Origin of the sequence: Peribacillus sp. NPDC046944, from assembly GCF_050272735.1 — a bacterium.
In the GTDB taxonomy this organism is placed as follows: Bacteria; Bacillota; Bacilli; order Bacillales; family DSM-1321; genus Peribacillus.
This window is the reverse complement of the sequence record NZ_JBNNML010000007.1, coordinates 1-57,671: the sequence shown is the minus strand read 5'-3', so window position 1 is coordinate 57,671 and position 57,671 is coordinate 1. Positions and strand designations below refer to the sequence as shown.

Genomic DNA, 57,671 nt, shown 5'->3' with positions numbered 1-57,671 from the left:
AATGTTTATGTAGAAAACTTTGAGCTAGAATGGTTACATTTGACCACATTTATGTTAGAATTTTTAGAGTATTATAAAAAGTTAATATATTCAATGTTAATTTGCTAAAATGAGGGGGCTACATAAATGTCTACAGCAAAAATGAGAAGCGACATGATTACAAAAGGGGTTGACCGTGCTCCACATAGAAGTCTATTGCGTGCAGCGGGTGTTAAAGAAGAAGATTTCGGCAAACCGTTCATTGCGGTTTGTAATTCATATATTGATATCGTTCCTGGGCACGTCCATCTTCAGGAATTCGGTAAGATCGTGAAGGCAGCAATCAGGGAAGCTGGCGGGGTTCCATTTGAATTCAATACGATCGGAGTAGACGATGGAATCGCCATGGGACATATTGGTATGCGTTATTCTTTACCAAGTCGTGAAATCATTGCTGACTCCGTAGAAACGGTTGTTTCTGCACATTGGTTTGATGGGATGGTTTGCATTCCAAACTGTGACAAGATTACACCAGGGATGATGATGGGGGCACTTCGTGTCAATATCCCGACGATGTTCGTCAGCGGAGGACCTATGAAGGCTGGAAAAGATAAGAATGGTAAGTCTCTATCCTTAACATCGGTCTTTGAGGGTGTTGGAGCCTATCAAGCAGGTAATATTGAAGCAGAAGACTTAGAAGAAATCGAACAAGTGGCATGTCCTACGTGCGGTTCTTGTTCAGGGATGTTTACTGCCAATTCGATGAACTGTTTAGCTGAAGGATTAGGTCTTGCCCTTCCAGGTAATGGTACTATTTTAGCCGTAGCAGAAGAACGAAAGGAATTCGTAAAGAAATCAGCTAAACAACTGATGGAACTAATTAAAATGGATCGTAAACCGCGCGATATCGTTACGATGGAAGCGATTGATAATGCATTTGCTTTGGATATGGCCATGGGTGGATCGACCAATACCGTCCTTCATACCCTTGCTTTGGCCCATGAAGCAGGTTTTGAGTATCCAATGGAGAGAATCAATGAAATAGCCGGAAGGGTACCACATCTTGCAAAGATTGCACCGGCATCGGATTATCATATTGAAGATGTCCATAATGCGGGTGGGGTCAGTGCTATTATTCATGAGTTACTGAAAAAGCCAGGAGCTTTCAATGGTGATTGTTTGTCTGTATCCGGTAAAACGCTACGTGAAAATGTGGAAGGTTGCGAAATCTTGAATACGGATGTCATCCATCCCCTAGATAACCCGCATTCCGAACGTGGAGGACTTGCGGTATTATTCGGGAATCTGGCTCCTCTAGGATCGATCATTAAAGTGGGTGCCGTAGACGAGTCTGTCGGCGGGTATCACCGAGGTCCCGCAATCTGCTTTGATTCCCAAGAAGATGCGTTGTCAGGAATTATTACTGGTAAAGTAAAAGAAGGGGATGTCGTGGTCATTCGATATGAAGGACCTAAAGGCGGACCGGGTATGCCGGAAATGCTGGCACCAACTTCGCAAATCGTCGGCAGGGGTCTTGGGGCCAAGGTAGGTTTAATTACCGATGGGCGTTTCTCAGGTGCTTCTAGAGGGATCAGTATCGGTCATATATCTCCTGAAGCAGCCGAAGGAGGACCAATAGCCTTTGTAGAAAATGGAGATATCATTGAGCTGGATTTGAATAACCGTATCATCCAATTGGAAATTTCTGACGAAGAATTTGAAAAACGCAAAGCGAATTGGAAAGGCTTCGAACCAAAGGTAACAAGAGGGTATCTGGGTCGTTATTCCAAGCTTGTCACCAATGCAAGCACTGGCGGCGTCATGAAGATTTAATCCACAAATGAAAAGGTGGCAGCAGATAATTCTGCTGCCTATTTTCTATGCAGGGCTTGGATGTTGGTAAACCTAAATTGTGTGGATTCAAGGTTAAGGTTCGCCTTTCGTAGAAGGTTTAAGCGTCAACTTTGCATTATGAACATAAATTATAGTATCCTTATAGTCATCTAGTTATTTCAAGGGGGAATTATTATGTCTATGGCTTATGATGAATACATGAAACAAATGGTGAAGCCAATGCGTGCTGAATTGGTGCAAGCGGGTTTTAAGGAATTGGAAACAGCTGAAAAGGTTGAGGAATTCATGGAGGCAGCCGAAGGGACTACACTTGTTGTCGTCAATTCAGTTTGTGGCTGTGCTGCAGGTTTAGCTCGTCCAGCAGCGACTCAAGCTGTACTCCAAGCAGAGAAGAAGCCAAATAATCTAGTCACTGTATTTGCAGGGCAAGATAAAGAAGCGACAGCTAAAATGCGTGAGTATTTTAATGGGATTGAACCTTCTTCTCCATCCATGGCTCTATTAAAAGGGAAAGAGGTCGTTCATTTCATTCCTCGCCATGATATTGAAGGCCAGCCTATGGAAGCTATCATGGAAAATCTCTTGGTAGCATTCGATAATGTAAAGTAAAATAAAATAAGTAAAAAAAAAGAATGTCCTGTAAAAGGGCATTCTTTTTCAAATTCAGAGTATTAAAGGAGCAGGTACATGTTTGTGACTACAGCTGGACGAGCTGACCAAGATGTTATAGAGTTGGCAAAAGAGTTCGCGATGGATCAAAAGATTCCTTTTGTATCGAGGAGAAAACGTTCGATTCAGGATATCCAAAGGGAAAACGACAAGGATGATTGTCTCGTTTTCGGGAGAAATAGAATGGAAATATACCGGTACGGAGAGAGGGAGCCTTTCTTTTTCCATCCTAACTTAGCGATGATTCGATTGAAGCGATTACTGAATGGGGAGGCTGATCCATTTCTTATTGCAGGGGATATTAAAGAAGGGGACTCCGTGCTTGATTGTACATTGGGATTAGGTGCTGACTCCATTGTCGCTAGTTTTGCAGTCGGTAGTAAAGGGCGTGTGTTAGCGCTGGAGGAAAATAAATACTTGGCATTACTTGTGGACCATGGTTTAAAGACTTGGAGTGATGCAGAAGAGTGGATGTTATCGGTAATGAGGAGGATAGAAGTTATGGAGGCTAATCATAATGAGTTATTGAAAACTTTACCGGATAATCATTTCGATGTCGTCTATTTTGATCCGATGTTTGAGGAGACCATTGAAGAATCTAATGGCATTAAAGGCCTGACCCATTTTGCTGCAAATCATGATTTCACCATGGAAATAATAAATGAAGCCAAGCGGGTCGCACGAAAAAGAGTTGTGTTGAAAGATCATTTTCGCAGTACCCGCTTCCAGAGATTTGGATTTGACGTGTTGGAACGAAAAACCTCAAAATTCCATTATGGCTTCATTTCCATTTTATGAATTCATTCGGTCTGATAATCCCCTTCATCAAGACCCATTGCACAGCCTTCACGGCTGGAATCAGCAGCGCCATAATTCGAACCGTCCAATGGGTTGATTTGTATGGCCTGGACATTACCGATTGAGTGGGGGACTTCATTGAAGGCAAATCCCATTCCTTCGAGGTGTCCCTTGCTGTTCATATCAATCCCGGCCTCCCATTCAATATGTGGGCCCATTGGCGTGAAAATTCTTGGTTCTTCGATTGCCGCCTTTAAGTCCATTTTGAAATCGAGCACATTAATGATGGTTTGGACAACTGAGCTAATGATCGTCGGTCCCCCGGGGGAACCAAGTGTTAATATGGGTTGATTGTCTTTAAAAATGATGGTCGGACTCTTACAGCTTACTGGTCGTTTATTAGGCTGTACTTCATTCATGCCGCCTGGAACGGAATCAAAGTCGGTCAATTCATTATTCAACATGAAACCATAGTCGGAAACCATGATGCCAGAACCGAAAGGGTGCTCAACAGTCGAGGTGCAAGCCGCGATGTTGCCCCATCTGTCGCGCACCGTGAAGTGGGTGGTTTCACTGCGTTCTTCATCATTTGGCTGTTGAATCACTTCCCTTTGCTTCACGGAATCATACTTCCATGGATTTCCGAAATCAATGGCATTGTTCCGTGACTTGAAATTAATGAGCTTCCGTCGTTCAGCTATATATTCGTCATGCATAAGACCCGTAAGCGGTAATTCGGCAAATTCGGGATCAGCCAGAAATGCCTTTTTATCTGTAAAGGCCAGACGCATCGCTTCCGCTATCAGATAATATTTCTCCCAGGAACGTACATCAAATTGCTCTAGATGGAATGATTCTAATATCTTTAATATTTGAATGACGGTAAACCCTCCCGCGCTAGGAGCCATCGAAGAGACAATTTTATAATCTTTATAGGTGCCGACCATGGGTTCATCAACGGTTGCTTTGTAATCTCTTAAATCGGCCATTTCCATGAATCCGCCTTGTTCCTTGATACAGGAAATGATTCCTTCGCCAATCTCGCCCTCATAAAAAGCAGATACCCCTTCACGTTGTAAAATCCTATAAGTATTTGCCAGCTTTTCCTTAACTAATATATCTCCCACCTGATATGGTTTTCCTTCGGGCATGAAGAAGTTTCGCGCTTCATCACCCAATCGATATTCAAAGTTTTTAAGGGCATCACAAAGTACCCAGTTGACCGGGACCCCATTTTCAGCAAATTCTATAGAGGGTTCAATGAGTTCGGCTAATGGCTTGCTACCATATTCATTGAGCGCTTCATCCATCGCCTTTAGAATTCCTGGAATGCCAACTGCCGTCCCTTTTGTCGAACGCTCTTTAAAGGGAATAACCTCCCCATTTTCATCCAGGAACAATTCAGGATATGCCGCTTTAGGTGCCCTGACATGTCCATCGAATATCTTCGTTTTTTTACTTTTTTCATTATAAACCATAAGGAATCCACTGCCGCCTATTCCTGTCATCATAGGTTCCACGATATTTAATGCAAATTGGATGGCTACTGCTGCATCAACGGCATTTCCGCCATCGCGTAAGACCTTTTCCCCGATTTTAGTCGCAACTGGATGAGCCGTGACGACCATGCCAGCTTTTCCTGTTGCCGTTTCTCTTTTATAGTTTTCTTCTTTGGTTTTTTCATCGATGTTTTCCATCAAAATTCCTCCAGTATATCGTCTTAAGTTCTTTCTTGAGCTAGAGACGAACTTCATTGAAAAGAAAACCTTGCCATTAATAGAATGACAAGGACTCTTTCATAAGTATTTTAGTCTTAATCAGCAAATGATAAATATACGAAAAATGCTAATGTAACAAGACATAAAGCCACCATGGCGGTTGTAGTCAAAGCCATTTATAAGCCCTCCTTAAAAAGATACCTGAATCTATTTAAGTTCTACAAATTACCTAATAATCCTTTAATTTATATATTTATAGTGAAAAATGGTATAAAAGATGCAACACGTATGTTGCATATAGGTATTTATCCTTTTTGGCGATTTTTGAAACATAGGGTATTATATATTCGTATTACCTGGAAAATCGCAGTATACTAGGAAAAAGGAACAACAGGAGGGGGGATAATGGTTTGAAAACGGCAACATGGTTTAGGAAAAGTCTTGTCATTTTAGTTTCCGTTTTAACGTTTGGACTTGTCACACCAACAGATTTGGCATGGTTAGCTGATGCTGACTCTCTAAAAGATTCGAAAAAAGGGGTAGTGCAAGAAGACCATACACCATTTCCTTCTGCACAGGAGTCTAGTGGCTTCAATCATTTCGACCGTGATAACTTTTTATCGGATATACTTGATAAAGCAGAAGAAAGCGCTTATGTGAAATTTGGTGAAAAAATCAACCCTAAAATAGGCGATGAGTTCAAAATGATCATTTTGCCGAAAATAGAAGAGACGGTAAACGATATGGCGAACCAATTTCCTGATGAAAAACTGCAACAGCTAACTATCACGGAGCGGCCAAGTGCAGGTAGATCCGAAAAAATATTCCATATTTATGACTCGACAAGTGGAAATGATGTCATCCGATTCCATGTTAGGCAGGAAAATCCACCGTTAGAAGGATATTGGTTTAATTTTCATTATCACACGTACCACGATTCTTTTGCCACGCATTATGACATCGGGAAAATATATTGGGATAAAAACACTCCTCCCAAATGGACGAATCAAGATAGAATCTCCTAAATCTCTTCGTTCATTGATTTTATCTAAAGGGAAGAGTATGATGATAATGAACATACATAAAGGTAAGTTCATAATGTTCTTTTTGGATACGTTGTTCTGCAACGTATTTATTTTGTGTGAAATAATACATAGCAAGAAAAACTGCGCTGTGCCTCTAGAGAGCATTTGCAGTGAATTTTATAGTTTTGCAGAGGTGCTTTAATCATGTCAGTAGAATTGCTAAATAAAATCTTCCATACCTATTCCCAGTTTTTTGATTGGGATATGTGGGGGGAAGTACTAACAGACCCTGTTAGCTGGGGATTAATTGGGACACTTGTCTTAATGGAAGGCCTTTTATCGGCTGATAACGCTTTGGTATTGGCCGTTATGGTTCGGCATCTTCCGGAAAAACAAAGGAAAAAGGCGCTTTTCTATGGGTTATTGGGTGCATATGCATTCCGTTTCTTAGCCATTGGAATAGGTGTCTATCTCATCAAGATTTCTTGGGTGAAAATCCTCGGAGCTGTTTATCTTGCCTGGCTTTCATTCAAATATTTCCGAGATAAGAGAAATAAACAGGCTAACCAGGATGAAGAGTTACAGGGAATGAGTAAAAATAGTTTATTAATCCGTATGTTCGGTAATTTATGGGGAACGGTTGTCGCTGTTGAGATGATGGATATTGCTTTTTCCGTGGACAGTGTCTTGGCTGCCTTTGGGGTGAGTGAAAAGATTTGGGTCCTCCTGTTGGGCGGAATGATCGGTGTCCTGATGATGCGGGGCGTTGCCGGAGTCTTTTTGAAACTGATTGATAAGATTCCTGAATTGGAAACGGCTGCCTATGTCTTGATAGGATTCATATCGATTAAAATGCTTCTTTCGGTGGCGAAAATTGAAGTTCCACATGTCATCTTCTTTGTGACCATCCTTGTTATTTTTGGCACGACCATCTTGCTTCATTTTCAGAGAGAAAAAAAGCTTAAAGAACAAAGTAAATAATCTTACGGAAAAGAGCTGACACCAAAATGGTGTCAGCTCTTTCTTTGGGAATAAAACTCAAATAGATGAAAAAGGAGAGTGAAAAATGTAAAAAAGAGCAAAGGGTATAACAGGTTTAGCCATAATGATGTTAGGAATGGATGCAGCAAGATGCCAAAGAAAATCGAAAATAGCAATAGATCTAGAATGATGAATACTTTTAAACTGTAAATTTCCAGTACTTCCTCGGCTAGTTCATGTCGTTCTGGCAGGATGAGACTTCTGTTAACTGGTTTCATGGTATCACCTTGAACCTTTTTTGATTATATTATTTTATATGAAAATACTGGGTGATCCGTGCCTCGTGAGAAAAGAATATTCCACTTATTTTTACCAAAAATACATCAATCAATTATAGAGTAGTTTCATGTTATACTAGAATAATAAAATGGGATTGAAGTATACATATTTCTTTGAATTACCCTATTAAACCATGGAAAGGATGGAGAAGGGTGACAAATAAAAAGTGGGTTGGGTTATTCATTTTGGCAGGCTGTTTCCTTTCCATGCTTTCCATCTCTTTTGCTAAGGAAGATGGTTTAAAGTGGAGGGATTTGAAAAAAGATAGCCTACTAAGGCAGGCGGCCATTTTTCAGGATCAAGAGACATTACAGAACTTGTTTATATATCCTGTAGATGAATTTAATGAAGAGGAAGCCTTAAACATAGTTGAAACAATCAATAAACTCCCGCATTCCCTTCAAGTGAAAATTATTGATCGGGGTGTGAAAATAAAGCTTTTCAGTGGGAGCCTGACAGACAATCGTTCTGCAGCTCATTTAAAGGGGCAGGCACCAAGAGGGTATGTTAATCCCAGCACTACATGGGATGATGTTCCGGGTATGGGGGGCTCGCATATGGTCTTGGTTAAAATCGGCGCAAGCGATAAAGGTAACGGCCATAGTTCTATAAATCTCGAACTCCATGAAATTGCCCATTCCATCGATAAAATCGTTTATGGCGGCATTCGTGAGGATATAAAGTATTTAAGCGTATGGGGAAAAGAAGTAGATGCACTGTTTCCTGGTCAACCTTATTTTTCTACATATCCCGAAGAATACTTTGCGGAAGCGTTTGCGATGTTTTATGTAAATCCGGAACAAAATCAATTGCTAAGACGGAAAGCGCCAGAGACCTACCATTTTATTAAACAACTAGATTGATTGATTTAATTCATTCCTAATTCACATTGACACATTGAACTGGTAACGGTTAAAAGTTAAAATAAGAAGAATGAATGTTGAAAAGGTGGTTTACCATGAAGCAATATTTGGATTTATGTAAACATGTACTTGAAAATGGAACTCAAAAAGGCGATCGTACCGGAACAGGAACAATCAGCACCTTCGGATATCAAATGAGGTTCAATCTGCGTGAGGGATTCCCTGTTTTGACTACGAAAAAAGTCAGTTTAAAAGCAATCATCCATGAACTCTTATGGTTTCTAAAAGGCGATACAAACGTACAATACCTTCAGGAAAATAATGTGCGCATTTGGAATGAGTGGGCTGATGAAGCAGGAAATCTAGGTCCCGTCTATGGGCATCAATGGCGCTCATGGGGTGCAGCGGATGGAAGGCAAATCGATCAAATCAGTGAAGTGATCGAGCAAATCAAAACGAACCCAAATTCAAGGAGATTGATCGTAAGTGCCTGGAATGTCGGTGAACTTGAAGAGATGGCCTTACCTCCCTGTCATGCATTCTTTCAATTTTATGTGGCGGACGGTAAGCTTTCCTGCCAACTTTACCAGCGTTCTGCGGACGTATTTTTAGGTGTGCCGTTCAATATCGCTTCTTATGCACTCTTAACGATGATGATAGCCCAAGTATGTGACCTGGAGCTTGGTGAATTCGTTCACTCTTTTGGGGATGTCCATATCTATTCGAACCATATGGATCAAGTGAAATTACAGTTGACACGAGACCCTAAACCACTGCCTACGATGAAAATCAATCCTGCAGTGAAAGATATCTTTGAGTTTCGGTTTGAAGATTTCGAACTTGAAAATTACGAAGCTCATCCCCACATTAAAGGGAAGGTGAGTATATGATTTCCTTAATTGTAGCCATGGATGAAAAACGTGTGATTGGAAAAGATAACAAGCTGCCTTGGCATTTGCCAGCGGACCTTCAGTACTTTAAAAAGGTAACGATGGGTCACCCAATCGTCATGGGGCGCAAAACATTTGAATCCATCGGGCGGATTCTGCCTGGAAGGGAAAACGTCATCGTGACCAGGAATCATGAATTTAAAGCGGAAGGCTGCACCATTTTGCATGATGTTGATCAGATTAAGACGTATGCCGACAATAGCAAACAAGAGGTATTCGTTATAGGCGGAGCGGAAATCTTCAAAGAAATTCTGCCAGTAACCGATCGGTTATATATTACTGAAATACATGAAGTCTTTGAAGGGGACACGTTCTTTCCAATCATTAATGAGACGGAGTGGGAAACCGTGGAGACGACCCCTGGGGTAACAGATGATAAAAATCTTTATGCCCATGATTTTATTGTTTTACGAAAAAAATGATATTAGTAACCGATTTATGGTGAATAAGCCATAGTCGGTTTTTTTGTACAAGATCAAAGAGATAGAATTTTTAGAAAAATCAGTTACATACTTATGATAAAGTGCTATAATTATAGAATTGATTAGGAAGGAAATGAGGGATAACTATGAACCAGACAGCATCAGTGAATAGGGGGATTCAGTTGGAGGATATTCTAATTGCCTATAGAGAATTGAAGGATATTGTCTTACATACACCTTTACAAAAGAATCAGCGTTTATCCAGTAAGTATGAATGCAATGTCTATTTGAAACGTGAGGATCTTCAACATGTTCGTTCCTTTAAGTTAAGGGGAGCTTACTATAAAATGAAAAGTTTGACTCAGGAAGAAACAAAGAATGGTGTCGTGTGTGCAAGTGCCGGGAACCATGCACAGGGAGTGGCTTTTTCCTGCAGTGAGTTAGGAATCGATGGGAAAATTTACATGCCTGCTACGACGCCAAGGCAGAAGGTCGATCAAGTCCGGTTATTCGGTAGGGATAATATTGAAATTGTCTTAATTGGTGATACATTTGATGACGCATTCGCAAGTGCAATGGAATGTTGCGAGAAGGAAGGGCGTTCTTTCATCCATCCTTTCGATGATGAAAAGGTGATTGCCGGTCAAGGCACTACGGCGGTTGAAATCCTGAATGATTGTGAAGATAAGATTGATTATGTGTTCGCAGCAATCGGTGGCGGCGGATTAATGGCTGGGGTTTCAAGTTACTTCAAATCAGTGTCCCCTGATACGAAGTGTATTGGAGTAGAACCGCTCGGAGCCGCGTCCATGAAAACTTCCTTCCAAGAAGGAAAAGTCGTTGAACTTGAGAATATCGATACGTTTGTAGATGGTGCAGCCGTGAAGTGTGTAGGGCAAATGACTTACCAAACATGTAAAGAGAATCTTGAGGATATCGTTGCAGTGCCTGAAGGCCATATCTGTACGACGATTCTCGATTTATATAATCAGCATGCCATTATTGCTGAACCAGCGGGTGCTATTTCCGTATCAGCCCTTGATTTTTACAAAGACCAAATAAAGGGGAAAACGGTCGTGTGCCTTGTAAGTGGGGGTAATAATGATATAGGCCGTATGCAGGAAATCAAGGAAAAGTCCTTATTATATGAAGGCCTGCTATATTACTTTATCGTGAATTTCCCACAACGTGCTGGAGCATTAAGGGAATTTCTTGATGAAGTGTTGGGACCTAATGATGATATTAGTCGATTTGAATATACGAAGAAAAATAATAAAGAGAGTGGCCCGGCCCTTGTTGGTATTGAGTTAAAAAACAAATTTGATTATACAGGACTTATTCAGAGAATGAATAAGAAGGGTTTCTCAAGCGTGGAAGTCAATAAAGACAGCAATTTATTCCACTTATTAATTTAAACTAGACAAAATTTTAAATTAGGTTAGAATAATATATATATTTTTACATATTATTCAACTTATCCAGCAGTCGTGTTTTGTCGATAATTGTTACCGTTGTATGACGATTTGCCAGGTTCCTTTCATTTGGCTGAAAATGGTATTATAATTAAAAGCAGAATAGGTTGAATTATAACATCGAGGGGGATGTATTCATGTCGAATATTGGAATACCTGGTCTAATCATCATCTTGGTATTGGCCTTAATCATTTTTGGTCCGAAGAAGCTTCCCGAAATCGGACGTGCTTTTGGACAAACGCTTCGAGAATTCAAGAAATCCACGAGTGAACTGACAAAAGGCGACTATGAAGAGGATAAGAAAATACAACAACCAAAAAATCATGAATGATTAAATGCAGGGCGTAAGATGGACCTTCTTACGTCTTTTGTTCTGTAGCAAAGAAACGGATTTTCAAATGAAGGCGTGATTTATTTTGGAAGATAAAGAATTAAATATCATCGATCATCTCGATGAATTGAGAAAACGGCTAATCATTACGGCTGTAGCTTTTTTCGTCTTTTTTATTGTCAGTTTTATTTATGTGGAAAAAATCTACTATTGGTTTGTTAAGGATCTTGACTTCGAATTAATGGTCTTAGGTCCAAGTGATATCATCTGGATTTACTTCATGCTTTCAGGAGTCGTTGCCATTGCTGCAACGATTCCGATTATAGCACTTCAAATTTGGTTGTTCGTTAAGCCAGCTTTAATGCCTAATGAAGTGAGGGCCACCCTTGCCTATATTCCAGCTCTTTTCATCTTGTTTATTGGAGGCCTTGCTTTTGGTTATTTTGTCATTTTTCCGACCATCCTTCAATTTTTAATTGAGCTGGGTGAAGGCATGTTCATAACCAATTTCACCGCAGATAAGTATTTTTCATTTGTCTTCAATATGACGATTCCTTTTGCCTTTTTATTCGAGCTACCAGTCGTTACGATGTTCCTGACCTCCATCGGTCTTATCAACCCTTACGTGCTTCAAAAATTAAGGAAGTATGCTTACTTTGTTCTCGTGGTCATTGCTGTTTCCATCACACCGCCAGATTTCATGTCGGATTTTTTGGTCACGGTTCCCTTACTGTTACTTTACGAAGTTAGCATTTCGCTTTCTAAAATTGTCTATCGACGAAGGGTAAAACGGGAGAGCTTGCTGGAAGAAACTCTTAATAATGAAGATGGCATATAAAAAATGGCCCAAAGGATTTATTCCTTCGGGTCATTTTTTATGGCTGAAGTTATTGAATCGGCATCATTCAGCCATAAAGTTGATTAGATCCAAATAAGATATATGCCTTTTTACAAAGTTTTCTTCTGATTTTCAACGTATATGTGTCTAAGAGAATCATTATTCTGAAAAAAATATAAGCTTTAGTTTGAAAGCGTACTTTGAATAGGTATAATACAATAGATACGTTAATTTAGGGATGTGTAAAGATGAATAAAGTGAAGATTGTAACGGATTCAACAGTGGATATGACCCCAGAAGAATTTGAGTATTATGGCATTACAATGGTCCCCTTGTCGATCTATATTGATGGAGAGACCTTTTTGGATAAAGTGGAAATTGAACAGGATGAATTTTTAAGAAGAATGAATCAGTCAAAAGAACTCCCTAAAAGCTCCCAACCGGCAGTAGGGACTTTTTTAGAAGTATATAATGAACTTGGAAAGGATGGCAGTGAGATTATTTCAATCCATATGACTGGTGGCATGAGTGGTACAGTACGTTCGGCTGAAAGTGCAGCAGGGATGTCCGATGCTAAAGTTACCGTTTATGATTCGGAATTCATCTCAAAAGCCATGTCATTCCAAGTGATAGAGGCTGCCAAGATGGCGAATGAAGGCAAAACCACCGAAGAAATAATGCAAAGGCTTGAGACCATTAGAAAACAGTCGAGTCTAATCATTGTCATTGAAACGCTGGACAATCTTGTGAAAGGCGGAAGGATTGGCAAAGTATCAGCATTCATCGGATCTCTTTTACATATTAAACCGATTGCACTTCTGGACGGAGGCGTGCTGAATCCCGTTTCAAAAGCAAGGAGCCAATCACAGGTTGTAAAATTCATTTCAAAGAAATTCAAAGAAGATACACAAGGAAAACAAGTCAAAGGCATTGGTTTCGTCCATGCAAATGGCTATGAAATGGCCGATAAAGTTCGCAAAGCGATTACTGAAATTTCAGGGGTCCAGGATATTAAGTTAGAAGCTACAACGGCTGTGGTCAGCACACATACTGGCGAAGGTGCCATGGCCATCATGTATTACTGGGATTGATGTTCGCTTTTAGTACCTCCTAAAGAGCAGGAGATGATAGCTAAGTAATGTAGTCAAATGTTCATTTTATGATAAAAATAGTGGCTGTTTTCCTACTGGTGGTCTGGTAGAATGAAAGAAGTGACAGAATATTTATACATAAAAGGCGGGGTATGGATGAGGAAGCTGCATTTGTTGAAGGCAGCTATGGGCATTGGGGTATTGTTGATGCTGGCAGCATGTGGTTCAACTGGGGTGCCTGATGCGAAGAATTGGGATATCGAAGATTTTAGTTATGTGGACCAGGATGGGGAACCCTTTTCCAAAACTGATTTAAAAGGAAAAGTCTGGGTAGCCGATTTCATTTTCACAAATTGTGAGGATGTTTGTCTCCCCATGACTGCCAATATGGTGAAGTTGCAACAAAAACTGAAGGATGAGGGAATTTCAGATGTTGAGTTCGTGTCATTTTCCGTGGATCCTGAAGTGGACAAGCCTGATGTCTTGACAGCATTTGGCGACCAGTTCAACGTCGATTACAAAAATTGGCACTTTTTGACTGGTTATGGTCAAGATGAAATCGAGGCATTTGCCAAGGATAACTTTAAAACGATTGTATTGAAGCCTGACAATGAAGATCAGGTGATTCACCAGACAAGGTTTTATCTAATGGATCAAGAGGGAAAAGTCATCCGGGATTACACGGGACTTCAGGATATTCCTTTTGATGAGATGATTAAGCATATAAAAATACTACAGAACTATTGAACAGGAGAATGACCTGTTCAATAGTTTTTTAGTTTCTATAGTAATCACGGAATGACGTATGGAACAAATAGCTGTTACTAAGAATGAATTTACTCATCAGGTACATGCTAAAATTCATGGGATAAGCTTTAATTCCCAGCTTTTTTTCATACTATACAGTGATAAATACAAATAAAACCGACAAGTAAAGGTCAAATTGATTCAATTTTATATTTTCCCCATGATATAATATTTAGGTAGGGAAGGTGAGGTTATGAGACACAAAATCACCTGTCTTTTTATATGCCTAGTTTGGATTTCAGGTTGCTCTCAGAGGACTACTTCAGAACAGCCACTCGTTCAGCAGCATAATGTTGTTGAATTAAGCAAAAAGGAAACCATTCCAGCCAGCTTTTTTCCGGATCCTGTTCAAATCGTGTCAATAGGTGATTCCCTAACTCAAGGTGTCGGCGATAGTAAAGATAATGGGGGATATCTCCCTTACTTGCAGAAAAATCTTGAGAAAGAGCCATCTATTACTTCAGTTGAGATGATCAATCACGGAGTTCGGGGAAACCGGACCGACCAATTATTAAAAAGGTTGGATAAATCCCGTGTTCAAGAAGATATTGAACAAGCCGATTCCATTGTCGTCACAATTGGTGGAAATGATATCATGAGAGTATTTAAACAGAATTTCTCCAACTTGGAACTGAACCAATTCGATTCAGCTAAAATAGGGTATGAAAAAAGATTAAGACAGATATTGGATAAGGTGCGCTCTGAAAATCAACAGGCACAGATTTATTTAGTGGGCGTGTATAACCCATTTTCAAAGTGGTTTGCTGATTTTTATGAACTAGATGAAATCATGAATGATTGGAATGATAGCGGAAAAAAGATTATCACCGAATATGATTCTGCATATTTTATCGAAATAGATGATATTTTCCAAAATTCCAAAGAAGACTTGCTATATACGGAAGATTACTTCCATCCCAATGATCGGGGATATGAATTGATTGCAGAAAGAATCTATAATAACATGGAAGTTTTAACAATCGGAAAGGATACAATGGAAGCTAGCGCCAAAGGAGATGATGACCAAGAATGACAAAAGTCAAATGGAAGACTTTGTTTATTACTTTATTAGCCGTTAACATCCTGGTCATCCTTTCAATCCTGGTTTTAATTAATTTACCGGCAAAAGATTCAGATATGAAGCCAGTTGTAACTAAGGAAGAAGATATCCAGTTTCAGATTCATACAAACCGGGAAGATTTGACCCGATTAATCAACCAGTATCTTGATAAAGAAGGCTTGACTGGATTGATACATTATGAAGTGTATTTAAGGGATGAAGTGGAGTTATACGGGAAAATGCCTTTTTTCAACCGTGAAGTTGAAATGAAATTAACATTCGAACCCATTGCGCAAAAGAACGGGGATTTGGTTTTAAAACAAAAATCGATTGCGATTGGCCAGATGAACCTTCCTGTTTCATATGTGATGAACTTAATTAATGAACGGTATAAAATGCCGGATTGGGTCACCATAAATCCCAATGAGGAAAACATATATGTGTCTTTACAGGACATGAAATTAAAAAGTGACGTCAGGGTCAAGGCTAATGAATTTGATTTAAAGAATGATGATATTTCATTTTTATTAACTGTCCCCTCTTCTTTACAATAAGTGAAAATGAAAGATGAAAAGCCAGGTCAAATGCATCCTGGCTTTTCATCTTTTTTTGTATTAAGGTGTTAAGATAAGTGTTTCTAAGCCAGGTTGACCCTGACTGGTGCCGATTATATAAATGGATAATGGGATATTTGCCTGAATATCTATATTGGGTAAGGAGAGGGCTACTTCTTTCGAATCGGCTTTCCTTACTTCAAAATCGACTTGCATGGGGTAGAGATTCAGGTATTCACTTGCTTTGCGATACGGAAGTCTTGAAAATACGACATCGCCATCCTTTACAGCGATATCCACCGGTGACGTATCAAAAGACAAGTGGACAAATCGAACCTTGGATTCATCTTGGGGGACATAAGGATTGTCTTCGAAAGTAAGTAGTTTTGGCATTTCATTGGATCCTGCAGCAACGACAGTATACAGTTTTTCACTTTCTAGATCGACTTTACGGCTAAGGAAGGTGGACGTGGTTTGTCCGGCAGGATATATATCAATTTGGTATTTACCCGGGGGTAAAGATAAATAGTTGCTATTGTCTTTGTAAGCGAAATTCTGAAGGATGCGCATTTCGTTTACATATACATCGACCGCAGGTGCTTTTGGAGCTGCATGTAAAATACGGACCTGTGCCGGTTTTACCGTATTGATTTGTTCACTTCTCATTGGTTGCATGGCTTTTTCCATGCTCTTTAAGTGTTTATGATAATAATAATCATGTAAATGTGGGTTAGTATATTTATAGTAGCAGGATAATGCATCATAATTCATGGCCTTTTGTAAATGTTTGTCTTTATGGTTCATGTCTATCACCTCTCATTTGAATCATTATGAAGACATCATATGGTAGCATGCTTGGGCATGTGTCTTTCGTATACTCAAATTTGATTGGTTTTTTTAATCAGTCCAGTTTCATCAACAAAAGAAGTTTAGACAGCAGATGATTTTACATGACCTTATAAAAGGTTTAAAATGCATTCAATAGAACTTTTCCAAAAAAGGAGGATATTACAGTTGACCAACCATTTAGACAAAGCAACATTTGCTGGAGGATGTTTTTGGTGTATGGTAAAACCCTTCGATGAACAGCCTGGTATTGAATCTGTCATTTCCGGTTATACAGGGGGGACAACGGAGAATCCTACATACAAAGAGGTTTGCTCGGAAACGACGGGACATTATGAAGCTGTTCAGATTACCTTTGACCCTTCCATCTACCCTTATAAAGATTTAGTTGAATTATTTTGGCAACAGATTGATCCAACAGACGCTGGAGGCCAGTTCTTTGATCGTGGTAGTTCCTATCAAACGGCCATTTTCTATCACGACGAAAAGCAACGGGAAATAGCGGAAGCTTCCAGGGCAAACCTACAGGAGAGCGGCATTTTTTCTAAGCCCATTGCCACACCCATTCTACCGGCCAAAACCTTTTATCCGGCAGAAACGTATCACCAGCATTATTATAAAAAGCAACCAGAGCACTACGAGAGATATTCAGTTGGCTCCGGGCGCAAGGCTTTTCAAAAACATCATTGGGGGGAAAAGAAATGAGCAGTAAAGATGATTTGAAGAAAAAATTAACACCCATTCAATATGAAGTCACACAAAATAGCGGGACAGAGCCTGCTTTTCATAATGAATATTGGAATTTGAATGAAGATGGACTGTATGTGGACATTGTTTCCGGTACACCGCTATTCACTTCCAAAGATAAATTTGATTCCGCCTGTGGCTGGCCAAGCTTTACCAAGCCACTGGATGATGGTGAAGTTGTGGAAAATTTGGATACAAGCTATGGCATGAGAAGGATCGAAGTGCGTTCAAAAACGGCCAATTCCCATCTTGGACATGTGTTTGATGATGGACCAGGGCCAACCAAGTTACGATATTGCATCAATTCTGCTTCGTTAAGATTCATCCCACTCGAAGATCTTGAAAAAGAAGGATACGGTGAATATAAGAAACTGTTTCTTTAATAAACAAGTAAGCCCCTATCATCCTGTGATAGGGGCTTACTTGTTTTAGTGGTTTGAATCATTGGTGATGATGGAAGAAAGCCGCACATGTGTGGTAGGGAGGTCCTTGGAGGTTTCTCTCCCTGAAACTACAAAACGCACGGTGTGAGGACCGGGAGAAAGGCCATTGGCGATGAATAAATACCTTTCGCGGGCAAAGGGCCACCACGTATGAAGGGATGTATTCAGTTTGCCGTCAATGAATACATCAACTTCTCCGCCATCTGGGCTTCTGAGTAATTTAACTCCAAGTATATTTCCTTCGAATCGGTATTCAATATAACTCCCTATCTCATCACTTGTGTAATAACCGCCTCTTGGTCTAAACCCCACCATTGAATCATAGTTGTCATTATCTCTTAAATTCATTTCGGAGCCTTGATGAAATTTAGGAGGAAGACTAGCGACAGGTTTTTCTTTTTGTGCATTTTTAATAAACTTTTGGTAAATCGCATTTGCATAGAATTGATAGCCAAGGCCATTTGGATGAATCAAATCTTTCGTCAATTCCTTTTCAGTGAACCCTGAAGAATTGAAAACTGGACGCATGTCAATATTGGTGGCCCCATAATAGTCAGATAACAGACCGATAGCATTCGCAAATTCCTCGTATTCCAAACAACTTTCCGTAATCGTGAACAATTCAGCATGAGGATATAGGTGCTTTGCTTTTCTAATCAGAGCCTCGTACGTCATTTTGAAATCGTCCACATTCATGTATTTACGATCATTTTCACCGAATACAATGAAAATCAAATCCTTATGGCCCATTCTTTTTTTTTGAGAGAGCTTATAAAGACCTTCAAAAGCAGTGGAGCCGCTTTGAACAACGTAATCCCCTTTAAAGGGAACTGAATGGTGCTTGCTCATTTTATTTTCCAGTTGTTTAAACCAAGTTTGACTCGGATTTTCAGCCCCGGACCCCCTGCCTATGCTATCGCCAATAATCAGATAGTCAATCGGCTGACCATCCTGGTATTTTTGGTATACATTTAAGTTCTCATCGGAACCGTATGTTTTTGGAACTTTTTGAAGGATGTAAATGAGAAGGAGTGTGAGGACAATTCCTGCGAATGGAATGAGGGATTTCGAGACTTTTTTCAATTCATTTCCTCCGATTAACATTATTGTAGGTTGGTGTGGTAAGTATAGGACGAAAAGCATATTTTAACCTTATTATATCGCAAATTTAAGGTAATACAATAAGGTTTGGTTTCATTTCCCGTTTTTAAAACCAATTGATTACACGTTTTATTGAGGGGGATTTATATAGAAGAATGGAGGAGTTTTTGCTTAAATAAAAAAAAATGGGCAAATACACAGACCAAGGCGGGCATATCGACATATGGTAAGGGTGTAAAGAGAAAACAGAAATCAAGAAGGAGTGAAACTTTATGTACGGATATGGTGGAGGATATGGTGGCGGCTGCGGCGGCGGTTATGGTTACGGCGGAGGATACGGTGGCGGATGCGGTGGCGGTTTTGGTTCAGGCTTCGCATTAATCGTTGTCTTATTCATTCTGTTGGTTATCATCGGCGCATCATTCTGCTGCTAAATATAAAACACTAAAAGACCAGCTATCAGCTGGTCTTTTCTTATGGAGGCCATTCTTTATAACAGAATTACCCAAGATTAAGCCTTGGCTAGGGACTGGCTCAAGGGTGGAGTTTTAAAAGGGATTCGATTAAGAACATATGTTTCTTTTGTGTTATAATCAATAATGAGCCATGATTTTCTTTTGTTCTGTATATCTGCTAAAATAATTTAAGATGTAATATATTTAGGGGGAAAGAGATATGAAACCTTCTCGTTTAAAACGCGGGGATGAAATCCGGGTTATTGCACCATCGAGAAGTCTTGCGATTGTAAAAGGTGAGCAACGCAGACTGGCAGAGGAAAGATTGGTGGACCTCGGTTTTAAAGTTACATACGGTAAAACAGCTTTGGTACATGATGACTTTTTCTCGAATTCGATTGAGGACAGGGTTGAAGATTTGCATGATGCGTTTAGAAATCCGTCTGTAAAGGCAATCCTTGCTGGCGTAGGTGGATATAATGCCAATCAATTGCTACAATATATCGACTATGATTTAATAAAAAAGAATCCTAAAGTTTTGATGGGCTATAGTGATATTACGGCCATCGGTTTGGCCATTTATCAAAAAACTGGTTTGACTACATATTCTGGTCCTGATTTCTCTACTTTTGGGATGAAGACTGGGCTGGACTATACAATGGACTACTTTAAGAAAGCGGTTCTTATGGATGATGGCTTTGATTTAGAACAAAGTGAAACCTGGAGCGATGATTCATGGCATCTGGAGCAGGAGGACCGTTCCTTCCATCCGAATTCGGGATATATGGTCATACAGGAGGGCGAAGCAGCTGGTACCATCTTAGGTGGCAACCTTTGTACGATAAATCTTTTGCAGGGGACGGAGTATATGCCATCGTTACGGGACCGCATTCTTTTTATTGAGGATGATGAAGAAAGCCATCCTTTTAGTTTCGATCGGGATTTACAATCCTTGCTACAGTTGCCTGATGCAGATGGTATCAAGGGAGTTATCATAGGTCGATTTCAAAAGGATTCAGGGATGACACCTTACGCCCTTCAGCAAATCATTGCAACTAAGAGGGAACTGAATGGTATCCCTGTCATAGCGAATGCAAACTTTGGTCATGTCCATCCTTTTGCTACTATACCGATGGGCGAAAGTGTTAAGATGACCGTGAGGAACGGTAACGCGAAAGTGACCATCCTCTCTTGAAAAATAGATGGACTTATCGTCAGACTACCTATATATAGGGCAACTTAAGAGGATGAACCGAGATTATCGGTCATTGGCTGTATCGGTCCCTGTTTTTGGGTAAAATAGGGTTTTATCCCTGTTCATTTTCCTATTTTACAAGCATTATTAGGGAATATGAGGCTAATAGTTCAAATTCTTTATTTTTCTGATATAATACTAAGAGATTTAAAATAGAAAAGGTGATTATGTGTTATTAACAATTCCCGCATCCATTCGTTTAGAAGGCGCTTTATCCGAGTATAATAAAAAAGGCCGGGTAAGCCATACCTGTTTCGTTTGTAACGAAGACACTTCTAATGGGGATGCAAGCAACTTGAATTACTATAAGTTAGGTACTAAAAAAGTCTGTCTTTCTTGCATGAAACATGTCTTGCGTCATCCATCATTAAAAGAGTATGAATACGTACATACCTCAGTCATTGACAAAGCGGCTTTTTATAAAAGTGTGCTGGCCATTTTAAAGGATGAAAGCTTCATAGATTCCATTCGTCAAGACAAACTAAATAGCTCATTATAAGAAAAAAAGTGTATCTCTCGTGGATACACTTTTTTTTGTCGAATTTCCTTACTTTCCCCACGGTGAATAGATTCCCCATCCTTCTAAAACCTTCCTATAAAAATAGTTTGAAAGAGTTGCAACAATTCCTTAGCAAGATTTCCCTAGTGGGGACATACACTTTAGCATAAGCCATAATTGGTGGTAGAAGGAGAGTGTGGGCATGGAGCAGTCTTCATTGATCAAGCCGTTCCTTGGCGTCGCCTATCCGACAATTAGTCATGGGAAGGGCGTCTATTTATACGATAAAGAAGGGAAGGACTATCTGGATGCATCTTCCGGTGCTGTAACCTCCAATATTGGTCATGGGGTGCAAGAAATTGCAGATGCCATGGTTCAACAGGCAAGCCAAGTGTCATTTGTGTATCGTTCCCAGTTCACGAGCGAGGCAGCAGAGAAGCTTGCCCGAAAAATAGCGGATTTAACCAATGGGAAGCTCCCCTATAGTTTTTTTGTTAATAGTGGTTCAGAAGCGACCGAAACTGCACTAAAGATTGCCATCCAGCATTGGCAGGAAAAAGGGAAACCCAGGAAACAAAAGATAATATCCAGATGGATGAGCTACCATGGCATTACGATCGGCGCTCTTTCAATGTCTGGTCATCCTATACGCAGAGAGCGATTTACCGCTCTACTTGAATCATACCCTTCTGTTGCTCCTCCTTATTGTTACCGTTGTCCATATCAATTAGATCACCGAACGTGTGGGATGGCCTGTGCTTTGGAGTTGGAATCATCCATCCGGCGCATTGGCGCAGATAACATCGCAGCATTTATATGTGAGCCAGTTATCGGTGCAGCAGGTGGGGCAATCGTTCCGCCTAATGGTTATTTTCAGAAACTAAAGAAAATTTGTGAGGAACATGACATTCTATTCATTGCTGATGAGGTTATGACTGGATTCGGTCGGACAGGTAAGATGCTAGCCTCTGAACATTGGGGAGTAGAACCGGATATCATTACTTTTGGGAAAGGGATAAGCGGGGGGTACACGCCTATCGCTGCCGCTGCCATGACGGAAAAAGTGTTGGAACCCATCATGAATGGTTCCCGTTCAATCATGGGCGGACATACACTTAGTGCCAATCCATTGTCGTGTGCCATAGCGCTTGCCGTTTTGGAATATATGGAGGATAACGATCTCGTAGAACACTCTGCTAAAAGAGGGAAGGAGTTATTCAACGGTTTAAAAAAGCTTGCAAAGAAATACTCGTTTATCGGGGACCTCCGCGGTAGGGGTTTATTGATCGGGATGGAATTTGTCCAGGATAAAGAAACGAAGGAACCTTTTCCAAAAACTTTAGATGTGACTGCTGAAATTATAAAGGCGGGGATGAACAATGGGATTATTTTATACCCTGCATCAGCGGGGCTTGATGGCATTAACGGGGCAGCCATCATCATTTCTCCGCCCTTAATCATTACAAAGGAAGAGAGTGCTGAATTGCTAAGGAGACTGGACTCAACCCTCCGTGAATTTAAAGATAAGATCCTCCCTGGATATCTGCCGTCTTAAATAAGGAAGTGAACAGAATTGAATGATAATGCATTCCATAAAGTTTGCCGTTTTGAGGATGTCCTGCATCTCTTTGAAGACGGTCAGTCCATTCTTTTTGGCGGGTTCGGTGGAATTGGCACTCCTCCGGGCCTCATCAATCTAATCTTGGAGACGGGTATACAACACTTAACTTTAATCGGAAATGATACTGGCTTCCCTGATATCGGAATAGGTAGGCTGGTTACTCAAAGGCGGGCAAAAAAAATCATTGTTTCTCATATCGGTTCCAATCCGAATGCCGGACTATCCATGAATAATGGAGAGTTGGAAGTGGAGTTCTCTCCGCAAGGTACACTGGTTGAACGAATCCGTGCAGGGGGGATGGGTCTTGGCGGAATATTAACCGATATTGGTCTGGATAATGATATCGTCAGGAAAGGGAAACAAACCGTCAAAATCGGGGAGAAAAATTACCTAGTGGAACCTGCATTGACTGCCGATATCGCTATCGTTTTTGCAGCAAAAGCAGATCCCTATGGCAATCTCATATTCGACAAAAGTGCTCGAAATACAAACCCACTCGTGGCAACGGCAGGTCAAATCACGATTGTGGAAGTCGAGGAAATCGTTCCTCTGGGCAGCATGGATCCAGAGAAAATCATTGTACCTGGTGCTTTTGTAGATTATATCATTCCTTCAAAAGGAGTCGATTGGAAATGGGTTTGGGAGCCGAGGCGAGAAATCGATTAGCCAAAAGAGCGGCAGCTGAAATTAGGGATGGCATGCTGGTCAATTTGGGTATCGGCATTCCATCTTTAGTGCCGAATCATCTACGAGCCGATCATCAAGTGATGTTTCAAGCAGAAAATGGGATTGTTGGTATGGGAAGCTCTCCAGCCATGGGCCATGAAGACGCACATCTTTGTAATGCAGGAGGCCTCCCCATAACCATCCGGGAAGGAGCATCCTATTGCGATAGTACACTCGCCTTTGGGATGATTCGCCGTGGCCGTGTTGATGTTACGATCTTAGGCGCTCTTCAAGTAAGTGAATATGGGGATCTGGCAAATTGGATTGTTCCCGGTAAGCGAGTACCTGGAATGGGTGGGGCAATGGAACTTGCGGCAAAGGCGAAAAAAGTCATTGTCCTAATGGAGCACACCGACAAAGACGGTATCTCCAAATTAATGAAGAACTGTACATTGCCATTAACGGCGAAACGATGTGTACATAAGGTTATCACGGAACTGGGCGTTTTTTCTGTTACTCCAAAAGGTCTCCTATTAACTGATTTATTCGCTTCCACTACAATAGAAGAAGTCAAGAAAAGAACGGAAGCCGATGTTAAAGTGTCTAGCAAGCTTTGTATAGTAAAAGAATGAGAGAGGAGTATGAGGGCATGTATGAAGAGCAAATCAGTGCATGGTTGAAAGAGCATCGAAATGATGGCATTAAATTACTTCAAAAATTAGTGCAGGAACCCAGCAAACGCGGGCAGGAAGGGAGTGCACAAGCCATCGTCGTCGAAAAGTGCCGGCAGATCGGTCTTGACATCGACCTATGGGAGATTGGGGATGGTGCACTAAGAAATCATCCTCATTTTTATTGTGACCGAAAAGATTTTAAAGGGAATCCAAACCTTGTCGCGGTTAGGAAGGGAAGTGGCGGCGGCAGGTCGCTTATATTGAACGGTCATATCGATGTCGTTCCTGAAGGTGATAGATCAGCATGGAAGGATGATCCATTCAGTGGAAAAATAGAGAATGGGAAAGTGTATGGGCGGGGGACGACGGATATGAAAGGCGGGAATGTTTCATTATTATTAGCGCTCGAATCCATCGTTGAAACAGGCATAAGGTTGAAGGGCGACGTGATATTTCAGAGTGTAATCGAAGAGGAAAGCGGTGGGGCGGGTTCGCTCGCAGCTGTATTGAGAGGATATAAAGCTGATGGAGCGATCATTCCAGAACCAACGAACATGAAATTTTTCCCCCTTCAACAAGGATCGATGTGGTTTCGACTGAAAATAAAAGGCAAATCAGCACACGGGGGAACCCGGTATGAAGGACAAAGCGCGATAGATAAAGCTTATCTTGTAATCGAGGAAATCAAGAACCTTGAAAAGGAACGTAACCAAAAGATGGATCATCCACTTTATCATAATATCCCCATCCCCATTCCCATTAATATCGGGAGCATCCAAAGTGGGAATTGGCCTTCTTCTGTGCCTGATACAGCGATTCTAGAAGGTAGATTTGGAGTTGCCCCTAAGGAAACCATGGAAGCGGCACAACTCTCCTTGAAAAACAAGATTGACGATTTGAATCGTAAGGATAATTGGTTCAAGGAAAAACCAATTGAATTGGAATGGTTCGGAGCTAGATGGATACCGGGAATCCTGGAATTGGATCATCCGTTGATTCAGGCATTGTCCACCCACTATGAAAAAGTCATGGGAGAACAGCCGACTGTGGAAGCTTCCCCTTGGGGAACGGATGGAGGGTATTTATCTTCGGTCGGTTCCATACCGGTAGTGGTTTTCGGACCAGGCGAAACAAAATTGGCCCATGATGCCAATGAATATATAGAAGTGGATAAAATGTTGGAATCGGCCGAAATCATTGCACGAACAATTTTGGAATGGTGTGGAGTGGAGGGACATATAAGGGGTACCGGGTCTGATTCCTAAAATAGGGTCAGGCCTTCTGTTACACTATTAGATAGAGAAGGAAGGAGAGAGCCGAATGGATATTGTTGAAAAAAGAATTCAATTGTCCCATTCTACACTACACATAATGATGGATCGTTTTAATAAGCGCGTACGGGTCGAAGACTATTTGGGCCATTTTCAAGATTGCGTCGAAGAATCTTTGAAAGCAGCTGATAATATATCAGCGGAGAAAATCATATTCAAGGCACGAACGGAAAATGTACTGGAGCTGCTGAGCAAAGGTTTTTTATATGAGGGAAGCATCGATAAGTTCTTTTTAGGAAGTGATTGCCACTTCCTTGTTAAATATACCCAAGATCAGCGAAGGGCCAGTTCTCATTGGATCAAGGAGGATGAAATTCTAGAAAATGTACAGAAACTTCCAACAAAAGTAGAGCTAGAGGCCCCCCCATCCACCTATATAGGAAGGAAGGCGGAGGAAATAGATGCGGTGAAGCTTGCTGAATTGTACGGAAAAGTATTTGAAATTTACCCAACCCCGATGAATGAACCAGAATATGTGAGGAAGTGCATGAAAAGCGGGACGGTCTATTACATGTACGAACATGATGGAGTAATCGTCAGTGCGGCATCCGCTGAAATAAATGACTTCTACCGTAATGCGGAAATAACGGATTGTGCAACACTGCCCGATCATCGGCAGTATGGATTAATGAAGCACTTGATTGAGAAGCTTGAGAGTCACCTCGTCTCACATGACATTTATTGTATCTATTCTATCGCAAGGGCGCTATCATTCGGAATGAATGCAGCATTGCATCAGCAAGGCTATTATTACAGGGGTAGATTAGCCAATAACTGCTTCATTTTCGATAAATTGGAGGATATGAACTTATGGGTGAAGAATTATACATGAATGCCCATTTTCGGGCATGCATATGACAAGTTTTCGGCACTACTTCATATATATGATGGAAGGAATGTGAGAGAGGGGGAAGACATTGATCAGTGAATGTTTTAATACAAATCAGGTCTTAGAAGCGATTCTGGCAAGCATTGATGAGGGAATTCATGTAATCGATCCAAAAGGTCAAACGATCTTTTATAATGAAGTGGCGGCCAACCATGATGGAATGAAGGTAGAGGAAGTGCTTGGAAAACCACTGCTTGAAGCGTTTCCGTCCTTAAATCATAAATCTTCGACCTTGCTGCGTGTCATCCAATCCGAAAAGCCCATCTACCATCATAGACAATCTTATGTAAATGCACATGGTCGAATCATTGAGACCTTCAATACAACCCTGCCTATATATGTAGACGGTTTCATAATGGGGGCAATAGAAATTGCGAAAGATTATTCTAGCCTGAAACAATTATCGGAACGCTTAGCAGACTTGGAAAGCTCTCTTAAAACGACGACAAGTAAAGAAAAAAAAGTAGCCACGAATGGTACGTTATACACTTTTGCTGATATTCTAACCCAAGATCCACCATTTGAAAAGTTGATTGCACAAGGGAAAAAGGCTGCCCGGTCATCGTCTTCGGTTTTAGTTTATGGTGAAAGTGGTGTCGGAAAGGAACTTTTCATCCAAAGTATACATCACAACTCCAATAGGCGAAAAAAGCCCTTCATTGCACAAAATTGTGCGGCACTACCTGAAAATTTATTGGACTCGCTTTTATTTGGGACTTCGAAAGGTAGTTACACGGGAGCTGTCGAACGCCAGGGATTATTTGAGCTGGCGAATGGAGGGACTCTATTTCTTGATGAACTGCAATCGATGCCCATTGATTTACAGGCGAAGCTGCTTCGTGTACTTGAGGATGGGGCCGTTAGGAGGATAGGGGCGGCAAAAAGCATTCAGGTAGATGTCAGGATCATGACTGCGATGAATGTAAACCCGAAGACGGCTGTCACGGAGAAAAAGCTCCGTGAGGATTTATTTTATCGCTTACATGTTTTGAGCTATGAGCTACCGCCGCTAAGAGATCGTCCAGAGGATATTTTATTGCTTACGGAGCATTTTATTATAAACTTTAACGAGAAGATGAATCGCTCCGTAAAAGGAATCGATGAAGAGACCAAGGGAATCCTACATGCCTATCATTGGCCAGGTAACGTAAGGGAACTCAAGCATACGATTGAGTTCATGATGATACATGCCGAAAGTGAAGTCTTGACAGCGGGTGACTTGCCCCCATTTTTAAAAAAGAGCACAGTTCCTAAAGAGAAGGTATTGCCGCTGCGGGAAGCCATGAAGGAAATGGAAACCAAACTTATATCAGAGGCACTTTTGCAAACCGAAGGAAATGTCTTTCAAGCTTCAAAGCTATTGGACATCCCGAGGCAGACCCTCCAATATAAAATCAAGAAACATACTTGAACGCTAAAAAATCCGGTATATCGTATATAACCGGATTTTTTAGCGTTCATATTTAGTTTTTGGGCAATTTTGGCACCCTTCTTGCATTAAATACTACTATCAAGACTTAGGAGGTATGGCTATGTTATTTGATTTATATAAACCAGATCGTCATTGGAAAGATATAGAGTTATGGAAAGATGTAACTGATGAACAATGGAACAATTGGTTGTGGCAATTGACAAATACAATAAGAACTGTGGATGATTTGAAGAAAGTAATCGACCTTACTCCGGATGAAGAGGAAGGGGTGCGAATCTCCACCAAAACGATTCCCTTAAACATTACCCCCTATTATGCGTCACTTATGAATAAAGAGGACCCTAGGTGTCCAATAAGGATGCAATCCGTGCCCATATCGGAAGAAATGCATAAAACTAAGTATGATATGGAGGATCCACTACATGAAGATGAGGATTCACCCGTACCGGGATTGACTCACCGGTATCCCGACCGTGTGCTTTTCCTGGTGACGAACCAGTGCTCGATGTATTGCCGATATTGTACGAGAAGGCGTTTTTCAGGTCAAATTGGCATGGGCGTTCCAAAGAAACAATTAGATGCAGCAATCGGCTATATTCGGGATACACCAGCGGTCAGGGATGTGCTTATTTCCGGTGGTGATGGATTATTGATCAACGATACCATCCTCGAATATATCTTGAAGAATTTGCGAGACATTCCCCATGTTGAAATAATCAGGATCGGTACACGGGCTCCAGTGGTTTTTCCTCAGCGTATCACTGAAAACCTGTGTAATATTCTAAAAAAATATCACCCGGTTTGGTTAAATACGCATTTCAATACGTCGATAGAAATAACGGAAGAGTCGAAGAAAGCGTGTGAGATGCTCGCGGATGCGGGTGTGCCAGTTGGAAACCAAGCTGTAATCTTAGCGGGCATTAACGATAGTGTCCCTATCATGAAGAAGCTAATGCATGACCTTGTCAAGATCCGTGTACGCCCTTACTATATTTATCAATGCGATTTGTCAGAAGGAATTGGTCATTTCCGGGCCCCAATATCTAAAGGAATCGAAATCATCGAAGGCTTACGGGGTCATACATCCGGTTATGCAGTACCTACATTCGTTGTTGATGCACCTGGAGGGGGAGGGAAAATCACTTTACAGCCAAATTACATCCTCTCTCAATCCCCAACCAAGACAGTGCTTCGGAATTTCGAAGGTGTAATCACGACCTATCCGGAACCGGAGCAGTACACACCGGGACTTGCCGATGATTATTTCAAGGGGATTTATCCCGATGTTGAAGCAAAACAGTCAGATTCAGGGATAGCGGGTCTTATGAACGACAAACAATTTAATTTAGTACCTGAAGGCCTGAAACGGATGAACCGTCGTGAAAAATACCATACCAACCCAGAACATGCCTCTTTAAAAAACCAACGCGAAAAACGTGACCAGCTAAAAGAAAAAAAAATTCAGGCACAGCAAATAAAAAAATAGCTCCACAAAGCAAAAAGGAAGAAGGGGAGTAAAATGGAAGTATGTCCGTGGTGTGAAACAGGAAAACTCTCTTCCATAAAGGGTACAGTTTATTGGGAATTACCGGATGGAACGAAGGCTGTTGAGATTACCGAAACGCCATCATCCCATTGTGAAAATTGCAATGCCCTTTTTCAACGGGATGAAGTCGTGAAAGAAATTGAAGACCAGTTGTTTCTAATTGATACGAAACAGCTAGATAAGCAGACTACGTATGAGGAACTATTAAAGATGAAGCGAATGCTGAAACGGAATTATTTTGACTTTTCTTAGGAGGAGCGAATTCTATAAAAAATAAAAACTATGATTTTTGATAAAACATTTATCTGATCCTCGGGATTGGATAGATGTTTTTTTGAATTGAAACTAGATAAAATCGGCTAAACGGACTGATTATAAGTGCAAGGATAGCTGAGGTTTTCTGCAGAAAAAGCCCCTAATATTGTCCACTATAACTCTTTCACACTAATGTCCGACGATCTCTTCTGCAGCAAGTTCCATGTAATAATTAATAGGCTTAGACTAGAATAAGATACTTTCCTTATTTTATAAGTTTAGAAAAACTTTTCCACGTTCGTTTTTATTTTGACTTTAGTTGGTTGAGTAACGCGGAAGGGAGGGTGTACGAATGTTCAAAAGGATGGATTATTATAGTTAAAGCCACCATATCTTAATCCTGGTGGCTTTAGGTATATGTTGATCTAGGTGCGTAGTTAGCCTATTTATAGTTTAGGCAAAGTGATGAAAAAACATGTTCCTTTTCCGAATTGACTTGAAACACGTATGCTGCCACGATGGAAATCCACTACCTCTTTGACAATTGCCAGTCCCAGACCAGTGCCTTCTTTTGTCCTAGAAGCGTCCGCTCGGTAAAAACGTTCGAACAAATGAGAAAGTTCTTCTTCTTTAATCCCCATACCGGTATCTCGAAATTGAATGAAAACATCATCGTTTGTTTCTTCAACTATAATTTTAATGGAACCGTTCGGTTTATTGTACTTTAAAGCATTTGTAAGTAAATTATCCCAGACAGTTTCCAATAGACCTTCATCACCATTGAAACGGATTGGTGCAATTTTATAATATAGTTCGATGCCCGAATCTTCAATGAGCCACAAATATTTTTGAATCAGCGTCTTAAGTTGTTCATCCAATGCAAATGAGGAGCGTTTTAATGCACGTGTAGGCTGATCTAAAAAGGTTAGCAGTAGTAATTGCTTAGTTAAGAGAGATAATCGCTTAGTCTCTGTCTCGATAATCGATGTGTATGTTAGGCGATCTTCTTCTGTAATGCTGGGTGACTTCAATAGTTCAGAATATCCTTGGATATTTAATAGCGGCGATTGGAAATCATGAGAAACATTGCTTATGAATTCTTTTCTTGATCGATCTGTTTCCTGTAATTGCTTCGTCATTTGATTGAAACTTGATGCAAGCTGTCCAATTTCATCGCGTCGTTTAACCTTCAGTAGAAGGTCATAATTTTCTTTTGATATTTGTTTAGTGGCTTCCGTTAATTGTGTAATGGGTCGTATTAATTGTTTCGCAACAAATAGCATTCCAATCAGGCTGATTATCGCCATGGATATGATCAAACAAGCCAATATTGTATGCACTTCAGAAAATAATAAGCCAATATTGGGCCGAAGGAAGACCCCATACTGTTCGCCATTATATATAAAGGGGACACCGACAGTATTGATAATTTTATTCGTAAAAAAACCTGTCATGAATGACTGATTTGGATAGTTCTCCATACCATGAAAGATATTTCCTTTAAATACCGTTTCTTTGGCGGAAGGGGGTAATTCTGACGTTTTAAATGCCCCTCCAAAGAACTGAGAATAACCAGATTCCCCGACAACATAAAATTGATACCCTATATCGCCAAGTGTCGATAAATAATGTTCTAAATCCAAATCAGGCGTACTCTCGATATATCGTGTAATATTTTGTGCTATGGCGACATTCTTTTCATCATTTTGTTCCTTAGTAACCAGATGGTAATACGTGTTTGTTAAAAAAAAGCCGACAATTGTACTGAATAGCATAAGGCTTAACGTAGTGATAATGAACTGTTGATACAAGGTTTTCATGAATGTTGAACCTCTAATTTATATCCTAAACCACGGATTGTGTTTATTTCGATATTAGCCCCTAGACGATCCAATCGGTTTCTCAGGCGTTTGATATGTGTATTAAGGGTCAGGCCGTCACCTTCATAATCATGTCCCCATATTTGTTCCATGATGGTAAATCGCTCGATGACATAATTGGGCCGATTTGCAAGTAATGATAGCAATTCAAATTCCTTTAAGGGCATGATCAGTGTTTCTGATTCGGTTGACACTTCAAAAATTTTACGATTAATCGTCACATTACCGATCCGAATGATATTTTGGCTGTCCTTATCAAATCTTCTAAGGATGACGGCAATCCGAAATAGTAACTCTTTAGGTTCAAAGGGCTTTACTACATAATCTTCGGAACCTGCTAGAAACCCTCTCGTTTTATCTTCTAATTGATCTTTTGCCGTTAACAGTAGAACAGGAATTTTATAATCTTGGTTGAGTATTTTTGTCAACTCAATGCCATCCATCCCGGGCATCATCACATCAACTACGGCTAAGTCAGGAACTACTTCTTCTAATAAGTAAAGCGCCTCTTTCGCATCATTAGCTTTTATGACATCATATCCTTCCCGCATTAAATGAATACTTACCAGCTGTAATATATGTTTGTCGTCATCACAAACCATTATTTTCAATACAATCACCTCAAACCATTTTTTGCTTTATATGTACATGGGTTCGCTTTCATGAAATCTATACTTACATGCATGTAAACAGGTAAGAACGCAGAGACATGTGGAAGTCTCTGCGTATGGCTTGTATATTTGTTTTTTCTTTTATTTCTTATCTTTCTCAAAGAATAATATTAATGCGGGCAATAGCATTCCACGCACTAAGAATGTATCCATTAAAATACCGATGGCAACGATGAATCCAAAGACGAATAAATCGGCTATTGGCATCGTAGTCAATGCCGCAAAGGTGGCTGCCAAAATTAAACCAGCAGATGAAATGACCCCACCTGTATTCCGAATAGCGATTTCCAAAGCCTGTTTCACTTTTTTTGTTTTGCGTTCTTCTAAGAAACGGGATATTAAAATAATGTTATAGTCTATCCCGAGAGCGACTAAGAAGATAAACGCATAAACAGGTACACGTGTACTTACTGCTTCATAACCGAACAGAACATCAATGAGGAACAGACCTAATCCTAAAGCCGCCAAGAATGAAAGTAAAATGGTGGCCATCATATAAACCGACATTTTTACTGACTTCGTTAACACGAATAGGAGGATTAAAATTAATAATGTTTCTAGTAGGACGATCACCCAAATATCACGATTATTGACATCACGCTCGTCAACAAGTTTCGGAGTAATTCCACCAAAATACACTTCACCGGATATATCTGCTTTACTTAGGATTTCATCATCGTTTTCAATTAACTCCTTCATCATATCGATTGCTTCGACAGAATAAGGGTTAAGGTCAAGCGTCATACTATATTTTACTACTTTCGCGTCGTCAGATACATTTGTTAGTCGAACTGATGTAACATCTTTTTCAGATTCGAGCGTTGTCCGTAATGCTTCGATCTGTTTTTCTGATAACGTTTCTTTTCCTTCGAATAAAATGGATGTTGGAGCCAATTCACCTTTGTCGTATTTCGCTTCGACGATTTCGTAGCCTTCACGTGAAGGTAAATCTTTTGGGAAAGATTTCACTGTATCAAACTCAAAATCAAGGTTAAATACATTTAACGCTGACACAACCATTAAAATGGCGATAATCCCGCCAGAAAGGCCTGGTTTATTTACAACGAATTTTGCAACGGGTCCCCAGAAGCGATGTTTCACTTCTTTCGTTTCACCAAACTTCGGTACTTTCGGCCAGAAGGCTTTACGCCCGAATAGGGTGAACAGCGCTGGGACAAGTGTAATGGATGCTAACATGATGACAAACATTGTCGTTCCAAAAATCGGCGCAAAGTTTTGATAATCACGGAAGTTTGCAAAGAATAATACTAGCATTGCGGCGAGTACTGTTCCGCCTGCTAAGAATACTGGCAATCCTGTAGCACGCATCGCATGTTTCATTGCCTCATATTTGGTCTCATGGTGGTTCAGTTCTTCTCGGAAGCGAGAGAATATGAATAATGAATAGTCAATCACGGCCGCGAACAGCAAAATACTCATTATCGATGTAGTTGAATTGTTGATTTCAAGTCCACCAGCACCCATTAATCCGAGTGTTTGATTCACTACTTGGTATACGATTACTGTTGCTAATAGTGGGATAAAAGCCAATAATGGAGAACGGTAAATAACGATGAGCAGGATTAAAATAATCACTATTGTGGTAAATAGTAACACGAAATCAGCTTGTTCGAACAACTTAAGCGTATCTCCAGCAATTCCTGCAGGACCAGTAATACGGAAGGAAGTTTCAGACATACCCTCTGTAACGTCATTTCCAACCTCAGCCATAGCATCTACGGTTTCGCCAATTTGGCGGCTATCAAGACCAGGGTCTAAAGTCATTGGAATGATGATCGTAGACTGGTCATCTGACTTGAACCCTTCGATTGCTTCTGGCGGTAATTGAGAGATATTGACGATTTCATCGACACCCTCAATTTTAGCACCGATGATTTTATTCATAATGCTTGTAACTTCTTCTAAGTTCACCTTACCATTTTCGTTATGAAAGGTAAGAATACCAGGCGTCCCTTGATCATTAGGGAAGTATTTTTCTAATTTTTCATTTGCAATAATGGATTGTGCATCGTCGGGTAAGGATTGAAAGTTTGTCACTTTGTAATCACTTACTGCCGGACCGGCACTTAACCCAATCATTAAGACCAGCCATGTGACAATTGTAATCCACATACCTTTCTTAGTTGAAACCCAATCAGTTATTGGGCGTAAAAAAGAATTCATTTAATTATTTCCCCCTTATAGTTTAGAGCTGCAATGTGAAATGCGGACCTCACATTTAAGCTCGTCATCACTTTCTATTTCATTGTAATGTAACTAAATGAACTGAAAATGAACTTTTAGTTAAATTATGAAAAATTGGAGGGGTAACCAGCTGGATAATAAAACATTTATCAGCGCCTGAAGATTTACTCTATATACACAAAATTCGTGGTAAAGTATCTAGATGGAATTTATAGTTGAAAGGGTAATTAACAATCAAGACTTGTATAGGTGTAGACGTAAGCGTTAGTTTCCGATATATTAAGATTTAAATCATAGTATTTTGATAAGGGGGCTCGACATGAGACCGTTTTACTTATTTTTAATGAAATATCGACAGCCGAAGGAAATTGATGAATTTACAAAATTCGCAAACCATGCATACGAAGATCACAGTTTTCCAAAGCAATCGGATGATTATCATGAAGTGAGCAGTTACTTGGAGTTAAATGGAGACTATTTAGATAGTATGACTATATTCGATCGATTATGGGATCAATATGTCCAAATAGAAGAAGGACTGCTATAGATACAGGAATAGGGGGAGCCGAAGGATGTTTAGAAGCCTTCAAGCCCGAATTTTGTTTTATTCTTTAATTATATCGAGCTTACCCGTTTTGATATTGGGAATCATTTCTTATGAATCACAACGCTCCTTGCTAGCTAAAGAAGCGAAGAGTACATTGAATTCAGGTTCACTTAATATGGTAAATGAAATGTACAGTTATTTAAATGAACGGATTAGTGATGTTAACTTAATGAGTACGAATACGGTATTGATCAATCCTGATTCTTCTAAAGAGGAGAAGACCGATGAATTGAAAAGATTCACAGAAGCAAAAGGTGAATACTTTGGTGCCGTATATTTAGATTTGGAAGGTACGGTCATGGCTGATACCTCAAATAAAATGGTCGGAACAAGCTTAGCTAATAGAATATGGTTTCAAGAAGGGCTAAAGGGGCATGAATTCCTATCGGATGTATATAAAACGAAAGCATTTGCTGAACCTATTATAGCCTTAAGTGCACCGGTAAATGATAATAAAGGGAAAATGATCGGTGTTGTGTCCCCGGCCTTTCGGATATCAGGCCTTTGGGATATGATGGAGAAAAAGGCCAATGACATTAGTGAAAAGTACCCTGTGAATTTTTATATGATCAATCAGGATGGCATTATGATTTCAAAAAAAGACCCGAATGGCATTCATGAGAGTTCTAATACGACATTGGAAGATATGGGCCTTACAAAAGAAAAGTTATTGGAATCCGCTAATTCCAATAATTTATATAGTGCAGAAAATGGAGAAAAGATATATTCCATTCAATACGTTCAACCGATAGCTCAAACGGAAAATAAATGGTTTGTGGTAGTGGGAGCTGACAAAAAACAAGTATATCAGCCGTTAAATGATCTTTTATCCCGCTATCTTTCTATATACACCATTGTATTTATGTCCATCATTCTAGGCGTCTATTTACTTACGAAATCTCTGGTGAAACCAGTACATAATCTAGTGGAAGTGACGGAAGATTTTATCCAGGGAAAAGAGTTCGTGGTCTCTGATAAAAGAAGTTTTGTAGAAATGGAGAAGTTGAATCATGCGTTTCTAAGGATGATGGATACGATTAAGGATAGAGAAAGAGAAATCGTCCGTACCGAAAAGTTAAAATATGTCGGACAACTGGCCGCAGGGGTAGCGCATGAAATCAGGAACCCATTGACGACCATCAGGGGTTTTCTCCAACTGTTGAAGAAGCAGGATTATGAAAAAGAGTTAATTGAAAAGTACAGTGATGTCATGCTTGGGGAAGTAGATCGAGTGAACGTTTTTGTTACACAACTCCTTGATTTAGCTAAACCCCACCAGCTTGAAATGGAGAATTTGGATCTGAAGGAATTCCTTGATGAACTGGTTGCTGTCTATTCGGCTTCTACTCTATATAAAGATGTCACACTCGTTAATACATTGACAGAACCCGTACATACCTATTCCGATAAAAACCGGTTGCGTCAGGTTATCCTTAATGTCCTGAATAATTCCTGCGAATCGTTTGAGTCAAAAGGGCAGATTGAAATGACCGTCGATACTTCACCTCATTATGTACAATTGAAGATCCGAGACGATGGAAAAGGGATTAAACCTGAGAATTTAAAAAATATCGGGATGCCCTTTTATACGACAAAGTTAAAAGGAAATGGTTTGGGAGTGGCAACTTGCATCCAAATCATGGATGAACTCAAAGGGAAATTTCAAATCGAAAGTAAATATGGACAAGGTACAGAAGTGATCTTGACGATTCCGACAACAAACCGTCTCATTTAAAGAGGCGGTTTTCCTGTCTTGCCCTATTTTTTTGATAGGTTACCATAATAAAAGTTTCTCGCATAACCTATCTAAATGAGTCAAATGCCCCCTCTTTTCCATTAACCACCTTGTTTGTTCATGCATATAATTTACTATCAAACGATAAGGACCATATTGGGGGATGTCTCTTATGGGCAAGAAAAATCAGCCAAAATTCAAATTAGGCGATACAGTCGTAATTATAATGTATGGGACAGTCGGGAATATAACCGATATAAAATATCTCGATGGTTCTTATGTGTATGAAGTAAATTACAGCGAAGGCCTATATATTGAAAAGACATTACAGTCTATAACTGAATACGAAGGAGAAATCCTTTATCAACAGGAACAAATCGATATCGAATATAAATATATTATCGGTGATTTAGTCCAGGTCGATGGATATGAATATGATTATTTTAAGATAATTGGCTATCGAACGGAGATTTGGCGCTATAAAGAGAATGCCTGGGAAGATGTGATATATGAATTATCACGTATCTCCGATGGGGAATGGCTGGAAGCGCATGAAGAAGAATTGACTTTAGTAGCCGATGCCAAACGTGCAGATGCAATCATTCAAAAATTGGGGCTGCTCCTTTCTAATAAGAATAACGAGCTTACTATCATTGCTAAACAAAACAACCCTGGTAAAGGTGAGCGAGATATGACTATGACAAAAAATGAAAAAATGGAAATGATTGATGGACTGTTGGATTTATATAATGATTATTGTAAGCTTTTTCATCAATTTGGCGATGATGAATATCAACATATCATGAAAATAGCTCTTGCTAAAATTGAGAAGGCGGCGGAAGAAATTTACCCAGGTCACAAAAAAGAGCATACGAAATAAAAGGTCTTGAAAAGGGATGTATACACTTTAGCACGAGCCGATGAAGACTCATCTCTAAGAAATTGAATCAACGAATTAAAGTGTAGGATATGCGTAAGTTTTGAGAGAAAATGCCCTACTGGCATATTTATACCTATACATTCATACATCTTTAATTAAGGGGGCGATGATTTGCGAGAAATTGAGGTTTTTATTGATACTGAAGAGATAGCGGAATTCTTTTACCAAGAATTATTAAAGCGGGGCTATCTTCCAAAAGAATCTGAAGTTGAAGATCTTGCTGACATCACATTCGAATACCTTCTTGAAAAATGCATTATTGATGAGGAAGTCGATGAATGATGTATCATCAATCAATGGGCAGTTTTCTTGCCATTACTCCTTAAAATCAACCAAAAAGACGGCGGGTTTCCGCCGTTTTGCTGCGTTCCACCGATCACTTAAAGAGTGTTATATCCTACTTCCTGCAGTAGATAAAGAAGTTCTATTTTCCTAATATGGGGTTGGTATGTTATAGTAATTGGGAATGTCATTTCAACCACTTCAAGGAGGGAATTTTAAGAATGAGCGTACATATTGGTGCTAAAGAAAATGAAATTGCGGAAACGGTTTTGCTTCCTGGGGATCCGTTACGTGCAAAATATATTGCTGAGACGTTTTTAGAGGATGCTAAATTATACAATGAAGTTCGTAATATGTTTGGGTATACAGGAACTTATAAAGGAAAACGCATTTCCGTTCAAGGTACAGGAATGGGTGTCCCTTCGATTTCGATTTATGTAAATGAATTGATGAATAGCTATAATGTCCAAAAACTTATCCGGGTTGGGACAGCTGGTGCCATTCAAAAAGATGTGAAGGTCAGAGATGTAATCCTGGCTATGAGTGCCTCTACAGATTCACAAATGAACCGCATGACATTCGGTGGCGTTGATTTTGCTCCTACTGCTGATTTTGATTTATTGAAAAAAGCTTATGATGCAGGGGTGGACAAAGGGTTGCAATTGAAAGTCGGAAACGTATTTACCGCAGATCAATTCTATAATGATAATAGTGAATTGGAAAAGTGGGCCAAGTACCAAATCCTTGCTATAGAAATGGAATCGGCTGCATTATATACACTTGCTGCTAAGTTTGGTCGTAAAGCATTATCCGTTTTAACGATTTCCGACCATCTTTTAACAGGTGAGGAAACAACCTCCGAAGAGCGCCAAACAACATTCAATGAGATGATTGAGGTTTCTTTAGAGGCAGCGATTCAAGACTGACTATAAACGTTGGATTTACGGGTAGCCAGGAATGGAAGAAATTAAGATATTTAGTTTCTTCCATTCCACGGAGTCCGTATTTTTGCACGTATATAGAATATGGATAAAGAAAAGGTCTCTATAAGAAAGCTGGATTGGAGCAAGATGGTAGGCACTTACATATCATTCAAAAAATTTGATAACTAAAGTTTTCCGATTTGCTAGAAAGCTGATAAAATAGGATGTATTAGTTAATATTGTCATGAAGAATGAAAGTGGTGAGGCTTCAGTGGAAGAAGAAAATCAACAACAGCCCAAAGATGAAGGCAAAATTGTGAAAATAAAAAAGTTTACGTTTATTATGGGGATTTTCTTACTCATATTTTTGACAGCAGGGATAACTACAATCGCGTTGACCTTTGGCGATGAAAAAGTAGAGTCACTTGCACCGAGTAATCATCCTGAATTTGAAAAGTTATATTCTACATATGATACGATCAAAGATAATTATTATGAAGAAATCGATGAGAACACGCTCGTGGATGGAGCTATAAATGGAATGATAGAATCGTTGGATGATCCTTATTCCTCTTATATGGATAAGAAAGAAGCCTCCAGTTTCCATGAGAGCATCTCTTCTTCCTTTGAAGGAATAGGTGCTGAAATCCAAGAGAAGGATGGACAGATCATGGTGGTTTCCCCTATTAAAGGATCACCAGCTGAAAAAGCCGGAGTCCGGCCTAATGATATTATACTAAGTGTCAATGGCAAAAGCCTTGATGGCTTAAGTTCTTCGGAAGCTGTCTTGAAAATCAGGGGGAAAAAGGGAACAAAAGTGGAGCTTGCCATTTCAAGGGCGGGTGAAAAGGAACCGATTACTTTGTCCATTAAGCGTGATACCATTCCGATTGAAACGGTTTATTCAGAGATGCTTGATGATGGGATTGCCAAAGTGCAGGTTACAAGTTTTTCTGAGCATACGGTGGAAGAGCTGAATACGGCACTTGAAGACATGGATAAAGAAAAGATGAAAGGCCTAATATTGGACTTACGTGGAAATCCGGGTGGATTGCTTGACCAAGCGATCGCAATGGCAAACTTATTTATCCCGAATGGGGAAGTCATCCTTCAGGTCGAGGATCGAAAAGGAAAAAGAGAAGTCTATAAATCCCAGAATAATGGTGAGTTGAAGCTACCAGTGGTCGTATTAATTGATGATGGAAGTGCAAGTGCATCTGAAATCGTTGCCGCCGCTGTTAGTGAATCTGCGGGTATTCAGCTTGTAGGGGTAAAATCATTCGGAAAGGGGACCGTGCAAAAAGCCGCAGACTTTGATGATGGTTCCAACTTTAAGTATACAGCACAAAAATGGCTGACTCCGAAAGGCAATTGGATCCATAAAAAAGGGATTGAACCGGATATAAAAGTCAAGCTTCCCGAGTATGCCAATCTTCCATATATCTCTCCTGATAAAGGATTGAAAGTATCGGATTCCTCGAGTGAAGTAGAAGCAGCGGAGAAAATGCTGAAAGAAGCCGGGTATAATCCAGGAAAAGTGGATAAGTATTTCGATGAAGAAACAAAGGTAGCGGTCAAGGAATTCCAAAAGGATCATAAGATCAAAGAAACAGGTGTCATTAAAGACGATACAACCGTTAAATTGATGGAAGTCATTAGGGATAAAATCCTTAAAAATGATACTCAAGTGAAAAAAGCGGTGGAAGTATTGAAAAAGAAAATCAAATAATCTTTTATAAAAACAAGCGGCCCATCAGCAAGCATTTATTGCTGATGGGCCGTTTTTCGTATGCTTGACTTAGGTGTGTGTGTAATCCATAAGGTGACCATGGAAGAAGTACCAATGGGTGGGGAATGGAAGGGTATCCATGATGAAGTAGAATTTGAAGAAAACGAGCGGTAAACCCTGCTTGAGGAACATGAACTTTCATACAAGGCTAAGAATAATTACTACCGAAAAGCGGCAGAAAAATCAAAGAAGGCTAGATGCCACTCTGACTAAATTCTGCGATTATATCTATCAAAAAGAACCTCGTCAGAATAAATATAACAGGAGCAACTGAATGGGTTTCCAAGGTTAATCGTGAAAAGAATGAAGGGGCTGTCTAATAAGTCCTTATTCCAGTGAATTTCGCAAAAATAAAGAGGCAGAAATGTTGTTAAATCAACGTTTCTGCCTTTTACTATTTATTCAATTTCGGTGTGTAATTACACCTTTTGGGACAGCCCCTTGATCAATCCTTTATAAATAATTTCATTTTACAAAAAGCGGGATATTACTCCTGTAATCAGGTGAAATGATGCCATTTTCGGTAATGATGCTTGTAATAAGAGAATGGGGCGTAACGTCAAAAGCAGGATTGAATGTCTTCACATTTTCTGGTGCTATCCTGACTCCTTGTATAGAAGTGATTTCATCCCCATTCCTTTCTTCGATTGGGATGGAGATACCCGACTCGAGAGATAAATCGAATGTACTTGATGGTGCTGCTACATAGAAAGGAATATCGTAATGCTTAGCTAATATCGCCAAACCCAATGTACCAATTTTATTGGCTGTATCACCGTTTGCCGCAATACGGTCTGCTCCGACTATAATGGCTTCGATTTTTTTATGATGAATGGTGTGGGCTGCCATATTATCCGAGATTAATGTAACGTCCACTCCAGCTTGCATAAGTTCCCATGCGGTGAGTCGTGCCCCTTGCAAGACAGGTCTCGTTTCACAGGCATAGACCTTTATAGGAAAGGATCTTTCCTTGGCCAGGTGGAAAGGTGCGAGGGCAGTTCCGTACCGTGCAGTGGCTATCCCCCCAGCATTACAATGGGTTAAAATAGAATCACCCTCGTTGAATAAAGACAATCCGTATTCACCAATTTTTCGGCACATCTCCACATCCTCTGAAAATAGCTTTTTTGCTTCAGCAACAAGAGCGCTTTTGGCTGAAGCTATGCTATTGGCTGCTTGTAGAGTATTCTCCATTCTTTTCAGTGCCCAAAAAAGGTTGACCGCTGTTGGTCTTGAAGAAGCGAGTGTAGTAACATGTTTCGTGACATTGTGTTTAAATTGCCATAAATCCGTGGTATTTTCCTGGATTGCACCAAGAGCAACGCCAAATGCTGCAGTTAGCCCGATAGCGGGGGCACCACGGACCTTCAAGGTCAAGATGCTGTCATATACATCTTTAACCGTAAAAAGTTCAATGAATTCTATTTTTGATGGCAAGGCCTGTTGATTCAATAAGGTAATATGGGTATCATTCCATTGGACGGAATAGGGTAGTGGCGTTGTAGTTGTCATATGTATATCTCCTTATAGGGCTGAATAGGAAGGCAATGTATATTGCTTTACGGCTTCTATCACTGCTGGAATATTCAGTTCTTTCCGATTTTTGATTATATGGGCCCCGATTTTCAAGGTAGCCGTTTTAGCTGTAATTCTAGTTTCTTTATTCTCAATGCCATTTAAATCAGCAACATGAGATAGGCCAATGGTTCTTCGAATTAGTTCACATCCTGCAAAGCCATATGCATCACCTTTAAACTTGTTGAGTACATATGGAAGATAACCTTCGATCTTACTGTAAGGACTTTTATTTTCAGAATTCCACAGGTTCGTATAGGTTTCTTCAAATGTATTCCAAAATTCCTGAAGATGAGTAAAGATTTCTTCCTTCCCAGTGGCCTCGCGTGTTACTGCCTGGAATAGGAGATTCGCCATGTATTGTCCAAGGTCAAATCCAACAGGACCATAAAAAGCGAATTCAGGGTCAATTACCTTTGTTTCTGTATCACTTGCAAATATACTTCCCGTATGTAAATCGCCATGAAGAAGGGCCTCCTGCTCGGATTCGAAGCTTTGTTTTAACTTAGCCACTTCCAGTATTAAATCAGCATCTTTCCATATAGACTTGGCAGCCTCCAGCAACTCAAGCTCAAACTCGCCTGGATGTTCCTCCAAAAAAGGATCCGTGAAAATGAAAACCTCAGTAATCTTGCAGAGTTCTGGATTCGTGAAGTTCCGGGCAACCTCTTTTTTCGCTGCCGGTTCCAAATGAAAATCAGACGTATAAAAAGCGGTCTTTGCAACAAATTCACCAATGTGTTTGGATAATAGAGGGAAATGATCTCCTTCAATTAATCCGGTCCGGGCGATTTTCAAGTGTGATAAATCTTCCATGACGGTGATTGCAAGCTGTTCATCAGAATAATAGACTTGTGGGACAAGTTCGGGACAATAGCTTCTGAATTGAATTAATGCATTCGCTTCGATAGCCGATCTTTTTAAAGTCAATGGCCAGCTTTCACCAAGAACCTTTGCGTAAGGAACTGCTTGTTTGATGATGACTCCTTTATTTGTTACGGGATTTGTAACGTGAAAAACATAATTTAAATTTCCGTCACCGATTTCATTACATAGTAATGAGTCATCTGAATGCAGTAACCCAAGTTTCTTCGTTAGGTCAATTGCCGTTTCGTTTGTCAATAGCTTGAAATTTGATGGTTGAGTCATTGTTATCCCTCCAAGTACATTAAAAAATATGAAAAAGCCCCTTTCCCATAGAAAGAGGCAGAAGCTTCACTTCGAACCTCTTATCTCCCAGAAAGAATTCTTTCTGGTGGATTTGGCACCGTGCTCTGTGGATATAATCCGGCGGAATTCCCGCCCCATTTCACAATGGTATTACAGTCGGTTGCTGGGCTTCATAGGGCCTTTATCCCTCAGCCTGCTCTTGATAAGAGTATTGTATTTATTTTCAGAAAATTAATCTCGAATGAATGATATCAATATTTTAAATAGTTTGTCAATGGTAAATTAATAAAACTCCGGCCGCCGATCTTCGAAAACGGGTATTTTATTTCTTGCTTCTCCTACTTTTTCTAAGTCAAGGGTGCCGAGTAGAAGTTCTTTTTCTTCACCAGCCTCACAAATGATTTCTCCCCACGGGTCGATGATGATGGAATGTCCGGCAAAATGATTATTTCGGTCAGAACCGGAACGATTCACAGCCACAACGAAGGCTTGGTTTTCTATTGCCCGGCTGATTAACAGTGCCCTCCAATGATGGAGCCTAGGCTTTGGCCACTCGGCGGTCACGAAGATAACCTCCGCACCTCGTACGGTATGGGCCCGTTGCCATTCCGGAAAACGGATATCATAGCAAATGAATCCGGCGCAAATCTTTTCATCGAGGGAGAATAAGCCGTCTTTTTTGCCAGGTTGTAAGTAATGGTGTTCATCCATCAATTGAAACAGATGGAGTTTATCATATTCTTTAACCAGTTTGCCTTCTTTATCGATGATGAGCATTGTGTTATAGATGCCTTCCTTAGTTTTCTTTGCAATCGAGCCACCGATTATGTTAATGTGGTGTTTTTTTGCAAGGGCTTTTAGAAAGGTAATGGTTTGTGCTGCTTCTTCGTCTGCAATTTCATGTAATCTCGTTAAGTCATAGCCGGTTGTCCATAGTTCCGGCAGCATGACGATGTCCGGTTTAGACTGTACAGCTTTTTCAATCCATTGTTTTGCCACCTGGAAATTTATATCTGGCTGTCCAAAGGCAATGTCCATTTGTAAACAGGCGATTTTCCATTTCATCATTTAAAACCTCCATTTGTAAAAAAGTACTTTACAAGATTAAGATAAACATATATCATTTGTGACTATAATTTCAAGAAATTTCAGAGAAGGTGCAAAGATGGTGCAATTCGAAAAATCCAGACTTCTTCAAGAGCTTCCAAAGCAGTTTTTTGCTTCTTTAGTCGAAAAAGTTAATAACATAACATCAGAAGGCAAGGATGTCATTAATCTTGGGCAGGGAAATCCAGACCAACCGACTCCTGAACATATCGTGAAGAGCCTGCAGACAGCAGCAGGAAATTCCATGAATCATAAATATTCTCCTTTTAGGGGGCTTCCCTATTTAAAAGAAGCTGCGGCCCTCTTTTATGAACGTGAATATGGCGTCAAGCTAGATCCTAAAACGGAAGTGGCGATTCTTTTCGGTGGAAAGGCTGGTCTAGTCGAATTACCGCAATGCTTGTTGAATCCAGGCGATACAATTTTAGTGCCTGATCCGGGCTATCCAGATTACCTGTCAGGTGTAGCGTTAGCCCAAGCTAAAACGGAAATTATGCCCTTGACCGAAGAAAATGATTTTCTTCCCGATTATAAGGAAATAGATAAAGAGGTTTTTGACAAAGCGAAGATGATGTTCTTGAATTATCCCAATAATCCCACAGGAGCATCGGCGTCAGCAGAATTCTTCGAAGAAACGGTTTCCATGGCAAAAGAACACTCGATATGTGTGGTCCATGATTTCGCATATGGTGCAATTGGGTTCGATGGGAAAAAACCGGTAAGCTTCCTTCAAGCAGAAGGATCAAAAGAAGTGGGGATAGAAATTTACACCCTTTCTAAAACATATAACATGGCGGGGTGGAGGGTTGGCTTTGCGGTTGGCAACCAGAGTGTCATCGAATCGCTTGAATTATTGCAGGATCATCTTTACGTCAGCCTTTTTCCCGCAATACAAGAAGCCACGGCATGCGCCTTACTGGATTCACAAGAGTGTGTGAAGGAACTCGTGAACATGTACGAAGGACGACGAAATGTATTTATCGAAGGGTTACGATCCATTGGATGGGATGTACAGGCTCCAGATGCTTCCTTCTTTGCTTGGCTAAAGGTCCCTGAAGGATATACTTCAGCGAGCTTTGCAGATCATTTACTGGCACATGCCCATGTAGCAGTTGCACCAGGAAATGGTTTCGGTGAATTTGGTGAAGGATACGTCAGGGTGGGACTTCTCACTTCAGAAGACAGACTCCAAGAAGCGGTAGAAAGAATTCGTACATTGAATATATTCAAAGAAAATCAGTGAGATATTGAATAGTTTGAACATTATACCTATTGACAAAGTATGAATTGCGTGAAAGAATATAAAAAAGAATTCTAAATTTTTAGTTAAGATACATAAACGAAAATATAATAGCATTTTCTTATTTTGAGCAGGTGGAGGGACTAGCCCGATGAAGCCCAGCAACCGACTGTAATACCATTGTGAAATGGGGCGGAGATAATACCGCCGGATCATTTTATTGATTCCGTAAGGCACGGTGCTAATTCTTGCAGCTATAGAGCTGGGAGATAAGAAGATGGCTTTTTCAAAGCCTCTTCTTTAGGAAGGGGCTTTTACATTTTTAACAGAGAATTGGAGTGCAACTTTGTTCGCAGATGGTTAGAAGCTTGTTAAAGGAAAGACCAACAATGACAACTTTAAGAATGACTTTTACGTATTGGGAGTGATCAGATGAGCGAAATAATCGCTACGTATTTACTTCATGACTTCAAAGGAGAGCATGAGAAAAAAGCAGAAGGCATTGCGTTAGGATTGACTGTAGGGACATGGACTGAACTTCCTCACTTGGTACAACAGCAACTGGAAAAACATAAAGGTAGGGTAGTTTCCGTAACACCCCTTCCCGAAGAAGAGCGAGTTAATCTCTATTTCGGTCAAAAAGTGTACCGTTCAACAATCAGGATTGCCTACCCGGCAGGTAATTTTTCTAATGATCTACCGGCTATCTTGACGACAGTATTCGGTAAATTGTCATTGGATGGGGAAATCAAATTGATGGATTTGGACTTTGTCGGCGATATTCAAAAAGCCTTTCCAGGTCCTCGATTCGGAATTAGTGGGATCAGGGAAAAAATTGATGTGTTTGACCGCCCCCTAGTGATGAGTATTTTTAAAGGTGTGTTAGGTCGAGACCTCGCCTTTCATAATGAACAATTGGAGCAACAGGCATTGGGAGGAGTCGATCTTGTCAAGGACGATGAGATTCTTTTTGACCAAGATCAGACGCCTTTCATCGATAGAGTCAAAACCGGAAAGGCCATTTTGAAAGGTATCTATGAGACAACGGGACATCGAACCTTATATGCTGTGAACCTGTCAGGAAAAACACTAGAACTATTGGATAAAGCTGAACTGGCAGCCGAAGCCGGCGCAGATGCCTTGTTATTTAATGTTCATACATATGGATTGGATGTTCTACAGGCTTTACGCGAAAATGACCGGATCAACTTACCGATCATGGCTCATCCGGCATATAGCGGAGCATTAGCTTCATCTTCATTTTATGGACTCAGCTATCCGCTTCTCCTTGGAAAACTGGTGAGGATATCAGGTGCAGATTTATCCCTCTTTCCCTCTCCATACGGAAATGTGGCACTCGATAAAGCAGAGACATTGGCGATTGCTGAAGGATTGACGAGAAATGAAACATCTTGGAAAAGGACTTTCCCGGTTCCATCGGCAGGTATCCATCCTGGCATGGTTCCAGATCTCATCAAGGATTTTGGGATAGAAAGTGTGATCAATGCTGGTGGGGGCGTCCATGGTCATCCGGATGGTGCAAAAGGCGGAGCTAAGGCCTTCCGTTCCGCAGTAGAAGCTGTCCTTTCCGGAAAATCATTGTCAATCGCGGCTGAGGAAGATGAGGAACTTCAAAAAGCACTGGCCCTATGGGGAGGGCTATAATCATGGTCAAACCGATCATTTTCTGTGATTTTGATGGAACGATCACCAACTCGGATAATATCATCTCAATCATGAAGAAGTTTGCCCCGCCCGGCTGGGAGGCATTAAAAGATGGTGTTCTTCAGCAAAAAATCAGCATTTCCCACGGTGTAGGGGAAATGTTTTCCCTGCTGGATAGCGATTTAAAGGAGGACATCATTCAATATGTGAAGGAGACAGCGGGTATTCGCCAAGGGTTCAGTGATTTTGTGGAATTTACAAAAAAATCAGATATTCCTCTCTATATTGTCAGTGGTGGAATGGACTTTTTCGTTGAACCTCTTTTGAATGACCTCTTACCTGTAGAGAATGTCTACTGTAATCATGCCGACTTCAGTCAGGAAGAAATTATGATTGAGTGGCCGCATACTTGTGATGACCAATGTAATCATGGGTGTGGTTGCTGTAAACCTACGATTATGAGAAAGCTTTCTACAAAGGATCAGTATAAATTGGTGATTGGAGATTCCGTTACCGACTTTGAAGCGGCTAAACAGGCAGATTTTGTTATTGCCCGTGACAGGCTCCTTGAAAAGTGCCGCACAGAAGCCATTCCCCATAAAGAGTTTGAAACTTTCCATGATGTGATTGATATTCTAAAAAAAATGCAGGAGGTGTAAGGGTGACAGCTTCAAAAGAGTGGCAGGAACTAGCGCAAATAAAGGGAGAACTAGCCGAGAGAGATTGGTTCATGGGGACGAGTGGAAATTTATCGATCCGTGAGGCTAATAGCCCTTCTTTTTATATAACCGCAAGTGGCAAGGATAAACGCAAGCAGACAGATTCCGATTTTATTTTGGTGGATTTGTCAGGAAAACCAGTCGAAATGACCGAGCTCAGACCTTCCGCTGAAACTCTTCTTCATACAGAGATTTATCGGAAAACGGATGCCAATTGCGTCCTCCATGTCCATACAGTAGAAAATAACGTGATTTCCGAGTTATATAGTGAAGTTGGGGAAGTGACTTTTTGTCATCATGAAATTATCAAGGCTACTGGACGATGGCAGGAAGATGCAGAATTGAAGATACCCATCATCCATAACCATGCAGATATTCCGTTGTTGGCTGAGACATTCAGTCCCTATGTCGATGCAGACTCAGGAGCGGTGCTTATCAGAAATCATGGTATAACCGTATGGGGAAAAAGCGGGTTGGAAGCAAAAAAAATCTTAGAAGCATGTGAATTCCTGTTTCAATATCAGCTGTTACTTAACCAGCAAAAGATATTGACAGGTTCGCTCAGCTAAAAATATAAAGGAGGAAAAATAATGGCTACAATTAGATTCCAAGAAACAAATGAAGTAATTGAAACAAATGAAGAGGTTCAGAGCTTTTTAGAGACTCAAGGCGTAATTTACGAACAATGGGATATTTCAAAATTGCCAGCCCATCTGGTGGAAAAATATGATCTTACGGATGAAGATAAACAAGAGATTCTTGATGCTTTCCAGTCAGAGATTAAAGAAATTTCGGAAAGAAGAGGATATAAAGCGCATGATATTATCACATTATCCGATTCCAATCCGAATTTGGACCAATTGTTGCAGAACTTCAAGCAGGAACACCATCATGAAGATGACGAGGTACGGTTCATCGCTGGGGGAACGAGTATCTTCGCCATCGAGGGTAGCGAGGGAAAATGGTTCGATGTCCGACTTAACCCTGGAGATTTGATCAGCGTACCTGAATCGACTCGTCACTACTTCACGCTAGCGGAAGATAGAAGAACAGTCGCGGTCCGTATTTTCGTTACAGCGGCCGGCTGGGTTCCGATATATGAAAAAGATGAAGTTCAGGCATAATAAAAGTGTGAAAAAACCAGCTTTCGGGCTGGTTTTTTTATGTGGCCCCGCAGGGTGCTTAAGCGGGAAAAGTATGATAAAATTTTAACGGAAATAAAAATCGTGTACATTATAGGAGAAGATACTAATGAAAACGACCGAAGTATATATATTAGGCGGCTTTCTCGGTAGCGGGAAGACGACGCTTCTTCGAAATATATTAAAGCAGGAAAGTGAAGCGGGTAGAAAAGTGGCCGTGCTTTTAAATGAACTTGGCAGTGTATCGGTGGATAGTGGTTTGATTGGCGATGACGTACCGTTAAAGGAATTGTTTGATGGTTGCATTTGTTGTACCCTTCAGGACAAGCTTGAAATTCAGCTGCAAGAATTGTTGACCGAAAATGATCTAGATGCCGTTTATATTGAAACAACAGGTGCAGCACATCCAGTAGAAGTACTCGATGGAATCATGTCACCATTTTTTGCTAATAAGTTAGAGTATAAAGGGATTATCACGGTGGTCGATTTATTGAGGTGGCGTGACCGCGAACAGCTCTCGCCACAGCTTAGACAGTTGTTGTCCGAGCAAATACACCACGCAGATTTCATCTTATTAAATAAAGCGGATTTGGTAAGTGAAATGGAAGCATCCCAACTCATCTATTCCATTCAGGGGTTGAATCCAGAAGCCGTATGTTTATTGACGGAATATGCAGCCGTATCTATAGGTTCCCTGCAACAAATGCATAGGAACCAACATAAAAACCATCAAAAGCTCGAAGTACATAGCCATCTTCATTTAAGTGCAATCGTGCATACTTTTACAGGGACCATTAATCAAACCGACTTTGAGGATTGGCTCAGGGCCCTCCCTGAAACGGTATACAGGATGAAAGGATATCTTTCCTTCACGCATTCGCAGCATCCTTACTTATTCCAATATTCTTATGGGATGCCATTGTATATGAATGAAATGATTAAAATGCCTTTGAATATCGTCATAATCGGCGAAAAACTGGATAAAGAGAAGATAATCAATGAGTTAAAAGCTTTGGAAGTGAAAGCGGCGATATAGGCGTTTACCACCAATCGAAACCGGGAAAAGAGGAGGACTAGTTATCGAGGAGGTGGTTATGGATGCCGTGGAACAAAAGCGATTATCCTAATTCAATGAAAAATCTTGATGCAGATGTCCGTGAAAAAGCCATTGAGATAGCGAACGCTTTACTTGATGAAGGATATGAGGACGGGAAAGCTATTCCAATCGCCATTGATCGAGCAAAAATGGCAGTCGGAAAAGAATAAAAAAATCAGGCCCCTTAAAGCATGGGCCTGATTTTTTTTATGACTGCAGTCCAAAAGCTGCAAATGTTTTCTCATCTTCAATAAGCCCACATGCTGCGCACTGTACTCGAACTTCAGGACCATTATAGGCTAGGTGAAACGGCTGAAGGGCATCATTTGAGTACTGTTCGACAATCTCACCGGATTGCGGATCTTTCTTAACAGGGGTGGGAACCTGTTCAATGAGATTGAAACGGGATTTATTTGTCCTGCAATTTGGACAACGATATACTTGAGACAATTCACTCACTCCTTTAGAAGTAATAAAGTTAAAATATACTTATAGTCTTTACGAAGATGATTTTTAATATGTATAAATTAGTAATGGATGGAAGGGAAATGGATGAAAAAGTTAATGAATGATGAGACAATATTGGAGGCTTATCTAAGCCTATGGAATAACAGGAGGGTATTGAAGGGGGAAGAAGAACCGTCAAAAGTTCTGTCAGAACTTATCCGACGTGAACTCTTGGATGAAAATGCCCATCCTCGGGTAAGGAAGCCGATTCATGATAAATTTCATTTAAGTGTCAATCGGGTGAGGGAATCCTCTCTTACCGATGCAGAAAAGACAGCAATCATTTCAGCTTACCATGCGGTACAGGAACGACTGTTGGCTTCAAAGTGAAGCGGGAGTTGTTCATCATTTTTCTTTTTTGCTTCATACTTTTTTCACATTTTATTGTTAGAATATTTGAAAATAGCTTTTAAACGAATGAGGAGTCAAAGTCATGATGCGGGTCATTCCCCTTTTGCTTGCCGTTGCCCTGCTTTGTGGATGCGACAGCAATGAAACGTATACCAAAATAAACCTGGATAAATCTTTTTTGGCTACTGTCAACATTAAAGATACAAGCTTGACGTTCCTGGATGAAAACTATCAGCGCTTTGCCAGTTGGGATATTTCTGAACCCTTTACAGGAGCTTTGCTCTTAGCGGACAAAGATACGCTCCTTCTGTATGGAAAGGAGATGTCGACGATTGAAATCTTTTCCCTATCCGCTGGTAAACACATAAACAGCTGGAATTCAGGGAAGGGGATCGTCAATATGCTTATGCTAGAAGAAGACAAGGGGATTGTGGCTGTCAACCAATTGAATCATTCCATTTCCTTTTTAGATGAAGAAGGCAAGGAGCAAGACAGGGTCAGGGTTGGTCAAAGCCCCTTAACCGTACTTCAAGGGAAGCAATCACATAATTTGTTTGTCGTTAACTTTGGGGATACCATCTGTTCGGTGATTGATCTTGAAACAAAAAAAGTTGATCGGGAGTTTACGATAAAGAGTTCCTCCACAGGCGCTTTAGTAAGGGAGGAAAATGAAGAAATTTGGATAGGCGGTCATGGTGAGGGAAAAAAGGTAGAAGAAAATCTCTATATTTATTCGACAGAGACGGGAAAGTTGAAGAAAAGGATTAAGGCGGCGACTATGCCAATAAAATTCATTGAAAATGATGACGGGATTTTTATTCTGAGTCATGGTTCAAGTTCTTTATATAAATTGAATGACAAATATGAAGCGATCAAGAGCCTTGTTGTAGGTGTCAATCCTTTTGAAATGGGAAACTTCAAGGAGGATTTGATAGTGGCAGGGTATGACAGTGATGAAGTGTATATAGTGGATACTGAAACCATGGAGGTCAAGAAAACGGCAAAAGTCGGTGAAGGTCCATTTCAAATGTTGGTTAGGGAGTAGATAACATGCATCATTACACCATTTTAATCGTTGATGATGAAGAAGATATGCGTAACTTGGTAGAAATGTATTTGCTTAACTCAGGATATAAATGTCTTCAAGCGGATAATGGGAGAATGGCTATATCCCTGCTTGAAGTTCATGATGTAGATTTGATCTTAATGGATATCATGATGCCGGAAATGGACGGTTTTTCCATATGTGAAAAAATCCGCTCACAATCTGAAGTCCCTATCATTTTTGTCAGTGCAAAAGGTGAGGAATGGGATATGGTAAAAGGATTAGGGATAGGCGCCGATGATTATTTGGTGAAACCTTTTAATCCAGGTGAACTGGTGGCCAGGGTTGGAGCTGTACTACGCAGAGCAGGGAAAATGTCATTGAAACGAGAAGATACAAATAGCATTCAGCTGGGTGAAATTAACGTCAACCTTGATTCCAGAACTGTGTCTCTAGAGGGGAAGCAAGTGATATTGACATTGAAGGAGTTTGAATTGCTCGTATTCCTCATCCGTCACCAAAATCAAGCGCTGAGCCGCGAGCAGCTCCTCGAGAATATTTGGGGCGGAGAATATGGGGGTTCTTTACGTACGGTAGATACCCATATCAAAACGTTAAGGATGAAATTGAAGACTGACGACTATATTCAAACGGTATGGGGCATTGGCTATAAAATCGAGGAAAAACATGTGGAATAAGCGACCGTCCCTATCTATTAAAATATGGGTAACGATTATTGCCGCAATTATTCTATCGGTTCTATTCGCATACTCGCTATCACAATATTATTACAAAAACTTATATGTAAAAAAAATTAAAACAGATTTAGTTAATGAAGCCAGCTTGCTTGGTGTGGACTATTCCGGAGGGGAAATCACTGAAGATTTCGTGGAAAAGGTAGAATGGTTCAATAGTAAAAATGATAGTGAAGTCTTTGTTGTCAGCAACCCAAGGGAACTAAGTGCCTGCCTGCCCTTTAAAATCGATTATGACACCCTCATTTCAGAAGAAGAAAGGCAACTCCTATTGGCCGGACAAGCCGTAGAAAAAGAAGGGTATGAGAAAAGGTTCGATAAGAATATTGTAGCGGCAATTATTCCTTTAAACGATGGAGATCGCCTTGAAGGCATCATCTATACATATATTCCCGTTGATTCGATTACCGATTTACTTAGAGAGTTTGCAGCAAAATGGTTGGGGGCCGCATTTTTATTTTTAATTGTTGTGATTTTCCTTATGACAAAATGGTTGAAAAAGTTGGTCAAGCCGATCAAGGAAATGGAACACGCTGCCAATCGCGTTTCGGATGGTGATTATAATATTAAGCTTCAAGTCAAGAGCCAAGACGAAATAGGGAGTTTGGCTCAAGCATTCAATGAGATGGCACAGTCCATTTATTTAGAAGAAGAAAGAAAAAAAGAATTCCTCGAAAATGTAGCACATGAGCTTAGAACACCATTGAGCTACGTTTTAGGATATACACAGGCCATTAAGGATGGCATTGTGAAAGATGAAGAAGAAAAACAAAAATACCTTCAACTCATTTCAAGGGAAACGCAAAGGCTGCAAAAACTTTTAAGGGATTTAATGAATTTAGCTAAGTTGGACAGTGAACAAAGTGGTCTTCATAGTACGCCAATTGCCTTTGCCCAATTCATAGAAGAAGTGTTGGTTAAATATGAGCCTATTATGAAAGAAAGGCAAATCCGGTTGGAGGTTGAACTAGATCCTGACCCGATTATTATGGGTGACGAAGGAAGAGTAGAACAAGTTCTTCATAATATCCTGGATAACGCCATTACATATACGGAAACGGGGGGCACCATCTACTTAACATTGAACCAGCAAAAAGAAGAGTGTGAGCTAATCATCGGAGATACTGGAAGAGGAATACCGGCATCAGATATTCACCATGTGATGGAACGCTTTTATCGAGTGAACAAAGCACGAAGCCGATTTGATGGGGGCTCGGGGCTGGGGCTTTCCATCGTCAAGAAATTGGTTGAGCAGCAAAAAGGTAAAATTACTATAGAAAGTGAGGAACAGATAGGAACAAAAGTTAGCATAGTGCTACCGACTATAGTAGATGAATGGAATTAATAAAAAAGGGGAATGGCAATGAAAAAAATGATGATTGTAATGTGTGTAGCTTTAGCCCTACTGGCTGGTTGTGGTAAAGAAGAGGAGATTCCAAAACTGCTGAATGTAGATCTAACGGTCGAACCTACTAAAGGGGAAAGGGACGAGCCTGTAACATTCAAGGCAAAAGTGACCTATGGTGAAGAAGAAGTGAAGGATGCAGATGATGTGAGCTTTGAAATATGGCTGGCAAATAGTGAGGATCATGAAAAAATAGCCGCCACCCATAAAGGAAATGGAATCTATGAATTGGAAAAGGCGTTTAATGAAGAAGGAACTTATTATGTATATGCCCATGTAACGGCTAGGGATATGCACAATATGCCTAAGAAGGAATTCATAATCGGAACTCCAAGCTCACCCGAGGAAAATGGTGGTTCCAAAAATATGGATGAGATGGATCATGACGAAAGTGATCATTGAAAATGATTTTTTTGTCACAATTTCTCGTAGTGAAAAAAGGTTCGGTAAAACTCGAACCTTTTTTCAATTCTATTGAATCTTCATTATTTTTCTAAAAAAGAAAGAAAAAGGAACATTATAAATGTGTTTCATACGAAATATTTGTAATATAAAAGTAAAAAAAGTCATATCAATAAGGGTTTATACAAGTTGTCAACTAAAAGTTATTAGTATTCCATGGTAATGGTAATACGTATCTTCCATTGACAAAAAAATCATGGAAAATATATGAATATGTAAGAAATAGCAAAACATTGATAGAATAAGGTTTATCTCTATGACTATGAAACTAGGATAATATTCCTTCCGATCAATTGTTGTTAGATGTGGCATTGGAAATTGATGGTGCCTTTATTACAAAAAATGCATGATATGATATTTCCAGAGCCAAGACACATCAATGAATTAACGGGAGGAAATACAAATGAAAAAGAAAATGTTCATATCAGCAGCAGCAGCTGCAGCTATAATTTTTACAGGAGCGGGTGCTAGCCAAACTGAAGCGGCAAGCTGTGAAACTGTGAAACAAGTAACATATAAATCTATCAATCAGGAAGATATACAAAAAGTCCTTGAACAATACTTAGCTAAGTATAATATTGCAATGCCAACTTCACACTTCGCATTCCAACAATTAGTACAGCAAGTACAATTAACACCGGAAGCAAAAGCCGAAACACCGGAAGAAGTAGCAGCACCAGAAGCACAACCTGAAGCAACAGAAGAAGTAACAGCACCAGAAGCACAACCTGAAGCAACAGAAGAAGTAACAGCACCAGAAGCACAACCTGAAGCAACAGAAGAAGTAACAGCGCCAGAAGCAAAACCTGAGACAACAGAAGAAGTAACGACAGAGAAAACAAATGAGGAACAAAAAGAGACAAGCTCAGAATTAAGTGCTTTTGAACAAGAAGTAGTTACACTAACAAATGCTGAGCGAGCAAAACAAGGTCTAGCAGCTCTTGAAATTGATACAGAATTGAGCAAGGTAGCCCGTGCGAAGTCTCAAGATATGAAAGACAATAATTATTTTGATCATAATAGCCCCACGTACGGTTCTCCATTCGATATGATGAAACAATTCGGAATTAGCTATACATCAGCTGGAGAAAACATCGCACAAGGTCAACAAACACCAGAAGAAGTGGTTGAAGCTTGGATGAACAGCCAAGGCCACCGTGAAAATATCATGAATGCAAGCTTTACTCATATCGGTGTTGGATATGTAGAATCAGGTAACTACTGGACTCAACAATTCATCGGTAAATAATAAGTTTGATAGAATAAAAAGAGTGTACCTTGAAATTTGAGGTACACTCTTTTTTGCGTTAGTTCAGAAATGATTGCATGTAATCGTTCTAGAGGAATTAAAATTCTGAAACATCGATTTCGGAATACTGCGAATTAAAGCTTTTAGGCAGACGGATTTCTAATGTACCGTCTTTATATTGTGCAGCAGCACCTTTTTTCTTAACGAGAGCAGGCAATGTAATCACATGTCGATCCGATGCTTCTGGTATACCTTCAACGATTGATTGATTAGAAGTATGTTTCAGTTTCATTTGTTTGAGCCAGGCTTCATCCTCGATGGGTATTCTTATGAAGACAAATGAATGCGTTTCGAAAACTTCTGAATGTAAGGGGTGTTCTGAAGGCTTATTATCCTTTTGGAAAGGATTATTAGCTTGGTTCGTCATTCCTTGCATATTTTCTGGTATGACTTGTGTAAATACCTTTTCAATAAAGGTCTGTACATCACTTTGCTGCATATTCTTTAAGAAGTCTTTTTGATTTGAGTTTTTCTGGAAAGAAAAAAGTGAATTCCAAGGAAACATATTGAATTCCTTTCTCCTGCATTTCTGGTGACAGGGTTATTTTTGTTATTTTATGCAGGCTCAAACCCATGGGTTCATTTTCCGATATGTTAATTTTTAGGAAAATAACTCGTGCCTATGTATAATATAAAATAAAAATCATTTGGTAAAGAGGGATGCCTGTGGATGAAAAAGTAGCTGTTATTACGGGAGGAGCAAAGGGAATCGGTAGAAGGACTGCCTATTCCCTAGCAAGTATGGGGGCGTCAATAGTCATCACCTATCGGAAAAGTCAAAAGGAAGCAAAAGCATTGGTACAAGAATTGAGGGAAATTTACTCAGTAAAAGCATTGGCAATTGAAGGCGATGCTTCAGTTGAGAAAGATTGCAAGAGCCTGGTGGAAGTGGTTATGGATACTTTTGGAAGAATCGATTTCTTCATCCATAATGCAGGACCTTATTTGCATGAACGAAAATCCATGACCGAGTATAGCAGTGAAGAATGGAATTACATGATGAACGGTAATCTAAATGGTTTTTTCTTTATGACAAAGGAAATCATCCCTCATATGCGAAAGCGAAGATGGGGTAGGATCATCACGCTCGGTTTTGACCGTTGTGAGACGGCACCTGGCTGGATTTACCGCTCGGCGTTTGCTGCTGCAAAAAGCGGGTTGACCTCTTTAACAAGAACATTGGCATTAGAAGAAGCAACCAATGGAATCACGGTCAATATGGTCTGTCCAGGGGATATCGTAGGTGCATGGAAGGAAGCCGAGATTTTTATGGCCAAGGGGGAGAAGGATGAGTTGGTCCCGGTAGGAAGACCCGGAACAGGAGGAGACGTTGCACGAGTCATCACCTTTTTGTGCGAAAATCAATCTGATTTCATTACCGGAAGCGTCATTCCAATCACAGGCGGAAGTGATATTCTAGGTAAAATCAATAAGAAGTAATAGGATAGATAAAGATAAGAAAAGGTGAAGAAAGGATAAATCCTTTTCAGACTGTAGACAAACTCGATGAAAATCGACTTTGCCTACAGTCTTTTTTATTTTAAAATAAAAGTATTAAAACTTGAGGTGATAAAGATGC

Annotated in this window: 60 protein-coding genes and 2 riboswitches; of the genes, 49 read left to right on the top strand and 11 right to left on the bottom strand. The window is 40.2% G+C overall.

Annotated elements, in window-relative coordinates; genetic code table 11:
- Window positions 1-141 precede the first annotated feature (141 nt).
- From ilvD to ACQKIC_RS14185, 3 genes are all read left to right on the top strand, one after another.
- Entirely contained in the window at window positions 142-1,812 is a 1,671-nt protein-coding gene (gene ilvD, locus ACQKIC_RS14195) for a dihydroxy-acid dehydratase (protein ID WP_427591791.1), read from the top strand.
- Between the two features lie 195 nt (window positions 1,813-2,007).
- Entirely contained in the window at window positions 2,008-2,442 is a 435-nt protein-coding gene (locus tag ACQKIC_RS14190; RefSeq protein WP_402956792.1) for a BrxA/BrxB family bacilliredoxin, read from the top strand.
- A 78-nt stretch (window positions 2,443-2,520) separates the two neighbouring features.
- Window positions 2,521-3,300, top strand: a complete 780-nt coding sequence (locus tag ACQKIC_RS14185) for a class I SAM-dependent methyltransferase (RefSeq protein ID WP_402988152.1) — start codon at window positions 2,521-2,523, stop codon at window positions 3,298-3,300.
- Window positions 3,301-3,302: 2 nt separating this feature from the next.
- On the opposite strand, the gene ggt is transcribed toward ACQKIC_RS14185, so the two are convergent.
- A complete protein-coding gene (gene ggt, locus ACQKIC_RS14180) occupies window positions 3,303-4,997 on the bottom strand; it encodes a gamma-glutamyltransferase (RefSeq protein WP_427591776.1) in 1,695 nt (564 codons plus the stop codon).
- A 431-nt stretch (window positions 4,998-5,428) separates the two neighbouring features.
- Between ggt and ACQKIC_RS14175 the strand changes: the two genes are divergently transcribed.
- From ACQKIC_RS14175 to ACQKIC_RS14120, 12 genes are all read left to right on the top strand, one after another.
- Window positions 5,429-6,043, top strand: coding sequence for a YpjP family protein (locus tag ACQKIC_RS14175; RefSeq protein WP_402988162.1), 615 nt, complete (start codon window positions 5,429-5,431; stop codon window positions 6,041-6,043).
- Between the two features lie 204 nt (window positions 6,044-6,247).
- The gene (locus ACQKIC_RS14170; protein WP_402988165.1) at window positions 6,248-7,024 is read left to right on the top strand and encodes a TerC family protein; all 777 of its coding nucleotides are present in this window, start codon (window positions 6,248-6,250) and stop codon (window positions 7,022-7,024) included.
- Window positions 7,025-7,515: 491 nt separating this feature from the next.
- Complete coding sequence (locus tag ACQKIC_RS14165) at window positions 7,516-8,226, top strand: anthrax toxin lethal factor-related metalloendopeptidase (protein WP_402988168.1); 711 nt, start codon at window positions 7,516-7,518, stop codon at window positions 8,224-8,226.
- 95 nt (window positions 8,227-8,321) lie between these two features.
- Window positions 8,322-9,116 carry a thymidylate synthase gene (locus ACQKIC_RS14160; RefSeq protein ID WP_402988170.1) on the top strand — a complete coding sequence of 265 codons (795 nt, stop codon included), beginning with the start codon at window positions 8,322-8,324 and terminating at the stop codon, window positions 9,114-9,116.
- Window positions 9,113-9,598, top strand: a complete 486-nt coding sequence (locus ACQKIC_RS14155) for a dihydrofolate reductase (protein WP_402988173.1) — start codon at window positions 9,113-9,115, stop codon at window positions 9,596-9,598. The genes ACQKIC_RS14160 and ACQKIC_RS14155 overlap by 4 nt, the downstream gene beginning before the upstream one ends.
- Before the next feature lie 146 nt (window positions 9,599-9,744).
- Window positions 9,745-11,013: a threonine ammonia-lyase IlvA gene (gene ilvA / locus ACQKIC_RS14150; RefSeq protein ID WP_403121814.1), complete on the top strand. Its 1,269-nt coding sequence runs from the start codon at window positions 9,745-9,747 to the stop codon at window positions 11,011-11,013.
- A 194-nt stretch (window positions 11,014-11,207) separates the two neighbouring features.
- Window positions 11,208-11,402: a twin-arginine translocase TatA/TatE family subunit gene (tatA, locus tag ACQKIC_RS14145; RefSeq protein ID WP_402868997.1), complete on the top strand. Its 195-nt coding sequence runs from the start codon at window positions 11,208-11,210 to the stop codon at window positions 11,400-11,402.
- An 85-nt stretch (window positions 11,403-11,487) separates the two neighbouring features.
- Complete coding sequence (gene tatC, locus ACQKIC_RS14140) at window positions 11,488-12,240, top strand: twin-arginine translocase subunit TatC (RefSeq protein ID WP_402956799.1); 753 nt, start codon at window positions 11,488-11,490, stop codon at window positions 12,238-12,240.
- 248 nt (window positions 12,241-12,488) lie between these two features.
- Window positions 12,489-13,331 (top strand): DegV family protein, encoded by an 843-nt coding sequence (locus ACQKIC_RS14135; protein ID WP_402868993.1) that lies wholly within the window; start codon window positions 12,489-12,491, stop codon window positions 13,329-13,331.
- Window positions 13,332-13,487: 156 nt separating this feature from the next.
- A complete protein-coding gene (locus ACQKIC_RS14130) occupies window positions 13,488-14,078 on the top strand; it encodes an SCO family protein (protein WP_402869866.1) in 591 nt (196 codons plus the stop codon).
- A gap of 253 nt (window positions 14,079-14,331) precedes the next feature.
- A complete protein-coding gene (locus ACQKIC_RS14125; RefSeq protein ID WP_402868991.1) occupies window positions 14,332-15,171 on the top strand; it encodes an SGNH/GDSL hydrolase family protein in 840 nt (279 codons plus the stop codon).
- Entirely contained in the window at window positions 15,168-15,752 is a 585-nt protein-coding gene (locus ACQKIC_RS14120) for a YpmS family protein (protein WP_402956801.1), read from the top strand. The genes ACQKIC_RS14125 and ACQKIC_RS14120 overlap by 4 nt, the downstream gene beginning before the upstream one ends.
- 60 nt (window positions 15,753-15,812) lie before the next feature.
- Here ACQKIC_RS14120 and ACQKIC_RS14115 read toward each other — a convergent pair whose 3' ends face one another.
- Window positions 15,813-16,556, bottom strand: coding sequence for a DUF4397 domain-containing protein (locus tag ACQKIC_RS14115; protein ID WP_427591777.1), 744 nt, complete (start codon window positions 16,554-16,556; stop codon window positions 15,813-15,815).
- 261 nt (window positions 16,557-16,817) lie between these two features.
- Here ACQKIC_RS14115 and msrA point away from each other — a divergent pair, with 261 nt between their 5' ends.
- On the top strand, window positions 16,818-17,303 hold the full coding sequence (msrA, locus tag ACQKIC_RS14110; protein ID WP_402869865.1) for a peptide-methionine (S)-S-oxide reductase MsrA: 486 nt from the start codon (window positions 16,818-16,820) through the stop codon (window positions 17,301-17,303).
- Window positions 17,300-17,728, top strand: coding sequence for a peptide-methionine (R)-S-oxide reductase MsrB (gene msrB, locus ACQKIC_RS14105; protein WP_427591778.1), 429 nt, complete (start codon window positions 17,300-17,302; stop codon window positions 17,726-17,728). The genes msrA and msrB overlap by 4 nt, the downstream gene beginning before the upstream one ends.
- Before the next feature lie 45 nt (window positions 17,729-17,773).
- Here the strand turns inward: msrB and ACQKIC_RS14100 are convergent, their stop codons facing one another.
- Complete coding sequence (locus ACQKIC_RS14100; RefSeq protein WP_427591779.1) at window positions 17,774-18,871, bottom strand: GDSL-type esterase/lipase family protein; 1,098 nt, start codon at window positions 18,869-18,871, stop codon at window positions 17,774-17,776.
- A gap of 290 nt (window positions 18,872-19,161) precedes the next feature.
- On the opposite strand from ACQKIC_RS14100, the gene ACQKIC_RS14095 reads away from it, so the two are divergent.
- From ACQKIC_RS14095 to ACQKIC_RS14045, 11 genes are all read left to right on the top strand, one after another.
- Window positions 19,162-19,323, top strand: coding sequence for a YjcZ family sporulation protein (locus ACQKIC_RS14095; RefSeq protein ID WP_402868981.1), 162 nt, complete (start codon window positions 19,162-19,164; stop codon window positions 19,321-19,323).
- A gap of 241 nt (window positions 19,324-19,564) precedes the next feature.
- The gene (locus ACQKIC_RS14090; protein WP_402868979.1) at window positions 19,565-20,539 is read left to right on the top strand and encodes a S66 family peptidase; all 975 of its coding nucleotides are present in this window, start codon (window positions 19,565-19,567) and stop codon (window positions 20,537-20,539) included.
- Window positions 20,540-20,768: 229 nt separating this feature from the next.
- On the top strand, window positions 20,769-21,098 hold the full coding sequence (locus ACQKIC_RS14085) for a hypothetical protein (RefSeq protein WP_402868977.1): 330 nt from the start codon (window positions 20,769-20,771) through the stop codon (window positions 21,096-21,098).
- Window positions 21,099-21,300: 202 nt separating this feature from the next.
- Window positions 21,301-22,653, top strand: coding sequence for an aspartate aminotransferase family protein (locus ACQKIC_RS14080; RefSeq protein ID WP_402868976.1), 1,353 nt, complete (start codon window positions 21,301-21,303; stop codon window positions 22,651-22,653).
- A gap of 18 nt (window positions 22,654-22,671) precedes the next feature.
- Entirely contained in the window at window positions 22,672-23,385 is a 714-nt protein-coding gene (locus tag ACQKIC_RS14075) for a CoA transferase subunit A (RefSeq protein ID WP_402868974.1), read from the top strand.
- Complete coding sequence (locus ACQKIC_RS14070) at window positions 23,352-24,017, top strand: 3-oxoacid CoA-transferase subunit B (protein WP_427591780.1); 666 nt, start codon at window positions 23,352-23,354, stop codon at window positions 24,015-24,017. The genes ACQKIC_RS14075 and ACQKIC_RS14070 overlap by 34 nt, the downstream gene beginning before the upstream one ends.
- A gap of 17 nt (window positions 24,018-24,034) precedes the next feature.
- Window positions 24,035-25,324: a peptidase gene (locus tag ACQKIC_RS14065; protein WP_402956812.1), complete on the top strand. Its 1,290-nt coding sequence runs from the start codon at window positions 24,035-24,037 to the stop codon at window positions 25,322-25,324.
- Between the two features lie 55 nt (window positions 25,325-25,379).
- Window positions 25,380-26,222, top strand: coding sequence for a putative beta-lysine N-acetyltransferase (gene ablB, locus ACQKIC_RS14060; RefSeq protein WP_427591781.1), 843 nt, complete (start codon window positions 25,380-25,382; stop codon window positions 26,220-26,222).
- 85 nt (window positions 26,223-26,307) lie between these two features.
- A complete protein-coding gene (locus tag ACQKIC_RS14055) occupies window positions 26,308-27,690 on the top strand; it encodes a sigma-54 interaction domain-containing protein (RefSeq protein ID WP_402988200.1) in 1,383 nt (460 codons plus the stop codon).
- Window positions 27,691-27,811: 121 nt separating this feature from the next.
- Entirely contained in the window at window positions 27,812-29,197 is a 1,386-nt protein-coding gene (gene ablA / locus ACQKIC_RS14050; protein ID WP_427591782.1) for a lysine 2,3-aminomutase, read from the top strand.
- Window positions 29,198-29,230: 33 nt separating this feature from the next.
- Complete coding sequence (locus ACQKIC_RS14045; RefSeq protein ID WP_402988206.1) at window positions 29,231-29,509, top strand: YokU family protein; 279 nt, start codon at window positions 29,231-29,233, stop codon at window positions 29,507-29,509.
- A 449-nt stretch (window positions 29,510-29,958) separates the two neighbouring features.
- Here ACQKIC_RS14045 and ACQKIC_RS14040 read toward each other — a convergent pair whose 3' ends face one another.
- The 3 genes from ACQKIC_RS14040 to ACQKIC_RS14030 all read right to left on the bottom strand — a co-directional run bounded on the left by ACQKIC_RS14040 (window position 29,959) and on the right by ACQKIC_RS14030 (window position 34,247).
- Window positions 29,959-31,332 (bottom strand): HAMP domain-containing sensor histidine kinase, encoded by a 1,374-nt coding sequence (locus tag ACQKIC_RS14040; RefSeq protein WP_402868961.1) that lies wholly within the window; start codon window positions 31,330-31,332, stop codon window positions 29,959-29,961.
- Entirely contained in the window at window positions 31,329-32,003 is a 675-nt protein-coding gene (locus ACQKIC_RS14035) for a response regulator transcription factor (RefSeq protein ID WP_402868959.1), read from the bottom strand. Before ACQKIC_RS14035 ends, ACQKIC_RS14040 begins: the two co-directional genes overlap by 4 nt.
- Window positions 32,004-32,144: 141 nt before the next feature.
- Window positions 32,145-34,247: an MMPL family transporter gene (locus tag ACQKIC_RS14030; RefSeq protein WP_402988209.1), complete on the bottom strand. Its 2,103-nt coding sequence runs from the start codon at window positions 34,245-34,247 to the stop codon at window positions 32,145-32,147.
- A gap of 340 nt (window positions 34,248-34,587) precedes the next feature.
- On the opposite strand from ACQKIC_RS14030, the gene ACQKIC_RS14025 reads away from it, so the two are divergent.
- The 7 genes from ACQKIC_RS14025 to ACQKIC_RS13995 all read left to right on the top strand — a co-directional run bounded on the left by ACQKIC_RS14025 (window position 34,588) and on the right by ACQKIC_RS13995 (window position 40,484).
- Complete coding sequence (locus tag ACQKIC_RS14025) at window positions 34,588-34,815, top strand: YozE family protein (protein WP_402868957.1); 228 nt, start codon at window positions 34,588-34,590, stop codon at window positions 34,813-34,815.
- A 25-nt stretch (window positions 34,816-34,840) separates the two neighbouring features.
- Window positions 34,841-36,610, top strand: a complete 1,770-nt coding sequence (locus ACQKIC_RS14020) for an ATP-binding protein (RefSeq protein ID WP_427591783.1) — start codon at window positions 34,841-34,843, stop codon at window positions 36,608-36,610.
- A 172-nt stretch (window positions 36,611-36,782) separates the two neighbouring features.
- Window positions 36,783-37,490: a hypothetical protein gene (locus tag ACQKIC_RS14015; protein WP_402868953.1), complete on the top strand. Its 708-nt coding sequence runs from the start codon at window positions 36,783-36,785 to the stop codon at window positions 37,488-37,490.
- A gap of 171 nt (window positions 37,491-37,661) precedes the next feature.
- Window positions 37,662-37,832 (top strand): YozD family protein, encoded by a 171-nt coding sequence (locus tag ACQKIC_RS14010; RefSeq protein WP_402868951.1) that lies wholly within the window; start codon window positions 37,662-37,664, stop codon window positions 37,830-37,832.
- Complete coding sequence (locus ACQKIC_RS14005; RefSeq protein WP_402988215.1) at window positions 37,825-37,986, top strand: hypothetical protein; 162 nt, start codon at window positions 37,825-37,827, stop codon at window positions 37,984-37,986. The genes ACQKIC_RS14010 and ACQKIC_RS14005 overlap by 8 nt, the downstream gene beginning before the upstream one ends.
- A gap of 67 nt (window positions 37,987-38,053) precedes the next feature.
- Window positions 38,054-38,758 carry a purine-nucleoside phosphorylase gene (gene deoD / locus ACQKIC_RS14000; protein WP_402868949.1) on the top strand — a complete coding sequence of 235 codons (705 nt, stop codon included), beginning with the start codon at window positions 38,054-38,056 and terminating at the stop codon, window positions 38,756-38,758.
- A gap of 241 nt (window positions 38,759-38,999) precedes the next feature.
- The gene (locus tag ACQKIC_RS13995) at window positions 39,000-40,484 is read left to right on the top strand and encodes a S41 family peptidase (RefSeq protein ID WP_402868947.1); all 1,485 of its coding nucleotides are present in this window, start codon (window positions 39,000-39,002) and stop codon (window positions 40,482-40,484) included.
- 525 nt (window positions 40,485-41,009) lie between these two features.
- Here the strand turns inward: ACQKIC_RS13995 and mtnA are convergent.
- The 3 genes from mtnA to ACQKIC_RS13980 form a co-directional block, all read right to left on the bottom strand.
- A complete protein-coding gene (gene mtnA, locus ACQKIC_RS13990) occupies window positions 41,010-42,056 on the bottom strand; it encodes an S-methyl-5-thioribose-1-phosphate isomerase (protein WP_402988218.1) in 1,047 nt (348 codons plus the stop codon).
- Window positions 42,057-42,068: 12 nt separating this feature from the next.
- On the bottom strand, window positions 42,069-43,274 hold the full coding sequence (gene mtnK, locus ACQKIC_RS13985; protein ID WP_402869862.1) for an S-methyl-5-thioribose kinase: 1,206 nt from the start codon (window positions 43,272-43,274) through the stop codon (window positions 42,069-42,071).
- A gap of 71 nt (window positions 43,275-43,345) precedes the next feature.
- Window positions 43,346-43,498, bottom strand: a riboswitch (SAM riboswitch).
- A 73-nt stretch (window positions 43,499-43,571) separates the two neighbouring features.
- Window positions 43,572-44,354: a carbon-nitrogen family hydrolase gene (locus tag ACQKIC_RS13980; protein WP_427591792.1), complete on the bottom strand. Its 783-nt coding sequence runs from the start codon at window positions 44,352-44,354 to the stop codon at window positions 43,572-43,574.
- Between the two features lie 100 nt (window positions 44,355-44,454).
- Between ACQKIC_RS13980 and ACQKIC_RS13975 the strand changes: the two genes are divergently transcribed.
- From ACQKIC_RS13975 to ACQKIC_RS13945, 7 genes are all read left to right on the top strand, one after another.
- Window positions 44,455-45,639 carry a pyridoxal phosphate-dependent aminotransferase gene (locus ACQKIC_RS13975; RefSeq protein WP_402868943.1) on the top strand — a complete coding sequence of 395 codons (1,185 nt, stop codon included), beginning with the start codon at window positions 44,455-44,457 and terminating at the stop codon, window positions 45,637-45,639.
- A gap of 115 nt (window positions 45,640-45,754) precedes the next feature.
- Window positions 45,755-45,912, top strand: a riboswitch (SAM riboswitch).
- A gap of 156 nt (window positions 45,913-46,068) precedes the next feature.
- On the top strand, window positions 46,069-47,301 hold the full coding sequence (gene mtnW, locus ACQKIC_RS13970) for a 2,3-diketo-5-methylthiopentyl-1-phosphate enolase (protein ID WP_402956863.1): 1,233 nt from the start codon (window positions 46,069-46,071) through the stop codon (window positions 47,299-47,301).
- A 2-nt stretch (window positions 47,302-47,303) separates the two neighbouring features.
- Window positions 47,304-47,960 (top strand): 2-hydroxy-3-keto-5-methylthiopentenyl-1-phosphate phosphatase, encoded by a 657-nt coding sequence (locus ACQKIC_RS13965; protein WP_402868939.1) that lies wholly within the window; start codon window positions 47,304-47,306, stop codon window positions 47,958-47,960.
- Window positions 47,961-47,962: 2 nt separating this feature from the next.
- A complete protein-coding gene (locus tag ACQKIC_RS13960) occupies window positions 47,963-48,589 on the top strand; it encodes a methylthioribulose 1-phosphate dehydratase (protein WP_402956865.1) in 627 nt (208 codons plus the stop codon).
- Between the two features lie 21 nt (window positions 48,590-48,610).
- Window positions 48,611-49,144 carry a cupin domain-containing protein gene (locus ACQKIC_RS13955; protein ID WP_402868936.1) on the top strand — a complete coding sequence of 178 codons (534 nt, stop codon included), beginning with the start codon at window positions 48,611-48,613 and terminating at the stop codon, window positions 49,142-49,144.
- Window positions 49,145-49,271: 127 nt separating this feature from the next.
- The gene (locus tag ACQKIC_RS13950; RefSeq protein ID WP_402868934.1) at window positions 49,272-50,198 is read left to right on the top strand and encodes a CobW family GTP-binding protein; all 927 of its coding nucleotides are present in this window, start codon (window positions 49,272-49,274) and stop codon (window positions 50,196-50,198) included.
- Between the two features lie 62 nt (window positions 50,199-50,260).
- Entirely contained in the window at window positions 50,261-50,428 is a 168-nt protein-coding gene (locus ACQKIC_RS13945) for a hypothetical protein (RefSeq protein ID WP_402869899.1), read from the top strand.
- A gap of 37 nt (window positions 50,429-50,465) precedes the next feature.
- On the opposite strand, the gene ACQKIC_RS13940 is transcribed toward ACQKIC_RS13945, so the two are convergent.
- Window positions 50,466-50,708, bottom strand: coding sequence for a DNA alkylation repair protein (locus ACQKIC_RS13940; RefSeq protein ID WP_402868932.1), 243 nt, complete (start codon window positions 50,706-50,708; stop codon window positions 50,466-50,468).
- Between the two features lie 102 nt (window positions 50,709-50,810).
- Here ACQKIC_RS13940 and ACQKIC_RS13935 point away from each other — a divergent pair, with 102 nt between their 5' ends.
- From ACQKIC_RS13935 to ACQKIC_RS13910, 6 genes are all read left to right on the top strand, one after another.
- Entirely contained in the window at window positions 50,811-51,095 is a 285-nt protein-coding gene (locus tag ACQKIC_RS13935; protein WP_427591784.1) for a hypothetical protein, read from the top strand.
- A gap of 103 nt (window positions 51,096-51,198) precedes the next feature.
- Window positions 51,199-52,161, top strand: coding sequence for a YncE family protein (locus ACQKIC_RS13930; RefSeq protein ID WP_427591785.1), 963 nt, complete (start codon window positions 51,199-51,201; stop codon window positions 52,159-52,161).
- Between the two features lie 5 nt (window positions 52,162-52,166).
- The gene (locus ACQKIC_RS13925; protein WP_402956871.1) at window positions 52,167-52,859 is read left to right on the top strand and encodes a response regulator transcription factor; all 693 of its coding nucleotides are present in this window, start codon (window positions 52,167-52,169) and stop codon (window positions 52,857-52,859) included.
- Complete coding sequence (locus ACQKIC_RS13920) at window positions 52,849-54,261, top strand: sensor histidine kinase (RefSeq protein ID WP_427591786.1); 1,413 nt, start codon at window positions 52,849-52,851, stop codon at window positions 54,259-54,261. The genes ACQKIC_RS13925 and ACQKIC_RS13920 overlap by 11 nt, the downstream gene beginning before the upstream one ends.
- A gap of 18 nt (window positions 54,262-54,279) precedes the next feature.
- Window positions 54,280-54,723 carry a FixH family protein gene (locus ACQKIC_RS13915; RefSeq protein WP_427591787.1) on the top strand — a complete coding sequence of 148 codons (444 nt, stop codon included), beginning with the start codon at window positions 54,280-54,282 and terminating at the stop codon, window positions 54,721-54,723.
- A 463-nt stretch (window positions 54,724-55,186) separates the two neighbouring features.
- On the top strand, window positions 55,187-56,032 hold the full coding sequence (locus ACQKIC_RS13910; RefSeq protein WP_402988238.1) for a CAP domain-containing protein: 846 nt from the start codon (window positions 55,187-55,189) through the stop codon (window positions 56,030-56,032).
- 97 nt (window positions 56,033-56,129) lie between these two features.
- Here ACQKIC_RS13910 and ACQKIC_RS13905 read toward each other — a convergent pair whose 3' ends face one another.
- On the bottom strand, window positions 56,130-56,597 hold the full coding sequence (locus ACQKIC_RS13905; protein WP_402956879.1) for an Hsp20/alpha crystallin family protein: 468 nt from the start codon (window positions 56,595-56,597) through the stop codon (window positions 56,130-56,132).
- A gap of 161 nt (window positions 56,598-56,758) precedes the next feature.
- Between ACQKIC_RS13905 and ACQKIC_RS13900 the strand changes: the two genes are divergently transcribed.
- A complete protein-coding gene (locus ACQKIC_RS13900) occupies window positions 56,759-57,532 on the top strand; it encodes an SDR family oxidoreductase (RefSeq protein ID WP_427591788.1) in 774 nt (257 codons plus the stop codon).
- Window positions 57,533-57,671 lie beyond the last annotated feature (139 nt).

Coding starts and splice junctions, on each gene's coding strand:
- mtnW (WP_402956863.1), top strand. CDS start 46,069: ATGAGCGAAATAATCGCTACGTATTTACTTCATGACTTCAAAGGAGAG.
- ACQKIC_RS14030 (WP_402988209.1), bottom strand. CDS start 34,247: ATGAATTCTTTTTTACGCCCAATAACTGATTGGGTTTCAACTAAGAAA.
- ACQKIC_RS14185 (WP_402988152.1), top strand. CDS start 2,521: ATGTTTGTGACTACAGCTGGACGAGCTGACCAAGATGTTATAGAGTTG.
- ACQKIC_RS13915 (WP_427591787.1), top strand. CDS start 54,280: ATGAAAAAAATGATGATTGTAATGTGTGTAGCTTTAGCCCTACTGGCT.
- ACQKIC_RS13930 (WP_427591785.1), top strand. CDS start 51,199: ATGATGCGGGTCATTCCCCTTTTGCTTGCCGTTGCCCTGCTTTGTGGA.
- ACQKIC_RS14090 (WP_402868979.1), top strand. CDS start 19,565: ATGAAACCTTCTCGTTTAAAACGCGGGGATGAAATCCGGGTTATTGCA.
- ACQKIC_RS14015 (WP_402868953.1), top strand. CDS start 36,783: ATGGGCAAGAAAAATCAGCCAAAATTCAAATTAGGCGATACAGTCGTA.
- ACQKIC_RS14170 (WP_402988165.1), top strand. CDS start 6,248: ATGTCAGTAGAATTGCTAAATAAAATCTTCCATACCTATTCCCAGTTT.
- ACQKIC_RS13925 (WP_402956871.1), top strand. CDS start 52,167: ATGCATCATTACACCATTTTAATCGTTGATGATGAAGAAGATATGCGT.
- ACQKIC_RS14080 (WP_402868976.1), top strand. CDS start 21,301: ATGGAGCAGTCTTCATTGATCAAGCCGTTCCTTGGCGTCGCCTATCCG.
- deoD (WP_402868949.1), top strand. CDS start 38,054: ATGAGCGTACATATTGGTGCTAAAGAAAATGAAATTGCGGAAACGGTT.
- ablA (WP_427591782.1), top strand. CDS start 27,812: ATGTTATTTGATTTATATAAACCAGATCGTCATTGGAAAGATATAGAG.
- ACQKIC_RS14045 (WP_402988206.1), top strand. CDS start 29,231: ATGGAAGTATGTCCGTGGTGTGAAACAGGAAAACTCTCTTCCATAAAG.
- msrA (WP_402869865.1), top strand. CDS start 16,818: ATGGTAAAACCCTTCGATGAACAGCCTGGTATTGAATCTGTCATTTCC.
- msrB (WP_427591778.1), top strand. CDS start 17,300: ATGAGCAGTAAAGATGATTTGAAGAAAAAATTAACACCCATTCAATAT.
- ACQKIC_RS13945 (WP_402869899.1), top strand. CDS start 50,261: ATGCCGTGGAACAAAAGCGATTATCCTAATTCAATGAAAAATCTTGAT.
- mtnA (WP_402988218.1), bottom strand. CDS start 42,056: ATGACAACTACAACGCCACTACCCTATTCCGTCCAATGGAATGATACC.
- ACQKIC_RS13975 (WP_402868943.1), top strand. CDS start 44,455: ATGGTGCAATTCGAAAAATCCAGACTTCTTCAAGAGCTTCCAAAGCAG.
- ablB (WP_427591781.1), top strand. CDS start 25,380: ATGGATATTGTTGAAAAAAGAATTCAATTGTCCCATTCTACACTACAC.
- ACQKIC_RS14125 (WP_402868991.1), top strand. CDS start 14,332: ATGAGACACAAAATCACCTGTCTTTTTATATGCCTAGTTTGGATTTCA.
- ACQKIC_RS14190 (WP_402956792.1), top strand. CDS start 2,008: ATGTCTATGGCTTATGATGAATACATGAAACAAATGGTGAAGCCAATG.
- ACQKIC_RS13955 (WP_402868936.1), top strand. CDS start 48,611: ATGGCTACAATTAGATTCCAAGAAACAAATGAAGTAATTGAAACAAAT.
- ACQKIC_RS14070 (WP_427591780.1), top strand. CDS start 23,352: ATGGGTTTGGGAGCCGAGGCGAGAAATCGATTAGCCAAAAGAGCGGCA.
- ACQKIC_RS13920 (WP_427591786.1), top strand. CDS start 52,849: ATGTGGAATAAGCGACCGTCCCTATCTATTAAAATATGGGTAACGATT.
- ggt (WP_427591776.1), bottom strand. CDS start 4,997: ATGGAAAACATCGATGAAAAAACCAAAGAAGAAAACTATAAAAGAGAA.
- ACQKIC_RS14160 (WP_402988170.1), top strand. CDS start 8,322: ATGAAGCAATATTTGGATTTATGTAAACATGTACTTGAAAATGGAACT.
- ACQKIC_RS14135 (WP_402868993.1), top strand. CDS start 12,489: ATGAATAAAGTGAAGATTGTAACGGATTCAACAGTGGATATGACCCCA.
- ACQKIC_RS13905 (WP_402956879.1), bottom strand. CDS start 56,597: ATGTTTCCTTGGAATTCACTTTTTTCTTTCCAGAAAAACTCAAATCAA.
- ACQKIC_RS13910 (WP_402988238.1), top strand. CDS start 55,187: ATGAAAAAGAAAATGTTCATATCAGCAGCAGCAGCTGCAGCTATAATT.
- ACQKIC_RS14095 (WP_402868981.1), top strand. CDS start 19,162: ATGTACGGATATGGTGGAGGATATGGTGGCGGCTGCGGCGGCGGTTAT.
- ACQKIC_RS13980 (WP_427591792.1), bottom strand. CDS start 44,354: ATGAAATGGAAAATCGCCTGTTTACAAATGGACATTGCCTTTGGACAG.
- ACQKIC_RS14115 (WP_427591777.1), bottom strand. CDS start 16,556: ATGAACCATAAAGACAAACATTTACAAAAGGCCATGAATTATGATGCA.
- ACQKIC_RS13950 (WP_402868934.1), top strand. CDS start 49,272: ATGAAAACGACCGAAGTATATATATTAGGCGGCTTTCTCGGTAGCGGG.
- ACQKIC_RS14005 (WP_402988215.1), top strand. CDS start 37,825: ATGAATGATGTATCATCAATCAATGGGCAGTTTTCTTGCCATTACTCC.
- ACQKIC_RS13935 (WP_427591784.1), top strand. CDS start 50,811: ATGAAAAAGTTAATGAATGATGAGACAATATTGGAGGCTTATCTAAGC.
- ilvD (WP_427591791.1), top strand. CDS start 142: ATGAGAAGCGACATGATTACAAAAGGGGTTGACCGTGCTCCACATAGA.
- ACQKIC_RS14130 (WP_402869866.1), top strand. CDS start 13,488: ATGAGGAAGCTGCATTTGTTGAAGGCAGCTATGGGCATTGGGGTATTG.
- ACQKIC_RS13995 (WP_402868947.1), top strand. CDS start 39,000: ATGAAGAATGAAAGTGGTGAGGCTTCAGTGGAAGAAGAAAATCAACAA.
- ilvA (WP_403121814.1), top strand. CDS start 9,745: ATGAACCAGACAGCATCAGTGAATAGGGGGATTCAGTTGGAGGATATT.
- ACQKIC_RS14020 (WP_427591783.1), top strand. CDS start 34,841: ATGTTTAGAAGCCTTCAAGCCCGAATTTTGTTTTATTCTTTAATTATA.
- ACQKIC_RS14040 (WP_402868961.1), bottom strand. CDS start 31,332: ATGAAAACCTTGTATCAACAGTTCATTATCACTACGTTAAGCCTTATG.
- ACQKIC_RS14120 (WP_402956801.1), top strand. CDS start 15,168: ATGACAAAAGTCAAATGGAAGACTTTGTTTATTACTTTATTAGCCGTT.
- ACQKIC_RS14025 (WP_402868957.1), top strand. CDS start 34,588: ATGAGACCGTTTTACTTATTTTTAATGAAATATCGACAGCCGAAGGAA.
- ACQKIC_RS13965 (WP_402868939.1), top strand. CDS start 47,304: ATGGTCAAACCGATCATTTTCTGTGATTTTGATGGAACGATCACCAAC.
- tatA (WP_402868997.1), top strand. CDS start 11,208: ATGTCGAATATTGGAATACCTGGTCTAATCATCATCTTGGTATTGGCC.
- ACQKIC_RS14155 (WP_402988173.1), top strand. CDS start 9,113: ATGATTTCCTTAATTGTAGCCATGGATGAAAAACGTGTGATTGGAAAA.
- ACQKIC_RS14065 (WP_402956812.1), top strand. CDS start 24,035: ATGTATGAAGAGCAAATCAGTGCATGGTTGAAAGAGCATCGAAATGAT.